General features: G+C 70.8%; 44 protein-coding genes and 1 pseudogene (2 of these 45 cut by a window edge). 23 read left to right on the plus strand and 22 right to left on the minus strand.

Annotated features, from left to right (window positions below; all coding sequences use genetic code 11):
• The 5 genes from GTY58_RS09605 to GTY58_RS09625 all read left to right on the plus strand — a co-directional run.
• Positions 1-1,291: the 3' portion of a thiamine pyrophosphate-binding protein gene (locus GTY58_RS09605; protein WP_010983258.1), read on the plus strand. 404 nt of this gene lie to the left of the window's left edge; only the last 1,291 of its 1,695 coding nucleotides appear in the window; its start codon lies off the left edge, out of view; its stop codon occupies positions 1,289-1,291.
• A 12-nt stretch (positions 1,292-1,303) separates the two neighbouring features.
• Entirely contained in the window at positions 1,304-2,533 is a 1,230-nt protein-coding gene (gene frc / locus GTY58_RS09610) for a formyl-CoA transferase (RefSeq protein WP_010983259.1), read from the plus strand.
• A gap of 4 nt (positions 2,534-2,537) precedes the next feature.
• Positions 2,538-4,682 carry an acetate--CoA ligase family protein gene (locus GTY58_RS09615; RefSeq protein WP_037647551.1) on the plus strand — a complete coding sequence of 715 codons (2,145 nt, stop codon included), beginning with the start codon at positions 2,538-2,540 and terminating at the stop codon, positions 4,680-4,682.
• Positions 4,683-4,801: 119 nt separating this feature from the next.
• Positions 4,802-6,190, plus strand: coding sequence for an OFA family MFS transporter (locus GTY58_RS09620; protein ID WP_037647383.1), 1,389 nt, complete (start codon positions 4,802-4,804; stop codon positions 6,188-6,190).
• Position 6,191: 1 nt separating this feature from the next.
• Positions 6,192-7,598, plus strand: a complete 1,407-nt coding sequence (locus GTY58_RS09625; RefSeq protein WP_010983262.1) for an OFA family MFS transporter — start codon at positions 6,192-6,194, stop codon at positions 7,596-7,598.
• A gap of 231 nt (positions 7,599-7,829) precedes the next feature.
• Here GTY58_RS09625 and GTY58_RS09630 read toward each other — a convergent pair whose 3' ends face one another.
• The 10 genes from GTY58_RS09630 to GTY58_RS09670 form a co-directional block, all read right to left on the minus strand.
• The gene (locus GTY58_RS09630; protein ID WP_010983263.1) at positions 7,830-8,834 is read right to left on the minus strand and encodes a sugar phosphate isomerase/epimerase family protein; all 1,005 of its coding nucleotides are present in this window, start codon (positions 8,832-8,834) and stop codon (positions 7,830-7,832) included.
• Between the two features lie 12 nt (positions 8,835-8,846).
• Complete coding sequence (locus GTY58_RS09635) at positions 8,847-10,055, minus strand: Gfo/Idh/MocA family oxidoreductase (RefSeq protein ID WP_010983264.1); 1,209 nt, start codon at positions 10,053-10,055, stop codon at positions 8,847-8,849.
• Positions 10,056-10,106: 51 nt separating this feature from the next.
• A complete protein-coding gene (locus tag GTY58_RS09640; RefSeq protein ID WP_010983265.1) occupies positions 10,107-11,156 on the minus strand; it encodes a substrate-binding domain-containing protein in 1,050 nt (349 codons plus the stop codon).
• Positions 11,157-11,173: 17 nt separating this feature from the next.
• Positions 11,174-12,193, minus strand: coding sequence for an ABC transporter permease (locus GTY58_RS09645; RefSeq protein WP_010983266.1), 1,020 nt, complete (start codon positions 12,191-12,193; stop codon positions 11,174-11,176).
• A complete protein-coding gene (locus GTY58_RS09650; protein ID WP_010983267.1) occupies positions 12,190-13,728 on the minus strand; it encodes a sugar ABC transporter ATP-binding protein in 1,539 nt (512 codons plus the stop codon). The genes GTY58_RS09645 and GTY58_RS09650 overlap by 4 nt, the downstream gene beginning before the upstream one ends.
• 136 nt (positions 13,729-13,864) lie before the next feature.
• Positions 13,865-15,046 (minus strand): ROK family transcriptional regulator, encoded by a 1,182-nt coding sequence (locus GTY58_RS09655; protein ID WP_037647379.1) that lies wholly within the window; start codon positions 15,044-15,046, stop codon positions 13,865-13,867.
• A 381-nt stretch (positions 15,047-15,427) separates the two neighbouring features.
• Complete coding sequence (locus tag GTY58_RS09660) at positions 15,428-16,102, minus strand: GntR family transcriptional regulator (protein WP_010983269.1); 675 nt, start codon at positions 16,100-16,102, stop codon at positions 15,428-15,430.
• Between the two features lie 150 nt (positions 16,103-16,252).
• Positions 16,253-17,200, minus strand: a complete 948-nt coding sequence (locus GTY58_RS09665) for a beta-ketoacyl-ACP synthase III (RefSeq protein WP_010983270.1) — start codon at positions 17,198-17,200, stop codon at positions 16,253-16,255.
• A gap of 197 nt (positions 17,201-17,397) precedes the next feature.
• Entirely contained in the window at positions 17,398-17,532 is a 135-nt protein-coding gene (locus tag GTY58_RS41290) for a hypothetical protein (protein ID WP_255253726.1), read from the minus strand.
• Positions 17,501-18,832, minus strand: a complete 1,332-nt coding sequence (locus tag GTY58_RS09670; RefSeq protein ID WP_010983271.1) for an OFA family MFS transporter — start codon at positions 18,830-18,832, stop codon at positions 17,501-17,503. The genes GTY58_RS41290 and GTY58_RS09670 overlap by 32 nt, the downstream gene beginning before the upstream one ends.
• A gap of 302 nt (positions 18,833-19,134) precedes the next feature.
• Here GTY58_RS09670 and GTY58_RS09675 point away from each other — a divergent pair, with 302 nt between their 5' ends.
• The 5 genes from GTY58_RS09675 to fdhD are packed head-to-tail and all read left to right on the plus strand — an operon-like array spanning position 19,135 to position 25,573.
• Positions 19,135-20,106: a 2-dehydropantoate 2-reductase gene (locus GTY58_RS09675; RefSeq protein ID WP_010983272.1), complete on the plus strand. Its 972-nt coding sequence runs from the start codon at positions 19,135-19,137 to the stop codon at positions 20,104-20,106.
• Positions 20,103-22,028: a molybdopterin-dependent oxidoreductase gene (locus tag GTY58_RS09680; protein ID WP_010983273.1), complete on the plus strand. Its 1,926-nt coding sequence runs from the start codon at positions 20,103-20,105 to the stop codon at positions 22,026-22,028. The genes GTY58_RS09675 and GTY58_RS09680 overlap by 4 nt, the downstream gene beginning before the upstream one ends.
• 8 nt (positions 22,029-22,036) lie before the next feature.
• Entirely contained in the window at positions 22,037-23,860 is a 1,824-nt protein-coding gene (locus GTY58_RS09685; protein ID WP_010983274.1) for an NADH-ubiquinone oxidoreductase-F iron-sulfur binding region domain-containing protein, read from the plus strand.
• Positions 23,857-24,717 carry a 2Fe-2S iron-sulfur cluster-binding protein gene (locus GTY58_RS09690; protein ID WP_010983275.1) on the plus strand — a complete coding sequence of 287 codons (861 nt, stop codon included), beginning with the start codon at positions 23,857-23,859 and terminating at the stop codon, positions 24,715-24,717. The genes GTY58_RS09685 and GTY58_RS09690 overlap by 4 nt, the downstream gene beginning before the upstream one ends.
• A gap of 7 nt (positions 24,718-24,724) precedes the next feature.
• Complete coding sequence (gene fdhD / locus GTY58_RS09695) at positions 24,725-25,573, plus strand: formate dehydrogenase accessory sulfurtransferase FdhD (RefSeq protein WP_010983276.1); 849 nt, start codon at positions 24,725-24,727, stop codon at positions 25,571-25,573.
• Positions 25,574-25,694: 121 nt separating this feature from the next.
• Here the strand turns inward: fdhD and GTY58_RS09700 are convergent, their stop codons facing one another.
• Both GTY58_RS09700 and GTY58_RS09705 read right to left on the minus strand, forming a co-directional pair.
• Positions 25,695-26,252 (minus strand): isochorismatase family protein, encoded by a 558-nt coding sequence (locus GTY58_RS09700; RefSeq protein ID WP_010983277.1) that lies wholly within the window; start codon positions 26,250-26,252, stop codon positions 25,695-25,697.
• A 19-nt stretch (positions 26,253-26,271) separates the two neighbouring features.
• Positions 26,272-26,706, minus strand: a complete 435-nt coding sequence (locus GTY58_RS09705; protein WP_010983278.1) for a MarR family transcriptional regulator — start codon at positions 26,704-26,706, stop codon at positions 26,272-26,274.
• A gap of 97 nt (positions 26,707-26,803) precedes the next feature.
• On the opposite strand from GTY58_RS09705, the pseudogene GTY58_RS09710 reads away from it, so the two are divergent.
• From GTY58_RS09710 to GTY58_RS09730, 5 genes and pseudogenes are all read left to right on the plus strand, one after another.
• Positions 26,804-27,722, plus strand: a pseudogene (locus GTY58_RS09710) (zinc-binding dehydrogenase).
• 130 nt (positions 27,723-27,852) lie between these two features.
• Positions 27,853-28,125 carry a hypothetical protein gene (locus GTY58_RS09715; protein WP_037647371.1) on the plus strand — a complete coding sequence of 91 codons (273 nt, stop codon included), beginning with the start codon at positions 27,853-27,855 and terminating at the stop codon, positions 28,123-28,125.
• Positions 28,122-28,904, plus strand: coding sequence for a collagen-like protein (locus GTY58_RS39545; protein ID WP_063774024.1), 783 nt, complete (start codon positions 28,122-28,124; stop codon positions 28,902-28,904). Before GTY58_RS09715 ends, GTY58_RS39545 begins: the two co-directional genes overlap by 4 nt.
• A 114-nt stretch (positions 28,905-29,018) precedes the next feature.
• A complete protein-coding gene (locus GTY58_RS09725; RefSeq protein WP_010983281.1) occupies positions 29,019-30,896 on the plus strand; it encodes a sialidase family protein in 1,878 nt (625 codons plus the stop codon).
• 10 nt (positions 30,897-30,906) lie between these two features.
• Positions 30,907-32,139 carry a DUF5005 domain-containing protein gene (locus GTY58_RS09730; RefSeq protein ID WP_010983282.1) on the plus strand — a complete coding sequence of 411 codons (1,233 nt, stop codon included), beginning with the start codon at positions 30,907-30,909 and terminating at the stop codon, positions 32,137-32,139.
• Here the strand turns inward: GTY58_RS09730 and GTY58_RS09735 are convergent.
• Complete coding sequence (locus tag GTY58_RS09735) at positions 32,078-33,118, minus strand: bile acid:sodium symporter family protein (protein WP_010983283.1); 1,041 nt, start codon at positions 33,116-33,118, stop codon at positions 32,078-32,080. The genes GTY58_RS09730 and GTY58_RS09735 overlap by 62 nt on opposite strands.
• Before the next feature lie 133 nt (positions 33,119-33,251).
• On the opposite strand from GTY58_RS09735, the gene GTY58_RS09740 reads away from it, so the two are divergent.
• Complete coding sequence (locus GTY58_RS09740) at positions 33,252-34,121, plus strand: LysR substrate-binding domain-containing protein (RefSeq protein WP_010983284.1); 870 nt, start codon at positions 33,252-33,254, stop codon at positions 34,119-34,121.
• A gap of 20 nt (positions 34,122-34,141) precedes the next feature.
• Here GTY58_RS09740 and GTY58_RS09745 read toward each other — a convergent pair whose 3' ends face one another.
• On the minus strand, positions 34,142-35,119 hold the full coding sequence (locus tag GTY58_RS09745) for an AsnC family transcriptional regulator (protein ID WP_010983285.1): 978 nt from the start codon (positions 35,117-35,119) through the stop codon (positions 34,142-34,144).
• A gap of 114 nt (positions 35,120-35,233) precedes the next feature.
• Between GTY58_RS09745 and GTY58_RS09750 the strand changes: the two genes are divergently transcribed.
• From GTY58_RS09750 to GTY58_RS09765, 4 genes are all read left to right on the plus strand, one after another.
• Positions 35,234-36,718: an MFS transporter gene (locus GTY58_RS09750; protein ID WP_010983286.1), complete on the plus strand. Its 1,485-nt coding sequence runs from the start codon at positions 35,234-35,236 to the stop codon at positions 36,716-36,718.
• Between the two features lie 339 nt (positions 36,719-37,057).
• A complete protein-coding gene (locus GTY58_RS09755) occupies positions 37,058-38,884 on the plus strand; it encodes an AMP-dependent synthetase/ligase (protein ID WP_010983287.1) in 1,827 nt (608 codons plus the stop codon).
• Between the two features lie 223 nt (positions 38,885-39,107).
• Positions 39,108-39,944, plus strand: coding sequence for an aldo/keto reductase (locus GTY58_RS09760; protein WP_010983288.1), 837 nt, complete (start codon positions 39,108-39,110; stop codon positions 39,942-39,944).
• Between the two features lie 303 nt (positions 39,945-40,247).
• The gene (locus GTY58_RS09765) at positions 40,248-40,949 is read left to right on the plus strand and encodes a glycoside hydrolase family 75 protein (protein WP_010983289.1); all 702 of its coding nucleotides are present in this window, start codon (positions 40,248-40,250) and stop codon (positions 40,947-40,949) included.
• Positions 40,950-41,026: 77 nt separating this feature from the next.
• Here the strand turns inward: GTY58_RS09765 and GTY58_RS09770 are convergent, their stop codons facing one another.
• The 4 genes from GTY58_RS09770 to GTY58_RS09785 all read right to left on the minus strand — a co-directional run bounded on the left by GTY58_RS09770 (position 41,027) and on the right by GTY58_RS09785 (position 46,201).
• Positions 41,027-41,728: an SDR family oxidoreductase gene (locus GTY58_RS09770; RefSeq protein ID WP_010983290.1), complete on the minus strand. Its 702-nt coding sequence runs from the start codon at positions 41,726-41,728 to the stop codon at positions 41,027-41,029.
• Positions 41,729-41,904: 176 nt separating this feature from the next.
• Complete coding sequence (locus tag GTY58_RS09775; protein ID WP_010983291.1) at positions 41,905-42,783, minus strand: class I SAM-dependent methyltransferase; 879 nt, start codon at positions 42,781-42,783, stop codon at positions 41,905-41,907.
• A gap of 216 nt (positions 42,784-42,999) precedes the next feature.
• Positions 43,000-44,709 carry a glycoside hydrolase family 6 protein gene (locus GTY58_RS09780; RefSeq protein ID WP_010983292.1) on the minus strand — a complete coding sequence of 570 codons (1,710 nt, stop codon included), beginning with the start codon at positions 44,707-44,709 and terminating at the stop codon, positions 43,000-43,002.
• Between the two features lie 13 nt (positions 44,710-44,722).
• Entirely contained in the window at positions 44,723-46,201 is a 1,479-nt protein-coding gene (locus GTY58_RS09785; RefSeq protein WP_010983293.1) for a cellulase family glycosylhydrolase, read from the minus strand.
• 264 nt (positions 46,202-46,465) lie between these two features.
• Here GTY58_RS09785 and GTY58_RS09790 point away from each other — a divergent pair, with 264 nt between their 5' ends.
• Positions 46,466-49,387: a glycoside hydrolase family 48 protein gene (locus GTY58_RS09790; protein ID WP_010983294.1), complete on the plus strand. Its 2,922-nt coding sequence runs from the start codon at positions 46,466-46,468 to the stop codon at positions 49,385-49,387.
• 99 nt (positions 49,388-49,486) lie between these two features.
• Entirely contained in the window at positions 49,487-52,135 is a 2,649-nt protein-coding gene (locus GTY58_RS09795; protein WP_010983295.1) for a cellulose binding domain-containing protein, read from the plus strand.
• A 208-nt stretch (positions 52,136-52,343) separates the two neighbouring features.
• Here GTY58_RS09795 and GTY58_RS40575 read toward each other — a convergent pair whose 3' ends face one another.
• The 4 genes from GTY58_RS40575 to GTY58_RS09815 all read right to left on the minus strand — a co-directional run bounded on the left by GTY58_RS40575 (position 52,344) and on the right by GTY58_RS09815 (position 56,872).
• On the minus strand, positions 52,344-52,949 hold the full coding sequence (locus GTY58_RS40575; protein WP_237528756.1) for a hypothetical protein: 606 nt from the start codon (positions 52,947-52,949) through the stop codon (positions 52,344-52,346).
• Between the two features lie 275 nt (positions 52,950-53,224).
• Entirely contained in the window at positions 53,225-55,051 is a 1,827-nt protein-coding gene (locus GTY58_RS09805) for a rhamnogalacturonan lyase (RefSeq protein ID WP_159029006.1), read from the minus strand.
• A gap of 389 nt (positions 55,052-55,440) precedes the next feature.
• The gene (locus GTY58_RS09810; RefSeq protein ID WP_010983297.1) at positions 55,441-55,746 is read right to left on the minus strand and encodes a 4a-hydroxytetrahydrobiopterin dehydratase; all 306 of its coding nucleotides are present in this window, start codon (positions 55,744-55,746) and stop codon (positions 55,441-55,443) included.
• A gap of 58 nt (positions 55,747-55,804) precedes the next feature.
• Complete coding sequence (locus GTY58_RS09815) at positions 55,805-56,872, minus strand: ADP-ribosylglycohydrolase family protein (RefSeq protein WP_010983298.1); 1,068 nt, start codon at positions 56,870-56,872, stop codon at positions 55,805-55,807.
• Positions 56,873-56,900: 28 nt separating this feature from the next.
• Here GTY58_RS09815 and GTY58_RS09820 point away from each other — a divergent pair, with 28 nt between their 5' ends.
• Positions 56,901-57,671, plus strand: partial view of a helix-turn-helix transcriptional regulator gene (locus tag GTY58_RS09820; RefSeq protein ID WP_010983299.1) — the 5' portion only. 87 nt of this gene lie beyond the right edge of the window; only the first 771 of its 858 coding nucleotides appear in the window; the start codon lies at positions 56,901-56,903; its stop codon lies off the right edge, out of view.

The following is a 57,671-nucleotide window of genomic DNA, read 5'->3' on the forward strand; positions in this document are numbered from 1 at the left end:
GTTCGCGGCGACCGTGCCGGACACGGCGCGCGCCGCCGACATGGTGTCGATGGCGTTCCGCGAGTGCTACCACGGCGCACCGGGCCCCTCCTTCCTGGAGATCCCGCGCGATGTCCTCGACGCCAGGGTGCCGGTGAGCAAGGCCCGGATTCCCGCCGCCGGCCAGTACCGGGCCTCGACCCGCTCGGCCGGCGATCCCGAGGCGGTCGAGCAGCTCGCCGACCTCCTCGTGCACGCGGAGAAACCGGCGATCCTGCTGGGCAGCCAGGTGTGGACGACACGTGGGACCGAGGCCGCCGTCGACCTCGTGCGCACCCTCAACATCCCGGCGTACATGAACGGCGCCGGGCGCGGCACGCTGCCGCCCGGGGACCCGCACCACTACCAGCTGTCGCGCCGGTACGCGTTCTCCAACGCCGACGTCATCGTCGTCGTCGGTACGCCGTTCGACTTCCGCATGGGCTACGGCAAGCGGCTGTCGCCGGACGCGACCGTCGTGCAGATCGACCTCGACTACCGGACCGTCGGCAAGAACCGGGACATCGACCTCGGGATCGTCGGCGACGCGGGGCTGATCCTGAAGTCGGTCACCGAGGCGGCCTCCGGGCGCCTCAACGGAGGCGCGTCGAAGCGCAAGGAGTGGCTGGACGAACTGCGCGCCGCCGAGCAGACGGCCCTCGACAAGCGGCTGCCCAGCCTGAGGTCCGACGCCTCACCCATCCACCCGTACCGGCTGGTCAGCGAGATCAACGACTTCCTCACCGAGGACTCCGTCTACATCGGCGACGGCGGTGACATCGTCACCTTCTCCGGGCAGGTCGTGCAGCCCAAGTCGCCCGGACACTGGATGGACCCGGGTCCGCTGGGCACACTCGGCGTCGGCATCCCGTTCGTGCTCGCGGCCAAGCAGGCGCGGCCCGACAAGGAAGTGGTGGCCCTCTTCGGCGACGGCGCGTTCTCCCTCACCGGCTGGGACTTCGAGACCCTCGTCCGCTACGACCTCCCCTTCGTCGGCATCGTCGGCAACAACTCCTCGATGAACCAGATCCGCTACGGCCAGGCCCAGAAGTACGGCCTGGCCCGCGAGCGGGTCGGCAACACCCTCGGCGACGTCCACTACGACAAGTTCGCCCAGATGCTGGGCGGTTACGGCGAGGAGGTCCGCGACCCCGCCGACATCGGCCCGGCGCTGCGGCGCGCCCGCGAGTCGGGTAAGCCGTCGCTGATCAACGTCTGGGTCGACCCGGACGCGTACGCCCCCGGAACCATGAACCAGACGATGTACAAGTGAGGTGAGCCGACCATGACCAAGGCTCTCGAAGGCATCCGCGTCCTCGACATGACGCACGTCCAGTCCGGGCCCTCCGCGACCCAGCTGCTCGCCTGGCTCGGCGCGGACGTGGTCAAACTGGAGGCGCCGACCGGTGACATCACGCGGGGGCAGCTGCGCGACCTCCCGGACGTCGACTCCCTCTATTTCACGATGCTCAACTGCAACAAGCGGAGCATCACCCTCAACACCAAGACCGAGCGCGGCAAGGAGATCCTCACCGAGCTGATCCGGCGCTCCGACGTCATGGTCGAGAACTTCGGACCGGGCGCGGTCGACCGTATGGGCTTCACCTGGGACCGCATTCGGGACATCAATCCGCGGATCGTCTATGCCTCCATCAAGGGGTTCGGCGACGGGCCGTACACCGACTTCAAGGCGTACGAGGTCGTCGCGCAGGCCATGGGCGGGTCGATGTCGACCACCGGCTTCGAGGACGGGCCGCCGCTGGCGACGGGGGCCCAGATCGGGGACTCGGGCACGGGCATCCACGCCGTGGCGGGGATTCTCGCGGCGCTGTACCAGCGGGAGAACACCGGGCGCGGTCAGCGGGTCAACGTGGCCATGCAGCATGCTGTGCTCAACCTCTGCCGGGTGAAGCTGCGCGATCAGCAGCGCCTGGCCCATGGCCCGCTCGCTGAATATCCCAACGACGACTTCGGCGACGAGGTTCCCCGGTCCGGGAACGCGTCCGGCGGCGGCCAGCCCGGCTGGGCGGTCAAGTGCGCGCCGGGCGGCCCCAACGACTACGTGTACGTCATCGTGCAGCCCGTCGGCTGGAAGCCGCTCAGCGAGCTCATCGGCCGGCCCGAGCTGGCGGACGACCCCGAGTGGGCGACGCCGGAGGCGCGGCTGCCCCAGCTCACCAAGATGTTCCAGCTCATCGAGGAATGGTCGGCCACGCTCCCCAAGTGGGAGGTGCTGGAGAAGCTCAACGCCCACAACATCCCGTGCGGCCCCATCCTGTCCACCAAGGAGATCGTCGAGGACGCGTCGCTGGTCGCCAACGAGATGGTGGTGACGGTGCCGCATCCGGAGCGCGGCGAGTTCGTGACCGTGGGCAGCCCGCTGAAGCTCTCCGACTCCCCCGTGGACGTGACCAGCTCGCCCCTGCTCGGCGAGCACAACGCAGAGGTGTACGTCGGCGAACTCGGCCTCGGGGACGAGGAGCTGCGCCTGCTCAAGTCGAACGGAGTGATCTGACGTGATGGCCGAAGACCGGGCGCTGAGGGTGCGGACGCTCCTCGACACCGTGCGGGCCGAGGGACGGACCGCGCTGACGGCGCCCGAGGGCAAGGTGATCGCCGACGCGTACGGGATCGCCGTGCCCGGCGAGGAACTGGCGACGGACGTCGACGAAGCGGTCGCGTACGCGGCGCGCTTCGGCGGCCCCGTCGTGATGAAGATCGTCTCCCCGGACATCCTGCACAAGACCGACGCGGGCGGCGTCATCGTCGGTGTGGAGGGCGCGGCGGACGTACGCGCCGCCTTCTGCCGGATCGTCGAGAACGCGCGGGCGTACAACGAGCGGGCCCGCATCGAGGGCGTACAGGTTCAGGAACTCCTCCCGCGGGGACAGGAAGTCATCGTCGGCGCGGTCACCGATCCGACGTTCGGGAAAGTGGTGGCCTTCGGGCTCGGCGGCGTACTTGTAGAGGTCTTCAAGGACGTCACGTTCCGGCTGGCGCCCGTGGACGCCGACGAGGCCCTGTCGATGCTGGACTCGATCCGCTCGACGGAGATCCTGCGCGGGGTGCGTGGGGCCGCCGCGGTGGACCGGTGGGCGATCGCCGAGCAGATCCGCCGGGTGTCCCGACTCGTCACGGACTTCCCGGAGATCGCGGAGGTGGACCTCAACCCGGTGGTCGCCACCCCGGAGGGCGCGGTCGCGGCGGACATCCGGGTGATCCTCGCGGAGTCGCAGCCGAAGCCCCGACGCACGTACACGCGCGAGGAGATCCTCACCTCCATGCGCCGGCTGATGCAGCCCTCCTCCGTCGCCGTGATCGGTGCCTCCAACGAGCACGGGAAGATCGGCAATTCGGTGATGCGCAACCTCATCGACGGCGGCTTCTCCGGAGAGATCCATCCGGTGAACCCCAAGGCCGACGACATCGTGGGCCGCAAGGCGTACAAGAGTGTCACGGACATTCCCGGTGAGGTGGATGTGGCGCTCTTCGCGATTCCCGCCACGTTCGTGGCCGCGGCCCTGGAGGAGGTGGGACGCAAGGGGATCCCCAACGCCGTACTGATCCCCTCCGGGTTCGCGGAGACCGGCGAGCACGAACTCCAGGACGAGGTCGTGGCGATCGCCGAGCGGCACGGCGTCCGGCTGCTCGGGCCGAACATCTACGGCTACTACTCGACGTGGCACGACCTGTGCGCCACGTTCTGCACGCCGTACGACGTCAAGGGCGGCGTCGCCCTCACCTCGCAGTCCGGTGGCATAGGGATGGCCATCCTGGGCTTCGCGCGCACTACGAAGACGGGTGTCTCGGCGATCGTCGGGCTCGGCAACAAGTCGGACCTCGACGAGGACGACCTGCTCACCTGGTTCGGCGAGGACCCGCACACCGAGTGCATCGCGATGCACCTGGAGGACCTCAAGGACGGCCGCGCCTTCGTGGCGGCGGCCCGGGCGACGGTCCCCAGGAAGCCGGTCGTGGTCCTGAAGGCGGGTCGCACGGCGGCAGGCGCCAAGGCCGCGGGATCGCACACGGGCGCGCTCGCGGGCGACGACGCCGTGTACGACGACATCCTGAAGCAGGCCGGGGTCATCAGGGCGCCCGGGCTGAACGACATGCTGGAGTACGCGCGCGCGTTGCCGGTGCTTCCCACTCCCCAGGGCGACAACGTCGTGATCATCACCGGGGCCGGCGGCAGCGGCGTGCTGCTGTCCGACGCGGTGACCGACAACGGGCTGTCCCTGATGGAGATCCCGCCGGACCTGGACGCGTCCTTCAGGACGTTCATCCCGCCCTTCGGAGCCGCGGGCAACCCGGTCGACATCACCGGCGGTGAGCCGCCGTCGACGTACGAGGCGACCATCCGGCTGGGTCTCGAGGACCCGCGCGTCCACGCCCTGGTCCTCGGCTACTGGCACACCATCGTCACCCCTCCCATGGTGTTCGCCGAGCTCACCGCGCGCGTGGTGGCCGAGTTCCGGGAGCGCGGCATCGAGAAGCCGGTGGTGGCGTCGCTCGCCGGCGACGTCGAGGTCGAGGAGGCCTGCCAGTACCTCTACGAGCGCGGGGTCGTGGCGTACCCGTACACGACCGAGAAGCCGGTGGCCGTACTCGGCGCGAAGTATCGCTGGGCGCGGGCGGCGGGGCTGTTGGGGGGCGGTTCATGAGGTGACCGAGCGCGGGGCGGCCGACGGTGCGCGTCGGCCGCCCCGGGACCCGTGCGCACACGAAAGGCATTGGACAGGGGGCGCTGGCCAGAACTTTCGACGCAAGGGGCAATCGCGATATGACAACCACCGACCTATCGACGTCCGTCCCCTACAGGGAGGTGACGGACCGCAACGGCCGCGTGTACCGGATCGGCGAGACCGATACCGACCTCATGGGCCGGCCACGCACCTGGATGGTCATCCTGCCCTGGGTGGGCATGATGGGCATCAGCTCCGCCGAGTACGCGTTCACGTCGGCGGAGGACACCCTCCACGAGGCTCATCTGTGGAGCAGCGGACACATCTTCTGGCTGATGGGCGTCTGGGTGTTCTTCCAGGCGGCCGTGGCCTTCCCCGCCGGACAGCTGCGGGAGAGCGGCAGGCTGCCCGCCCGCACGGCGATGATGATCGGCGCGCTCGGCACCCTGCTGGGCTATCTGGCGCTGGCTTTCGCGCCGAACGTGGTCGTCGCCTACGTCGGCTTCGGCATGTGCAGTGGCATCGGCGCCGGCCTGGTCTACGCGACCTGCATCAACATGGTCGGCAAGTGGTATCCGGAGCGCAAGGGCGGCAAGACGGGCTTCGTGAACGGCGGTTTCGCCTACGGGTCCGTGCCCTTCGTCTTCATCTTCACGTCGGTGCTGGACCTGAGCAACTACAAGGTCGTGCTCAGCTGCGTGGGCGTCGGGCTGTGCCTGGTGGTGGCGTCGGCCGGCTGGTTCTTCAAGGATCCGCCGAAGAGCTGGTGGCCCCCGCACGTCGACCCGCTGACGGTGACCGACGACCCGAGGATCCGCCGGGCGCTGGCGAAGAACCCGCCGGCGGTCAAGCAGTACACCCCCAAGGAGGCCGCTCGTACGCCCGTGCTCTGGATGATGTGGTTCTGTCTGCTCTGCACGGCCGGCATCAACATCTTCGGCATCGCCTTCCAGGTGCCGTTCGGCAAGGACATGGGCTTCGCGGGCGGGATCGTGGCCACGGCGATGTCCCTGAAGGCCATCGTCAACGGCACCGGGCGCGGCGTGATCGGGTGGATATCCGATCGCTACGGGCGCCGCAACACGCTGGTCGTCGTGTGTCTCGTGCTGGGTTCCGCCCAGTTCGGCGTCCTGGTGTCGGGCCAGATGGGCAGCATGCCGTTCTTCCTGTTCTGCTCCATGGTCTCCGGATTCGGCGGTGGTGCGATCTTCCCGCTGTTCGCGGCGATGACCGCGGACTACTTCGGCGAGAACAACAACGCCAGCAACTACGGAATGGTCTACAGCTCCAAGCTCATCTCGGGCCTGGTGGGATCCGGTCTGGGCGCGGTCGTCGTCGGTGCGTGGGACTACGACGGCGCGTTCGTCCTGGCGGGCTCCGTCGGGCTGGCCTCGGCGGTCCTGGCGCTGTTCCTGCGGGCGCCCGGACGGCCCAGGGCCCAGCACATCCTCCCCAACCCGCAGCCGCTCGGCGAGGAGATGGCGTGACATGACGGCGGACCCCATCGCGGCGAGGAGCGCGTCGGCAGACCCCGGCGCCCCGAACCGCTCGTACCGGGAAGTGACCGACTCGCGCGGCCGCGTCTACCGCGTGGGCGAGACGGACCGCGACATCCTCGGCCACTCACGAAAATTCATGGTGTACCTGCCATGGGCAGCCATGATGGCCATCAGCGTCTTCGAATACGCGTACGGCTCGGCCGAGGACACCCTGTCCCACGCCCACGGCTGGACGCAGAGCAACACGTTCTGGATCCTGAGCGTCTGGGTCTTCTTCCAGGCCGGTATCGCCTTCCCCGCGGGCTGGCTGCGCGAGAAGGGCGTCCTGACCGCCTGCACGGCCATGCACCTCGGCGCGGGCATGTGCCTGGTCGGATTCCTCGCCCTGTCACACCTGAGCAACGTGCTCCTGGCGATTCTGGGATTCGGTGTCGTCGGCGGCATCGGTTCCGGCCTGGTGTACGCGACCTGCATCAACATGGTCGGCAAGTGGTTCCCCGAGCGCCGCGGTGCGAGGACCGGGTTCGTCAACGGCGGGTTCGCGTACGGGTCGCTTCCTTTCATCTTCATCTTCAACTACGCGTTCGACACGGCGAACTACCACCGGGTCCTGGACCTCATCGGCTGCTACGTGATGATCGTGGTCCTGTCCAGCGCGTTCTTCTTCAAGGACCCGCCGAAGAACTGGTGGCCCGCGGACATCGATCCGCTGACCTGCTCGGGCAACGGCAAGAGCGCCGCGAGTCTCGCGAAGAACCCGCCCGCGGTGAAGCAGTACACGCCCAAGGAGGCCATCAGGACCGGTGTGCTCCCGTTGATGTGGATCACTCTCGTCATGACGGCAGGCGTATCGATCTTCGGGATCTCCTTCCAGGTCGACTTCGCCAAGGAGGTCGGCTTCGGGCCACTGGTGGCCGCCTCTTCGATGGGCATCATGGCCGTCATCAACGGCATCGGCCGCGCGGTGGTGGGCTGGCTGTCCGACATCTTGGGCCGCAAGCTCACCCTGGTGTTCGTGATCGTCGTCCTGGGTCTCGCCCAGTTCGGCGTGATCTGGGCCGGCGACGTCAAGAGCGAGTGGCTGTTCCTGTTCTTCGCCTTCCTCTCCGGATTCGGCGGCGGCGCGTTCTACCCGATGTTCGCGGCGCTGACCCCGGACTACTTCGGCGAGAACTACAACGCCACCAACTACGGCCTGGTGTACAGCGGCAAGCTGATCAGCGGTCTGTTCGGCGGCGGACTCGGCTCCATGGTGGTCGCGGCCTGGGGCTACAACGGCGCGTACGCGCTGGCCGGGGCGATCTCCATGGTGGCGGCGGCGATCGCGCTGCTGCTGAAGCAGCCGGGGCGGAACACGGACAGGAGCCTGACTCCGGAGCCGCAGCCGGCGGGCTGAGCGCGGCGACGTTCGAGGGGCCCTGTCCGGGAGGTGGCTCGCTGACAGGGCCCCTCAAGCGTGGGGTCCGGTGCGGCGCAGGGCGCGGTTGATGTCGAAGCCTCCTTGGCGTACGTCGGTGGGGCGGGTCGGCGCAGGACGGCGGACGGGGTCCGGTGTCCCTCGCCCGCCGTCGCTCAGCGGCCCGGCGCCCCGGCGGGCGCGGGAAGTTCACAAGGGTGCCGCTTCGTGTCAGTCGTTGCCGCCGAACGCCGCGTCGAAGGAGGCCGACGGTGGCTCGAAGTCGTACGCCTTCAGGCGGGTCAGCGCCTCGGGGGCGCCCTGGAGCCGGTCCATGCCGGCGTCCTCCCACTCGACGGAGACGGGCCCGCGGTAGTCGATGGAGCCCAGCATGCGGAAGACGTCCTCCCAGGGAACGTCGCCGTGGCCGGCCGAGACGAAGTCCCAGCCCCGGCGCGGGTCGCCCCAGGGCAGATGCGAGCCGAGGCGGCCGTTGCGTCCGTCGAGCCGCTTGCGGGCCTCTTTGCAGTCGACGTGGTAGACGCGGTCGCGGAAGTCGTACAGGAAGCCGACGGGGTCGAGGTCCTGCCACACGAAATGGCTCGGGTCGAAGTTCAGCCCGAAAGCGGGCCGATGGTCAACGGCCGCCAGTGCGCGCTGGGTTGTCCAGTAGTCGTACGCGATCTCGCCGGGGTGGACCTCGTGCGCGAACCGCACGCCCTCGGCGTCGAAGACGTCCAGGATCGGGTTCCAGCGCTCGGCGAAGTCCTCGTAGCCGCGGTCGATCATCGACTCGGGGACGGGCGGGAACATGGCGACCAGGTGCCAGATGGCGGAGCCGGTGAAGCCGATGACCGTGTCGACGCCGAAGGCCGCCGCGGCGCGCGCGGTGTCCTTGATCTCGGCCGCGGCCCGCTGCCGTACCCCTTCGGCCGCGCCGTCGCCCCAGATCCGCGCGGGCAGGATCGCCCGGTGGCGCTCGTCGATGAGGGCGTCGCAGACCGCCTGACCGACCAGGTGGTTGGAGATCGCCCAGCACGTGAGGCCGTACTTGTCGAGAAGCGCGTGCCTGGACTCGAGGTACGTCGGGTCGGCGAGGGCCCTGTCGACCTCGAAGTGGTCGCCCCAACAGGCGAGTTCGAGTCCGTCGTAGCCGAAGTCGCGGGCGAGGCGGCAGACCTCTTCGAGCGGGAGGTCGGCCCACTGGCCGGTGAAGAGTGTGAAGTCGCGCGGCATTCCCGGGCCTCCTCAGACCACTACGGGTGTGTAGACGGAGTTCTTGGCGGCGCTCTCCTCCACCGCCGCCAGCACGCGCTGCACTTGCAGCCCGTCGGCGAAGGACGGCTCGGGGCGGTGGTTCGCCGCGATGGCATGGACCAGGTCGCGGGCCTGGTGGACGAAGGTGTGCTCGTAGCCGAGGCCGTGGCCCGGCGGCCACCAGGCTTCCAGGTAGGGGTGGTCGGGCTCGGTGACCAGGATGCGGCGGAAGCCGGCGTGCGCGAGGGGTTCGGTGTGGTCGTGGTACGCGAGCTCGTTGAGCCGCTCCAGGTCGAAGGCCAACGAGCCGCGCTCGCCGTTGAGTTCGATGCGCAGGGAGTTCTTGCGGCCGGTCGCGAACCGGGACGCCTCGAAGGTGGCGAGGGCGCCGGAGGCGAAGCGGGCGGTGAAGAGAGCGGCGTCGTCGACGGTGACGGTGCCGAGACCGCCCGCGGAGACCGCGGCGAGCCCGCCGGTCGTGCCGCCGGGCAGCGGACGCTCCCGTACGAAGGTCTCGGTGAGCGCGGAGACTCCGGCCAGGGGCTCGCCCGCGAGGTACTGGGCCAGGTCGACGATGTGGGCGCCCAGGTCGCCGAGCGCCCCCGAACCGGCCACTTCCCTGCGCAGTCGCCAGGTGAGCGGAAACTCGGGGTCGACCAGCCAGTCCTGAAGGTACGTCACCCGCACGTGCCGCAGGGTGCCCAGCCGGCCTTCGCGGACCATCCGCCGGGCCAGCGAGGTGGCGGGCAGCCGACGGTAGTTGAAGCCGACCATGGTCAACCGGCCCTGCCGATAAGCCTGTTCGCCCGCGGCCGCCATGGCCTCCGCTTCCTCGACCGTGTTCGCGAGGGGTTTCTCGCACAGGACGTGTTTGCCCGCGGCCAGCGCGGCGACGGCGATCTCGGCATGGCTGTCACCCGGGGTGCAGATGTCGACGACGTCGACGTCGTCACGGGCGATCAGGGCGCGCCAGTCGGTCTCGGCCGCCGCCCAGCCGTGCCGCTCGGCCATGGCGCGCACGGCCTGTCCGTCGCGGCCGCACACGGCGGCGAGCACCGGGCGGGACGGCAGGTCGAAGACGCGGCCGACGGTGCGCCAGCCCTGGGAGTGGGCGGCGCCCATGAAGGCGTAGCCGACCATGCCGATACCGAGCGGCGGCTTCCCGGCGTCCGCCTCGTCGCGCGGGTGCGGCTGTCCCATACCGTTGTCCTCCTCTTCGTCGTGGCGCGGTGGGGGTGCGAGCAGGGGCGGTCACCTGAAGCCGGTGGACATGTACTGGCCGACGTTGTCCTTGTCGACGACCGCCGAGTAGAGGGTCAGGGAGGCCGGGATCTCGAACTCGGCGAGGCCGCCGACGCCCTTGCCCTGGCCGAGCGCGCGGGCCAGGTCGATGGCGGACGCGGCCATGGTCGGCGGGTACAGCACGGTCGCCTTCAGGACACCGTCGTCCGCCTTGATGGCCTGGAAGGCGGAGAGCGCGCCCGCGCCGCCGACCATCAGGAAGTCGTCCCGTCCGGCCTGCTTGATGGCCCGCAGCGCGCCGACGCCCTGGTCGTCGTCGTGGTTCCACAGCGCGTCGAACCTGGACTGGGCCTGGAGGAGCTGGGCCATCTTCGACTGTCCGGACTCGACGGTGAACTCGGCTGCCTGCCGGGCGACCTTCCTGATGTTCGGGTAGTTCTTCAGCGCCGCGTCGAAGCCCTGCGTGCGCTGCTTGGTGAGCTCCAGGTTGTCCAGCCCGGCCAGCTCGACGACGCGCGCGTTCGGCTTGTCCTTGAGCTTCTCGCCGATGTAGCGGCCGGCGCTCAGCCCCATGCCGTAGTTGTCGCCGCCGATCCAGCAGCGGTACGCCTGCGGGGAGTTGAAGATACGGTCGAGGTTGACGACGGGTATGCCCGCGCGCATCGCCTTGAGGCCGACCTGGGTGAGTGCCTTGCCGTCGGCGGGCAGGACGACCAGGACGTCGACCTTCTTGTTGATCAGCGTCTCGATCTGGCCGATCTGCGCGGCGGTGTCGTTGGAGCCCTCGGTGATCTCCAGCGTCACGTCGCCGTACTTCTTCGCCCGGCTCTTCGCGTTGTCGTTGATCGCGTTGAGCCAGCCGTGGTCGGCCTGCGGTCCGGCGAAGCCGATGGTGACGTGCTTGCCGGGTTTGTCGTCGGCGGCCGACCGGTCGTTCGCGGCCGGCTTCTCGGACGTGGTGTCATTGCTTGTGCAACCCACGAGGAGGGCACCGGCGGATACGGCGGCGGTCCCGAAGAGCAGTCCTCTGCGGCTCGTGACAGGTGTCGGCTCTGGCATGGCGGTGAACCCTTTCCTCAGGTCGTGCTCGCGGTACGGCGCTGGACCAGCACGGCGGCGACGATGATCGCGCCCTTGGCGATCTGCTGGACGTCGCTCTGCAGGTTGTTCAGGGCGAAGATGTCGGTGATCGTGGTGAAGATCAGTACGCCGAGGACCGAGCCGGTGATGGTGCCCCGGCCTCCGCTGAGCAGGGTGCCGCCGATGATCGCGGCCGCGATGGCGTCGAGCTCGTACAGGTTGCCGTTGGTGTTCTGGCCCGAGCCGGACAGGATGATCAGCAGGAAGGCGGCGATGCCGCAGCACAGCCCGGAGAGCAGGTAGAGGTACAGCCGCTGGCGTCGTACGTCGATGCCCGCGAGCCGGGCCGCCTCCGCGTTGCCGCCGACGGCGACCGTGCGCCGCCCGAAGGTGGTGCGGTTCAGGATCAGCCAGCCGATGACCGTCACGACCGCGAAGACCAGGACGAGCGGCGGGATGCCGAGCAGATAGGAATCGCGCTCCCCCAGCTTCAGGACCGTGTCGACGGTGACGATCTGTGTCCTGCCGTCCGTGATCTGGAGCGCGAGGCCGCGGGCCGAGGCCAGCATGGCGAGCGTGGCGATGAACGGCACCAGCCCGCCGTACGCGATCAGCAGTCCGTTCACGAGGCCGCAGCCCACGCCGACGATCATCGCGGTGAAGAGGATGCCGGCGAAGCCGTACTCCTGGGTGGCGACGGTGGTGGCCCATACGGAGGCGAGGGCGACGATCGCGCCGACGGACAGGTCGATGCCGCCGGAGGTGATGACGAAGGTCATGCCGACGGTGACGACGCCGATCACCGAGGCCTGGGTGAGGACGAGTTGGAGATTGCGGGTGTCGAGGAACTCGTCGGGTTTGGTGATGCCGCCGATGACGACCAGGGCGGCGAGCACACCGAGCAGCGAGAGCGTGCGGACGTCGGCGCGGGCGGCGAGGGAGCGCCATGCGGGGAGTTCACTCACCGGTGACGCCTGGCCGGTGCCGCCCCTGGGCGGAGATACGGGCTGCGTCATGACGCCGGGGTTCCTTCCACGGGGCTTCCTTCCATGACCAGGTCGAGGACGCGGTGTTCGTCGAGTTCACGGGCGGGCGCCCGGTGTACGACGCGGCCCTCGCGCAGCACCAGCACCCGGTCGGCGAGGCCGAGCACCTCGGGTACCTCGCTGGACACGAGCAGCACGGCGAGGCCCTCGTCGGCGAGGCGGCGGATCACCGCGTACAGCTCGGCGCGGGCGCCGACGTCGACGCCGCGGGTGGGTTCGTCGAGGAGCAGCACCCGGCAGCCGCGCAGCAGCCAGCGCGCCAGGACGGCCTTCTGCTGGTTGCCGCCGGACAGGGTGCGCGCGGGCGCGGACGGACGGTCGGGGCGCAGTGACAGTTCCCGGGTCGCGGCTCGCGCGGCATCGCGTTCGGCGCCGCGGTCGATCCAACCTCCGTGTGCGAAGCGGGACATGGAGGAGAGCGACACATTGCGCGTGACGGACTCCAGCAGGAGCAGGGCCTGCGTCTTGCGCTCCTCGGGGGCGAGCCCGAGTCCGGCGCGGACGGCGGCGCGTACGCTGCCGGGCCGCAGCGCCCGTCCGGCCACCGTGACCTGCCCTGCGGACGGCTTCCGGGCCCCGTAGACGGTCTCCAGGATCTCGGACCGTCCCGAACCCACCAGTCCGGCCAGTCCGACGATCTCGCCGGGGCGCAGTTCGAGGTCGAGGGGCTCGAACTCGCCTTCCCTGGCGAGGCCCTGGACCTTGAGTAGGGGGTCGGAGGTGGCTGGGGCAGGGGCGGGCGGCCGGTCCGGGAAGACGTACTCCACGTCGCGGCCGGTCATCAGCGCCACGATCTCGCGCGTCGGCGTGGATTTCGCGGGCAGCCCGCCCGCCACCGCGCGCCCGTCCTTCAGTACGGTCACCCGGTCGCCGATCCGGCGGATCTCCTCGAGGCGGTGCGAGATGTGGACGACGGCGACGCCGTCCGCGGTGAGGTCGCCGACGATGCGGAAGAGGTTGTCGACCTCGTCGGGATCGAGGGCCGCGGACGGCTCGTCCATCACGATGAGGCGGACGTCGTGGGAGAGCGCGCGCGCCATGGAGACGATCTGCTGCTGGGCTGCCGACAGGTCGCCGACGAGGCGCGACGGTGCGATCTCCGGGTGGCCGAGGCGCTTGAGGAGAGCCGCTGTCGAGGCTCGCGCGGCCTTCCCTCGTACGACGAAGCCGGCGGTCGTGGGCTCATGGCCGAGGTGGACGTTCTCGGCCACCGACAGGCCCTCCACCAGGTCTAGTTCCTGGTAGATGGTGGCGATGCCGAGGCGCATGGCGGCGATCGGGGAGCGGAGCGTGACGGGTGCGCCGCGCCAGCACAGACGGCCGTCGTCGGGCTGGTGGGCGCCGGCCAGGACCTTGATGAGGGTGGACTTTCCGGCGCCGTTCTGGCCGAGCAGACAGTGGACCTCGCCGGCCTGAACGTCGAGGTCGACGCCGTCGAGGGCCCGGACGCCGGGGAACGACTTGGTGATGCCGGACATGGTGAGCAGCGGTGGTTCTGGTGCCATGACGGTTCCCTTTGGCAGGCGTGCGGGCCGGTTTCAGGGCGTGCGCTTGCGGAGCAGGCATGCAGGGCGTGCGGCAGGCATTCAGGCAGGGCGGAGCAGGGCGCTGTGCTGGTCGTGCGCGCGGTACGGCGGGTGCTTACGCGGGTGAGAACAGGTGGTCGCTGATCAGCCGGGCCGCGCCGATGACTCCGGCGGTCGGGCCCAACTCGCCCAGCACGATGGGCAGATTGCCGGTCGCGAGCGGCAGCGACTGACGGTAGACCTGGGTGCGGATCGCGGCGAGCAGGGTGTGGCCGAGGCCGGTCACCCCGCCGCCGATCACCACCAGTCCGGGGTTGAAGAAGGAGACGAGTCCGGCGATGACCTGACCGGTGCGGTTGCCGCCCTCGCGGATCAGGTCGAGCGCGGTGGCGTCCCCGGCGGCAGCCGCGGCGGCGACGTCGACGGCGGTGAGCGTGCCCGCCGCCGCCAGCCGGGTGGCGAGCTCTTCCGAAAGCCCCTGCTGGGCGGCTTCGGTGGCGTCGCGGGCGAGCGCCGCGCCGCTGAAGTGGGCCTCCAGGCAGCCACGGTTGCCGCACGCGCACGGGCGGCCGTCCGGCACCGCCTGGATGTGCCCGATGTCGCCCGCGCTGCCCGTCACCCCGCGGTGCACCTCGCCGCCGACGACGATGCCGCAGCCGATGCCGGTGCCGATCTTGACGCAGAGGAAGTCGCCCACGGAGCGTGCGACGCCCGCGTGCTGCTCCCCCATGGCCATGAGGTTCACATCGTTGTCGACCATGACGGGGCAGCCGAGATCCTGGCTGAGCGCCTCGCGCACCGGGAAGCCGTCCCACCCCGGCATGATCGGCGGCGCGACCGGTATGCCTTCCGGGAACCGGACCGGACCCGGCACCCCGACTCCGGCGCCGTCGAAGCCCTCCGCGAGCCCCGAAGCCCTCAACTTGGCTGCCATGGCGAGGACTTGCTCGAAGACGGCCACCGGGCCCTCGCGGACGTCCATGGGCTGGTTGATGTGCCCCAGGACCTCCAGTTCGGCGTTGGTGACGGCGACGTCGACCGAGGTCGCGCCGATGTCGACGCCGAGGAAGCGGAGCGCGGGCGCGAGCCGGATGTTGTGGGAGCGGCGGCCGCCCCGGGAGGCGGCGAGTCCGTCGGCCACGACCAGGCCCGTCTCCAGCAGCCGGTCCACCTCGACGGCCAGCTTCGACCGCGAGAGATCGATCCGGTCGCCCAGCTGAGCGCGGGAGTTGGGGCCGTCGTCACGCAACAGGCGCAGCAGCCGGGCCTGGTGAGCGTTCGCGGGTCGAGCCGTCATACGTCTCACGAGCCCCTCCCCGTCTCAACTGGCCTGCGTGCGCCGGGTTCCGGCCATCGCCTGGCTCGCTTTCGAGGGGAACGTAGCAGTGGCTGCCGGGAGTGGGAAGAAGTCTCACAGGAATTACCGACGACTTTCGCCACTGAAAGGACAAAGACCGGCTTTCCTCGTCGCCCTGGTGGTGCCGTCGGTGGGGATGCCGGGCGGGGGCCCACTGGGCGGCGTACGAGCCGGCGGCCGCGCGCGTACGCCGAGGCCGCGCGCGTACGCCGAGGCTGCCCGCCCCCTCCGGGCGACCGCCTGACGACTCCGCGGCCGCCGCCTGGCGCCCCTCGGTCACCGCCTGACTACGTCGTGGCCACGTCGGGATCCCTCGCCCGGCTACTTCTCGCGCTCGTGGTACGTCTTGCGCGTGTGCTCGGTGTGGGCGCGCATGACCTCCGTCGCGCGCCGCTCGTCCCGCGCCGAGATCGCGTCGATCAGATCGCGGTGCTCGATCCAGGACTGGCGGCCGCGCTGCCGGGCGACCGGCGTGTAGTACCAGCGCACCCGGCGGTCGACCTGCGCGGCCAGCTCGGCGAGCACGGCGTTGCCCGCGAGCTCCATGACCTTCGTATGGAACCGGGCGTTCATCGCGACCGCTCCGTCCACGTCGTCGTCGGCCACCGCCCGCTCGCCCTGCGCGCACAGCTCTTCGAGGGCGGTGATGCCCGCCGTGCCCGCGTTGGCGGCGGCGAGCCGGGCCGCCTCGGCCTCGAGGAGCGTACGGACCGTGAGGAGCTGGTCGGCCTCGTCCTCCGTCGGTTCGTGCACGAACGCGCCCTGGGCGGGCCGCAGATCGACCCACCCCTCGGTGTTCAGCCGCTGGAGCGCTTCGCGCACCGGCTGCCGGGAGACTCCGAGGTGCCCGGCGAGTTCGCTCTCGACGAGATGCTGGCCGGGCTGGAGGGCGCGGGTGGTGATGAGTTCGAGCAGCGCCTCGTAGACGCGGTCGCGCAGCGGACCGGGCCGTTCGAGCTTGGGCACCGTCCCCTGCGGCAGTCCTGCGGACAACATGGCGGTCCCCTCCTGGGCAGTGGCGGCAGCAGCACAGCACCGGAAAGACAGTATCGATTGTCTTTCGTCTACAGTCTACGGCGCACAACAGCCAGGGCGAGGGGGAGTTGGGCTCATCACACCGAGCCGTACGAGCAGGTCACGGGCAGCTCACGGGCAGCGGATGACCTGGCCCGCGTACGACAGGTTCCCGCCGAAGCCGAAGAGGAGGACCGGGTCGCCGGTCGAGATCTCCCCGCGCTCCACCAGCTTGGAGAAGGCGAGCGGGATGCTCGCGGCCGACGTGTTGCCGGACTCGACGACATCGCGTGCGACGACGGCGTTCACGGCGCCGATCTTCGCGGCGAGGGGTTCGATGATGCGCAGGTTCGCCTGGTGCAGCACGACCCCGGCGAGATCCGCGGGCGTGAGCCCCGCGCGTTCGCATGCCCGGCGCGCGATGGCCGGGAGCTGGGTGGTGGCCCAGCGGTAGACGCTCTGCCCCTCCTGGGCGAAACGCGGGGGCGTGCCTTCGATGCGTACCGCGTGGCCCATCTCGGGGACCGACCCCCACAGCACGGGGCCGATGCCGGGCTCGGCGCCCTCGGGGCAGGCGTCGACCACGGCGGCGCCCGCTCCGTCGCCGACGAGGACGCAGGTCGTACGGTCGCTCCAGTCCGTCACCGCGGACATCTTGTCGGCGCCGATGACGAGCGCCCGCGTGGCCGCCCCCGCGCGCACGGCGTGGTCGGCCGTGGCCAGGGCGTGCGTGAAGCCGGCGCAGACCACGTTGATGTCCATCGCGGCCGGGGACGGGATGCCGAGGCGGGCGGCGACCCGGGCGGCCATGTTCGGGGAACGGTCCTCGGCGGTGGAGGTGGCGACGAGCACCAGGTCGATGTCGGCCGGGGCCAGCCCGGCCGAGGCGAGCGCCTTGGCCGCCGCGTGCCCGGCCAGCTCGTCGACGGGCTCGTCGGGCCCGGCGAAGTGGCGCGTCCGGATGCCCACCCGGCTCCTGATCCACTCGTCGCTGGTGTCGACCAGGCTCGCCAGGTCCTCATTGGTGAGTACCTTGGCGGGCTGGTAGTGGCCGACGGCGGCGATGCGTGAGCCGTTCATGGGGGTCCCCCTCGTTGCCTTGGGTAGCGGGACCCACCAGTCTGTTCAGTGACTCACGGGTACGACGGCAGGTGAAGCGACAGGAATGCGGCGGCAGGCTTGTCGGCTTCTGTCAGACCTCCGGGACACCCGAATGGCCCCTCGAACATCCGAACAGACCTCCGGACACCCGAACAGTCCTCCGAATATCCGGGCGCTCACCCGGTGAACAGCTGCTTGGCCCTGAGGACGAGCTCGTACAAGCCGTAACAGAGCGGTGCGCCCACCCACAGCCAGGCGAAGCCGATCAGGGCCCGGCGGTCAGGCGGACTCGGGCTGCTGTCGCTGGACATCGGCGGCCTCCCTCGGGGCGGGGATGTGGTGGCGGGCGTGGACGGGGCGGACCAGCTCGTTCGCGACGAAGCCGATGACGAGCAGCCCGATCATGATCAGGAAGGACAGGCCGTAGAGGGAGGACCCGTGCTCGCCCGCCTCCTTCTGGTGGTCGGCGATCCAGTTCACGATCAGCGGGCCGAGGACTCCCGCCGTGGACCAGGCGGTGAGCAGCCGGCCGTGGATGGCGCCGACCTGATAGGTGCCGAAGAGGTCCTTCAGATAGGCGGGGATCGTAGCGAAGCCGCCGCCGTAGAAGGAGAGGATCACCAGCGCGCAGACGATGAACAGCGGCTTGGATGAGTCCCCGAACCAGGCGATCAGCGCGTACATCAGGGCACCCACACCGAGGTAGACGCGGTAGATGTTCTTGCGCCCGATCAGGTCGGACGTCGAGGACCATCCGATCCGGCCCGCCATGTTCGCGGCCGACAGCAGCGCGACGAAACCGGCCGCCGCGGAGACCGACACCGGGGTGGACGTGTCCGCGAAGAAGTCCGTGATCATCGGGGCGGCCTTCTCCAGGATGCCGATGCCCGCGGTCACGTTCATGCAGAGCACCACCCACAGGCACCAGAACTGCGGGGTGCGCACGGCGTCGCGGGCCGAGACCTGCGGCCCCTGGAAGGCGCTCGGCGCGCCCTCGACGGGCCTCTCGGTGCGCGGGACCCGCACCAGCAGCACCCCGAGCGACATGAACACGGCGTACACGAGGCCGTGCACCAGGAACGCCTGCGCGATCCCGGAGCTGTCGGTGCCGAACGACTCCAGCATCTGCGTCGACCAGGGCGAGGCGATGAGCGCGCCGCCGCCGAAGCCCATGATGGCGATGCCGGTGGCCATGCCGGGCCGGTCCGGGAACCACTTGATCAGTGTCGAGACGGGTGAGATGTAGCCGATGCCGAGGCCGATCCCGCCGACGAAGCCGTAGCCGAGGACGATCAGCCAGTACTGCTCGGTGGCCGCGCCGAGGGCGGAGATCAGGAAGCCGGACGAGAAGCAGACCAGGGCGACGGTCATCGCCCAGCGCGGCCCGTTGCGCTCCACCAGCGTGCCGCCGAACGCGGCCGACAGGCCGAGCATCACGATGCCGAGCTGGAAGGGCAGCGCGCTCTGGGTGCCGCTGAGGCCGAGCGCGGATTCGAGGGGCGGCTTGAACACGCTCCAGGCGTAGGCCTGCCCGATGGAGAGGTGGACGGAGAGAGCGGCGGGGGGAACGAGCCACCGGCTCCAGCCGGCGGGGGCGACGGGGGGACTCATGATCCCGGACGGTAGGGAGTGCGGGGGAGGTTGAGAAGTCGCGCGTCGACCGTATGCGGTGAGCGGTATGCCGTGCGCGACGAACGGTCGTACCGGCCGGTATTCAAGGCTTGGCCGGACCGGCCTCCAAGGCTCGGCCGGACCGGAGCCCAAGGTTCGGTCAGACCGGCGCCCAAGGCTTGGCCAGGTCGTGCGCGAACCCTTGCCGCCCCCACTTCCATACTGTAGACAATATTTCGTCGACACCTTCTGGACAGCGTTCGACAGTTCCTCGGTACCCTCGACCGAACGGAGCTCCCCCAGTGAAAGTCGCAGTTCTCGGCGCCGGTGCGATCGGCGCCTACGTCGGCGCCTCGCTCCAGCGCGCGGGCGCCGATGTGCACCTCATCGCCCGTGGACCGCATCTGGCGGCCATGAGGCGGCACGGAGTGCGGGTGCTCAGTCCGCGCGGTGACTTCACCGCACGCGCCCACGCCACCGACGACCCGGCCGAGATCGGCCCGGTCGACTTCGTCTTCCTCGGGCTGAAGGCCAACTCGTACGCGGCGTGCGGGCCGCTGATCGAGCCTCTGCTCAGCGACACGACCGCGGTCGTGGCCGCTCAGAACGGCATCCCCTGGTGGTACTTCCACCGGCACGGCGGGCCGTACGACGGCCACCGCGTCGAAAGCGTCGACCCGGACGGCGCGGTCAGTGCGGTGCTCGCGCCCGAACGGGCCGTCGGGTGCGTCGTCTACGCCGCGACCGAGCTCGAAGGACCGGGCGTCGTACGCCATCTCGAAGGCACCCGGTTCTCCGTCGGCGAGCCCGACCGCAGCGTCTCGGTGCGCTGTGGCGCGTTCAGTGAGGCCCTGCGGGCGGGCGGTCTCAAGTGCCCGGTCGAACCCGACCTGCGCAACGACATCTGGCTCAAGCTGCTGGGCAACATCTCCTTCAACCCCATCAGCGCGCTGGCCCGCGCGACCATGCGGCAGATGTGCCTGCACGGCGGCACCCGCCGGGTCATCGAGATCATGATGACCGAGACGCTCACCGTCGCCGAGGCACTGGGCTGCGAGGTCGGCGTCTCCATCGAACGCCGGCTGGCCGGCGCCGAGCGCGTCGGCGACCACCGCACCTCCACGCTCCAGGACCTGGAGCGCGGCAAGCCGCTCGAACTCGACGTGCTGCTCGGCGCCGTCGTCGAGCTGGCGGAGATCACCGGCGTCGAGGTGCCGACGCTGCGCACCGTCCACGCCCTCTCGGATCTGCTCGCAGCGAGGACCGCCGCATGACGAAACGCGACCGAACTCCGAAGACCTACACCCGCCTCACGCATCCGCTCGTCAGGGACTCGCGCGACGAGCCCCTCCGCCGGGCCACGTGGGAGGAGGCGCTGGACCGCGCGGCCCGGGGCCTCGACGCGGCACGCGGCGCCTTCGGCATGTTCTCCTGCGCCCGGGCGACCAACGAAATGAACTACGTGGCGCAGAAGTTCGCCCGGGTCGTGATGGGCACCAACAACGTCGACTCCTGCAACCGGACGTGTCACGCCCCGAGCGTGGCCGGTCTGTCGGCCGCCTTCGGCTCGGGCGGCGGGACGTCGTCGTACGAGGAGACCGAGCACACCGACCTCATCGTGATGTGGGGCTCCAACGCCCGCTTCGCGCACCCGATCTTCTTCCAGCACGTCCTGAAGGGGATCAGGAACGGCGCCCGGATGTACGCCGTCGATCCGCGCCGCACCTCCACGGCCGAGTGGGCGGAGAGCTGGCTCGGCCTCAACGTCGGCACCGACATCCCGATGGCGCACGCGATCGGCCGCGAGATCATCCACGCGGGCCTCGCCAACGAGACCTTCGTCGAGCGGGCGACGAGCGGCTTCGAGGAGTACCGGGCGCTCGTCGAGCCGTGGACGCTGTCGCTCGCCGAGAAGGTGACGGGTGTACCGGCCCGCGCCATCAGGGAGCTGGCGCACGCCTACGCCCGGGCGGAGCGCGCCCAGCTGTGCTGGACCCTCGGCATCACCGAGCACCACAACGGCACCGACAACGTGCGCGCGCTGATCAACCTGTCCCTGCTGACCGGGCACGTGGGCCGGTACGGCTCGGGCCTGCAGCCCCTGCGCGGCCAGAACAACGTGCAGGGCGGCGGCGACATGGGCGCCATCCCGAACCGGCTGCCCGGCTTCCAGGACATCCTCGACCCGGACGCGCGACTGAAGTTCGAGTCCGCCTGGGACACCGTCATCCAGCCGCACTACGGGCTGAACCTGACGGAGATGTTCGAGGCGATGGAGGAGGGCACCCTCAGGGCCGTCTACTGCATCGGGGAGAACCCGGCGCAGTCGGAGGCGGACAGCGAGCGGGCCGTACGGCGCATGCGGGCCCTCGACTTCCTCGTCGTCCAGGACATCTTCCTCACCAGGACGGCCGAGCTGGCCGACGTCGTGCTGCCGGCGACCGCCGGGTGGGCCGAGACGGACGGCACGACGACCAACAGCGAGCGGCGGGTGCAGCGCGTGCGCCGGGCGGTGACCCCGCCGGGTGAGGCGCGCGAGGACATCGACATCCTCTGCGCGCTCGCGGCGCGGCTCGGGCACGACTGGAAGTACGCGGACGCCGAGGCGGTCTGGAACGAGCTGCGGTCGGTGTCGCCGGACCACTACGGGATGACGTACGAGCGGTTGGCGGAGCACCAGGGCATCCAGTGGCCGTGCCCCGCACCGGACCGGCTCGAACCCCCTTATCTGCACGGCCGGTTGTGGTCGTCCGACCCGGCCGGGCGCGGCCGCCTCGCCCCCTTCGGGATCGTCCAGCACGACCCGCCCGTCGATCTGACGGACGAGGAGTACCCGATCCGGCTCACCACCGGGCGCCGCCTCGACTCCTACAACACCGGTGTGCAGAGCGGCGGTTTCGCCTCTCCGCTGCGGCGCGGCGAGTTCGTCGAGCTGTGCCCGGAGGACGCGGAGCGCTACGGGGTCGTGGTGGGCGAGCAGGTCCAGGTGGCCTCGCGGCGCGGGGCCGTGGTGGCGCCGGTGTGGATCGATCCGGCGCTGCGCCCCGGTCTCGCCTTCATGACCATGCACTTTCCCGACGAGGTGGACACCAACCGGCTGACGATCGAGGCCAACTGCCCGATCGCCGGGACGGCCGAGTTCAAGGCGTCCGCGATCCGGATCGAGAAGCTGCCGGTCACGGCCGTGAGGAGCTGAGGCAGGACATGGATCTGCACTTCGGTGACAGCAAACCGTCGGACGAGGAGCGGGCGGCCGTCGACGCGCTGCTCGGTCCCCCGGAGTCCTCGTGGGAGGGCGCCGACCGGTCCGACGCCGACCTCAGGTGGGCCCGCGGCGGGCGCGCGGCCCGGGACCGCCGCGACCTGCTGCTGCCGGGGCTGCACGCGGTCAACGACCGGATCGGCTGGATCAGCGAGGGCGCCCTCGACTACCTGTGCCGGCGGCTGACGGTGCCGCCCGCGGAGGCGTACGGCGTCGCCACGTTCTACTCGATGTTCGCGGTGAAACCGCGCCCCGCGACCGTCCTGCATGTGTGCACGGACCTCGCGTGCGCGTCCGCCGGGGCGGCTGAGCTGTGCGCCGGTGTCGAGGCCCGGCTCGGGCCCGGCAGCGGCGTCGGAGTGGAACGCGGCCCCTGTCTGGGCCTGTGCGAGCGGGCTCCGGCCGCACTGGCGGTCAGGGCCGGGGATCCGGTGCGTACGGCGGTGTCGGCGCCCGCGACCGTCGAGGCCGCGGTGCTGGCGGCGAGCGCGCCCGACTCGGCGCCCGAGGAGCCGTCCGCCGCCCTCGCGGTCCCCCAGGCGGGTCAGGACGGGCTGGTTCTCCTGCGCCGCGTCGGCGTGGTCGACCCCGCGTCGCTCGACGACTACCGGGCGCACGGCGGTTACGCGGCGCTGCGGCGGGCCTTCGAGCTCGGGCCGGCCGAGGTCATCCGGGAGGTCACCGACGCGGGCCTGGTCGGGCGCGGCGGCGCCGCCTTCCCCACCGGCCGCAAATGGCAGGCGACGGCGTCCCGGCCCGACCGTCCGCACCACCTCGTCTGCAACGCCGACGAATCCGAGCCCGGCACCTTCAAGGACCGGGTGATCATGGAGGGCGACCCGTACGCGCTCGTCGAGTCGATGACGATCGCCGCGTACGCCGTCGGGGCGCACCAGGGCTATCTGTATCTGCGCGGGGAGTACCCGCGCGCCCTGGAGCGCATGAGCCACGCCATCGAGCAGGCACGCGCGCGTGGGCTGCTCGGCGACGACGTCCTCGGTCAGGGCTACGCCTTCGACATCGAGATCCGGCGCGGCGCGGGCGCGTACATCTGCGGTGAGGAGACCGCCCTCTTCAACTCGATCGAGGGGTACCGGGGGGAGCCGCGGTCGAAGCCGCCCTTCCCCGTGGAGAAGGGCTTGTTCGGCCGGCCCACTGCCGAGAACAATGTCGAGACGCTGGTCAACGTGTTGCCCGTCCTCACGATGGGGGCGCAGGCGTACGCGGCGATCGGCACGGCGAAGTCCACCGGGCCCAAGCTCTTCTGCGTGTCGGGCAGCGTGGACCGGCCCGGCGTCTACGAGCTGCCGTTCGGCGCGACGCTGGGCGAGCTGCTGGAGCTGGCCGGAGTGCGGGAACGGCTGCGCGCGGTCCTGCTCGGCGGCGCGGCCGGCGGCTTCGTACGGCCCGACGAACGGGACATCCCGCTCACCTTCGAAGGCACCCGTCAGGCGGGCACCACGCTCGGCTCGGGAGTCGTCATGGCCTTCGACGACACCGTCCCGCTCCCCCGGCTCCTCCTGAGGATCGCCGAGTTCTTCCGCGACGAGTCGTGCGGCCAGTGCGTGCCGTGCCGGGTCGGGACCGTGCGCCAGGAGGAGGCGCTGCACCGGATCGTGGCGCGGACGGGGGCGGCGGCCGCCGACGACATCGCCCTGCTCAGAGAGGTGGGCCGGGCGATGCGGGACGCCTCGATCTGCGGTCTGGGCCAGAGCGCGTGGAACGCCGTGGAATCTGCCATCGACCGTCTGGGGGCGTACGAATGACCGCGATACCGCTGGGAGTGCCGCGCCGGCTCGTCGAGTTCACCGTCGACGGGCAGGAGGCCAGGGTCCCGGAGGGGTCGACGATCCTCGACGCCTGCCGGGCCGCCGGAAAGGACGTGCCGACCCTCTGCCAGGGCGACACCCTCACCCCGAAGAACGCCTGCCGCGTCTGCGTCGTCGAGGTCGAGGGCGCGCGCACTCTCGTCCCGGCCTGCTCGCGCGGGGCGGAGCCCGGCATGGAGGTGCGCACCGACACCGAGCGCGCCCGGCACAGCCGCAGGCTCGTGCTCGAACTCCTCGCGTCCTCGGTCGACCTGTCGACCACGCCGAAGGCCGCCGGGTGGATCAAGGAGTACGAGGCGAAGCCGGACCGCTTCGGCCCCGACGCCGCCCGGCTCAACGAGGAGCCGAAGGTCGACAACGACCTCTACGTCCGCGACTACGACAAGTGCATCCTCTGCTACAAGTGCGTCGACGCGTGCGGCGACCAGTGGCAGAACACGTTCGCGATCTCGGTGGTGGGGCGCGGCTTCGACGCGCGGATCGCGGTCGAGCACGACGCGCCGCTCACGGACTCCGCGTGCGTGTACTGCGGCAACTGCGTCGAGGTGTGCCCGACCGGCGCGCTGTCGTTCAAGTCGGAGTTCGACATGCGCGCGGCGGGTACGTGGGACGAGTCGGCACAGACCGAGACGACCACGGTGTGCGCCTACTGCGGAGTGGGCTGCAATCTCACCCTGCACGTACAGGACAATGAGATCGTGAAGGTCACCTCACCGCACGACAACCCGGTGACCCACGGCAACCTCTGCATCAAGGGCCGTTTCGGCTACCAGCACGTACAGAACCGGGACTGATCAGGACATGGGACGAGTCACGGAACGACGCAAGGTGATCCGCATCCGGGACGGGGCCGTGAGCACCCGCCCGGACACGCTCGTCGCCGAGGAACCACTGGAGATCCGCCTCAACGGCAAGCCGCTCGCGATCACCATGCGCACGCCGGGTGACGACTTCGCGCTCGCCGCGGGCTTCCTGGTCAGTGAGGGCGTCCTGGGCGAGGCCGACGAACTGCAGAACATCGTGTACTGCGCGGGCGCGACGGTGGACGGCTCGAACACGTACAACGTCGTCGACGTGCGGACGGCGCCCGGTGTCGTCCTCCCCGACATCACACTCGAACGGAACGTGTACACGACGTCCTCCTGCGGACTGTGCGGCAAGGCGAGCCTGGACGCGGTCCGTACGACGGCACGCTGGACGATCGACGACACTCCCCCGGTCCGGCTCGAACCCGAGCTGCTCGCGAGCCTCCCCGACCGGCTGCGGGCGGCCCAGCGGGTCTTCGACCGGACCGGGGGCCTGCACGCGGCGGCGCTCTTCACGGAGGAGGGCGAGCTCGTCGACATCCGAGAGGACGTGGGCCGGCACAACGCGGTCGACAAGCTGGTCGGCCGCGCCCTGCAGAGCGGCTCCCTGCCGCTGTCCCGCACGGTCCTGCTGGTGTCGGGCCGGGCCTCCTTCGAGCTGGCGCAGAAGGCGGTCATGGCCGGGATTCCGGTTCTGGCGGCGGTGTCGGCCCCCTCGTCGCTGGCCGTGGACCTGGCCGCGGAGTCGGGGCTGACCCTGGTGGGCTTCCTGCGGGGCGCCTCCATGAACGTGTACGCGGGCGAGCACCGCATCGCTCTGCGGGCCGCGGCCGCCCAGGGCTGAGCGGCTCCCCGCTGCACGGCGGCGGGGCCCCGACCGGCGGGGAGCGCCCCCTGCGCCGAAGGGGCCCCGCCCCAAAGCGGTCGCTCAGTCGGCCGCGCTCGCCCTCGCCCGCCGCCTCACCTCACCTCACCTCACCCGAGGCGAAGTGCACCTCGGCGGCGGTGACCACCGTGCCCAGCCGGGGGAAGTCCAGCCGTACGGACGCGTCGTGCTCGGCCGCGGTGAGGGCGGCCATCGCGTCCTCGACGAAGACCAGGTCGTAGCCGAGGTCGCCGGCCGCGCGGGCGGTGGACTCGACGCCCAGATTGGTGGCGATGCCGCCGAACACCAGTGTGCTGATGCCGCGCTCGCGCAGCTGCTCGTCCAGGGCCGTGCCCTGGAAACCCCCGATGGTCCGTTTCACGATCTCCAGGTCGCCGTCCGCCGCGAGACCGGCGACCAGCCCGCTTCCGGGTGGCTGCTCGGCGAGGCCGGGGCGCTCGACGCGGATGAGGACGACGAGGGCGCCCGCGGAGCGGAAGCCGGCCGCCAGCCCCTCGGCCACGGAGAGGACTTCGACGCCCTTCCGGGGCTCGACGGGCAGTCCGACGATGCGGTCCATCAGGTCGACGAGCACTAGGGCGGTGCGTGCGGGGTCGAGGGCGAGCCGGGGTTCGGCTGCGGGTACTGGTGCGGTCATGACGGAACGTTAGCCCGCATCAGCCGTCCGTACCGGAAATCCGGATCAACAGGCTCATGAACTGGTCGCGTTCGGCCGCCTCGAGCGGGGCGAGGAGCGCGTCGTTCGCGGCGCGGGCCGCCTTCTCGCAGCGCTTCAGCAGGCGCGTGCCCTCCCCGGTGAGGGACACCGCGTTCTTGCGGCGGTCCTTCGGGTCCGGTTCACGGACGATCAGGCCCGCGGACTGGAGGTCGTTGAGGACGCCGACCAGGTCCTTGGGATCGAGCTGGATACTGCGGCCGAGCTCGGCCTGGGCGACGGGGCCGAGGTCGGCGACGGCGGAGAGCACCACGTGGTGCCACATCTTCATCCCCTCGGCCGCCAGGGCCTCGGCCACCAGGCCGCGCCCCCGGGCGGCGGCCCGGCCGAGGAGCCAGCTGGGGAGGGTGCGGATTGCGGGCAGGGGGGCGGACATGCCCCCAGCCTAGCGAATAACCATGGGGCATCCCAACGAATCTCCAGTTATCATTGGGACTCCCAACGAATACTGTCCCCGCATTCTGGGAGGTGCGATGCGTCGCGTCCGGTACGAGCACACCGGTGGCCCGCTGTTCCTGGAGGAGGTGCCGGTGCCCGACGTCGGACCGGGCGAGCTGCTCGTCCGCGCCGCGGCGATCGGGGTGACCCTCCCGGTCGTACGGAAGGTCACCGAGGCCGCCGAGCCGATCCCGCTGGGCGGCGAGATCGCCGGAGAGGTCGTCGCCGCCGGGGAAGGTGTCACCCGTTTCACGGCGGGCGACCGCGTCACCGGTCTCTGCTTCGGACACGGTTACGCCGACTACGCCCTCCTGCACGAAACCATGGGCCACCCCCGTCCCCGAGAGCGCGAGCCCCGTCGACGCCGTCGCCCTGGTCCGCAGCGGCCTGGTCGCGCTCGGCGCCCTGGAGGCGGCCCGCCCCCGCCCCGGCGAGTCGGCGCTCGTCACCGCGGCGGCCGGCGGCGTGGGCCAACTCGCCGTACAGCTCGCGCGCCTGCGCGGGGCGTCGCGCGTCGTCGGCGCCGTGTCCGCCCCGGGCAAGGCGGCGTTCGTGCGCGGGCTCGGCGCCGACGACGTGATCACCTACGACGCCGACGCCTGGGGCGAGCCCGTCGACTACGTCCTCGACGCGGTCGGCGGTGAGCTGCTCACCCCGGCGATCGCCGCGCTCGCCCCGGGTGGCCGGCTCGTCGCCTACAGCTCGGGCGGCGGGACCGTCCAGGCGTACGACCTGCTGGTGAGCGCGAAGTCGGTGATCGGCTTCCAGATGGCGCGGATCGCCCGCGGGGAGCCGCAGCTGTACGAACGGTGGCGGCGGGAGCTGTGGCGGCTGTTCACGGACGGGGCGCTGCGGCCGGCCGTGCACGGGGAGTTCGACCTGGCGGACGCCGCGAAGGCGCACGAGGTGATCGAGTCGCGGAGCAACCTCGGCAAGGTGGTCCTGCGCACCTGACGCTCCGCCGCTACTCCGTCCGGTGTACTCGGCCTCCCGCGCACATCCCCACCCGCGCGGGCTCGTTACTCCCGGTGAGTTCCACAGGGCCACGTCCGCGCGGCCCGTCGTCCGGGTAGGAGGCAGTTACTTGGATGCCGGCACCACCCTGCTCGGCTCGTTAGTGGCCTGCGCGGGCGTGCTGGGCGCGGCCGTCGTGGCGTACCTGGGGAAGCGGGGCGAGAACGCTCTGAACGGCTTCTCCAGTCTCACCGACAAGCTGCAGTCCGAGCGCGACCGCCTGGAGCGCCAGGTCGCCGAACGTGACTCGCGGATCGTCGAGTTGTCCACGCTGCATGCCGCGGACCAGTCGGAGATCGCCCGGCTGCGCCTCGACGTCCACCGCCTGGGAGGTGCGCCGTGAACGGGTTCCAGCGGCTGCTCGCCCTGCGCTGGCGCGGCATCTTCCTCGTCTGCGTCCTGATCGCGCTCTCCGGCATCGCGGTGGTCCTGTGGGCGCGCATCGACGCCGGGGACCGCAAGGCCGAGGAGCTGCGCTCGGAGGCGGACCGGCGCGGCAAGGCCCTGTCCACGCTCGCGCAGGACGTGCGGGACCTGCGTGCCCAGGTCGAGGCCGGCGGTGGAACCCCCGCCGCGCCGGACCCCTCCGAGGCCGTGGACCATCTGGTCGACCGCGTTCGGGTGCCCGCCGGGATGCCCGGCGCACCCGGCGCCCGGGGTGAGCGGGGCTCGGGCGGGAAGAACGGTGCCGCCGGGAAGCGCGGGGCGCGCGGCGAGCCAGGTCCCCTCGGACCGTCCGGCGGGACCGGCCCCTCCGGCGAGCCGGGCACGGACGGCTCCCCCGGACCGGCGGGACCCCCCGGGCCGGCGGGACCCCCCGGACCGGCAGGGCCTCCTGGACCGGCGGGGCTCCCCGGGGCCGAGGGCGAGCGGGGGGCGCAGGGGTACCAGGGAGCGCCCGGATCCTCGGGCCCGAAGGGCGACCGGGGAGACCCGGGCCCGGCCGGCCCCAAGGGTGACCCCGGCCCCACCTGCCCGGACGGCTACTCCCTCCAGGCGCCCGCGAGCGACCCGGACGCCCTGGTCTGCCGCAGGACCGGAGCGGCACCCGGGCCGGTTCCCCAGGCGGCGGCGGTACTTCCGGTCCTGCCGCCTCCACGGCGACGCCGAGACCTGGCGTGAACACGACCGGTGCACGCTTCTTGTGGGCCGGCTGAGCGCCCAAGTAGCGTCTGTGACGCGCACGTTGGACGTGGGATGTCCAGATGTCCAGACGCATGAAGGGCAGGTCGCACCATGCCGTCAACTCTCCGTGCACGTATCGCATCGACCCTGACCGCCGTGCTCACCACCGCCGCACTACTGGCCCTGCCGAGCCCCGCGGGGGCCGAACAGGCGACGGACACGGGTGAGTTCGAGCAACAGGTGCTCTTCAAGGCGTCCCAGGATCCCGGATACGCCTGCTTCCGCATACCGGCCGTCGTGAAGACGACCGACGGCACCCTCCTGGCGTTCGCCGAGGGCCGCGTCCTCAACTGCGGTGACGCGGCCGACATCGACATCGTCCTCAAGCGCTCCACCGACGGCGGCCGCACCTGGGGCCCGCTCCAGGTGGTCAACGAGGGCGGCGGGGACACCCACGGCAACCCGGCGCCCGTAGTGGACCGCGAGACCGGCCGCATCGTCCTGGCCGAGACGTACAACACGGGCCGTACGGACAGCGCCGGCTGTACCGTCCCGTGCGACCGCACACCGCACCTCCAGTACAGCGACGACGACGGCCTCACCTGGTCCCGGCCGCGCGACCTGAGCGACGAGATCCTCCCGCCGGAGTGGAACTCCTGGTACGCCACCGGACCCGTGCACGGCATCCAGCTGACCCGGGGCAGACATGCGGGCCGGCTCGTCCTCGGCGTCAACACCGAGACATGGGACGGCAGTCGGGTCAGCGCGAACCACGCCGCGCTCATCACCAGCGACGACGGCGGCGACCACTGGAGGATCGGCGCCACGGACTCGTGGCCGATCGCCGCGGACGGCACGTTCCGTCAGAAGCCGTCCGAGATGACGCTGGCCGAGCGCACGGACGGGTCCGTCCTGGTCAGCGGGCGCGAGCAGGACGGCACCGACCTCGGACACCGCACCCAGGCCGTCAGCCGCGACGGCGGCTCCAGCTTCACCGCGCCCTTCCGTGATCTGCCGGACCTGTACACGCCCCAGGTCCAGGGCTCCTCGCTGCGCCTGGGCGACCGGCTGCTGCTCGCCTGCCCCGGCGACCCGGACCGCCGGCGGACCATGACGATCCGCTCCTCGTACGACGGCGGACGCACCTGGGACAGCGTCGACCGCGGCACGGTCGTCACCACGGACTGGTCGGGCTACTCGGACCTGGTGCGCGTCGGCCGGGACACCGTGGGCCTGATGTACGAGGGCGGTGCGGTCGACGCGCGGGACGAGATCCGCTTCGCCCGCTTCACCGAGGACTGGCTGAAACCCCGCCGCGGCCCCGACCCGACAACGCCCGACCTGGCCCCGCACGCCAAGGGCGCCGCGGTCCTCGGGGGCGCCGAGCAGACGGAGGGCGTGTTCGGCGGCGCGCTCGACTTCGACGGCGCCGACGACGCCGTACGCCTGCCGTACCGTGCCGAACTCCCGCTCGGGACAAAGGACTTCACGGCGTCCCTCTGGTTCCGTTACACCGCCGCGACCGGCGAGCAGCCCCTGCTGTGGATGGGCGGGATCGGGACCTCGCAGCCACAGGTGTGGCTGCGCGGCGAGCCCGCGTCGAACCGCGTCCAGGGTCTGATCACCGTCCGCGACGGCGCCTCGGCCCCGCAGTCCGCGTTCGTGCGCACGACGGGCGCGTACAACGACGGCCAGTGGCACCATCTCGCGCTGCGCCGTGGCGGCGGAGCGCTCACGCTGTTCCTCGACGGTACGCCGATCAGCACCGCGGATGTGCCCGGGTCCGTCAGCCGCAACTCGCCGTTCGGTGTGCACATCGGTCAGCGGATGGACAGCCGGGCGTACTTCACCGGATCCATCGACGAAGTGCGCGTCTATGGACGGGCGTTGAGCGACGCCGAGATCACGGGCCTGCGCACGGACAACGAGGCGTCGGCCCGGGACACCGTCCTGCGGCTGCCCATGGACCGGGTGAGCGGCAGCCACTAACGTCCCGTGCGTGCCCGACGACGCACGAGCTCGACGGCGGACCGGGACCGGGCTCGGTGTGCTCCTGGCCCTGGTCTGCACGGCCGTGCTGCTCACCGCCCTCCCGGACCACCACCGGGAGAGCGGCGGCTGCGCGGCACGCACGGTGGAATCCTGGCGCCCGGACACAGAACTGACCGGCGAGTTCGCGCGCTACGGCGACGACGCCACCCGTGCCGACGACTGGACCGGCGGCGACGGCACCCACTCGGTGCGACTGCCGGACGGGCGGGTGCTGTGGCTGTTCTCGGACACCTATCTGGGCCAGGTGCACGGCCCGCCCAACCCCGTCGGCGAGTCCTACGCCTGGCGGGACACCTCGGCACCCCTCGTACGCAACTCGGCTGTGGTGATGACGGGTGCGGGCCGGCTGAGCGCCACGCTGCCCGCCCCGCTGTTCCCGGATCCGGCCGCCGGACAGTGGCGCTGGCCGGTGGCCGCCCGGGTCGAGCCCCGCTCCCCCGGCTCGTCCGAACAGGTCGTACGTGTCCTGCTGTGGACCCGTACGACAGGTGCGTACCCGTGGATCTACGGCGTCCCGACCGCCACCGAGGTCGCCACGCTCTCCCTGCCGGACCTGCGGGTCGAGGGCATCACCCAGGTCCTCGACCAGCGGCAGGTCCCAGATCCCGCGCACCGCGTGCTGTTCGGCACCACGGCGGTGACGGGCGACGGGGACTGGACGTACGTGTTCGGCGGCGACGACGGGCAGGCCGCCTCCCGCCCGGCGTCGAAGGCGTACGTGGCGCGGGTGCCGCGCGGGAGGCTGGCGGAGCCGGGGGCCTGGGAGTACTGGGACGGCTCCGCCTGGAGGGCTCACGCCCGGCCGGCGGCGATGCTCGGGGACGGGCGGGGCACGGGCGTGGGCAGCGCCTTCACGGTCGTCCGCGACGGACCGACATACGTGCTGTTCACCATGGCCGCCGGCACCCGGGGGCTGACGACGGTCACGTCGTACTGGGCGTGCTCACCGGCCGGCCCCTGGCACGGTCCGGCCAGGGGATTCAGCCCGCCGCTGCCGCAGGGGCAGGTGGCCGCGTACAACCCGCAGGCCCACCCGGTGCTCGGCGGCGACGGCCGGCTCGTCCTCAGCTACGACGTCAACTGGCTGGACACGACGGGCGCTTCGGCCCAGGCGAACCTCAGCCGGAACGTGTCCCTGTACCGACCGCGGTTCGTGTCCCTGCGGCTGACTCCGGGGTGACCGCCGACCGCTCCGGGTCGCGCGCCCGGCGCTTGGCGATCACCGCGCACACCATCAGCTGCATCTGGTGGAAGAGCATCAGCGGCAGCACGGCGAGCGAGGCGTGCGCGCCGAACAGCACACTGGCCATGGGAAGTCCGGAAGCGAGGGACTTCTTCGAACCGGCGAACTGGATGGCGATCCGGTCCTCGCGGCCGAAGCCCAGCGCCTTGCCGCCGTACCAGGTCAGCGCGAGCATCACGGCGAGCAGCACGGCCTCGACGACGAGCAGTCCGGCGAGCCTGACGGCGCTCACCTGGTGCCAGATGCCCTGCACCATGCCCTCGCTGAACGCGGTGTAGACGACGAGCAGGATCGAGCCGCGGTCGACGAGTCCGAGGACCTTCTTGTGCCGCAGGACGAACCCGCCGATCCAGCGCCGCAGCACCTGCCCGGCGAGGAACGGGACCAGCAGTTGCAGCACGATCCTGACGAGCGAGTCGGCGGAGAACCCGCCGCCGCTGTTGCCGAGCAGGGCGGCCGCGAGCAGCGGGGTGACGACGATCCCGGCGAGCGAGGAGAAGGAACCCGCGCAGATCGCGGCGGGCACGTTGCCGCGGGCGATGGAGGTGAAGGCGATCGACGACTGGATGGTCGACGGGACGAGGGTGAGGAAGAGGAGACCGGTGTAGAGGGGCTGCGTCAGGAGCGCCGGGACGAGCCCGCGGGCGGCGAGACCGAGCAGCGGGAAGACCACGAACGTGCAGGCGAGGACCGTGACGTGCAGCCGCCAGTGCTTGAGGCCCTCGAGTGCTTCACGCGTGGAGAGCCGGGCTCCGTAGAGGAAGAAGAGAAAGGCGATCGCGGCCGTGGAGGCCCCCGACGCGACATCCGCGGCCGTGCCGCGCGCGGGCAGGAGAGCCGCGAGGCCCACGGTCCCGAGCAACAAAAGGATGTACGGGTCGACGGGTATCCAACTCGGCCACCGCAGGCGTTTCACTGTGCTCCACTACTTCGCTGTACGTCGTTTTCCGGACACCGGACGTGCCCTCTCCATCGTCCTCCCCGGACCCGCGATCGGGAATCCGGCATACCACTCTGACTGTCATCACGTTCCGCGATAACGTCGCGGGATGTACGACCCTTCACAGCTGCGGACGTTCCTCGCGGTGGCGCAGACGCTGAGCTTCACGCAGGCCGCGCGCCGGCTCGGGCTGCGTCAGTCGACGGTGAGCCAGCACGTGCGCCGGCTGGAGGACACGGCCGGACGGCAGCTCTTCTCGCGCGACACCCACTCGGTGGAGCTGACGGAGGACGGCGAGGCGATGCTCGGTTTCGCCCGCCGGATCCTGGAGGTGCACGAGCAGGCCACGGCGTTCTTCACGGGCACGCGGCTGCGCGGGCGGCTGCGGTTCGGCGCGTCGGAGGACTTCGTGCTGACCCGGCTGCCGGAGATCCTGGAGGGCTTCCGGTACGACCATCCGGAGGTGGACCTGGAGCTGACGGTCGAGCTGTCGGGCACGCTGCACGAACAGCTCGCGGCGGGCAAGCTCGACCTGGTGCTCGCCAAGCGCCGGCCGCAGGACCCGCGCGGGGAGCTCGTCCGGCACGACCGGCTGGTGTGGATCGGCGCGGAGCGGCTCCGCCTGGACCCCGACCGCCCGGTCCCGCTGATCGTCTACCCGCCGCCGGGCATCACCCGCGCCCTCGCCCTCGAGGCCCTGGAGAAGCAGGGCCGGTCCTGGCGCGTCGTCTGCACCAGCGGCAGCCTGAACGGCCTGATCGCGGCGGCCCGCGCGGGTCTCGGTGTGATGGCCCACTCCCGGGGCCTGGTCCCGCCGGGCCTGGTCCGTGTCCCTGAACGGGCGGGGCTGCCGGAGCTGGGCGAGGTGGACTTCGTCCTGGTGCACGGGCGCCGGCGGGGCCCCACCCAGGGCGCGGCGGAAGCGTTGGCGGCGGCGATCCTGGCGGGCGGCGACCGGTTGCACCGCGGGCGGACGTAGCCGGCCGGGCCGGACCTGCCCTAGCCCGGCATCCGGTACGTCAGCTGTTTGACCCGGCGCATGAACGGTGTCGTCTCGACGTGCTGGACCCCTTCGAGGTGGCCGAGGCGGCCGCTCAGGTAGGCGTAGAGGGCCCCTGTGTCCCGCACCACGGCGGTCGCGACGATGTTGGAGGGGCCGGCGGTCGCCGAGGCGTAGGCGATCTCGTCGTGGGTGGCGAGGGCCTCGCCGACCGAGTGCAGCGCGCCGGGCGAGGTGGTGATCCACAGGAGGGCCGCGAGGGAGTAGCCGAGGATCTCGGAGTGGTACTCGATGTCGATGTAGACGGCGCCGGAGGCCAGCAGTGCGGCGAGGCTGCGCTTGACGGCGGACTCGGAGCGGCCGGTGGCCCGCTGGAGCTCGGGGTAGGTGGCCCGGCCGTCCCGTTCGAGTGCGGCGACCAGGGGTTCGTCCTCCGGGGCGATCCGGGCGGGCCCGGACGCGGCCGGAACCTCGGGGCGCAGCGCGGCGATCTGGTCGTCCGTCAGTGCGGAGAACTTCCCGATCCAGCCCGTCGGGCCGCCGTAGAACCGGTGCAGCAGCTGCTGGGCGCGGATCTCCACGATGCTGGGTGTGCGGGGCAGCTTGCCGAGCAGCAGGTCGTCCTGGTCGCCCCGGCTGCGCGGGCGGCTCATGCAGGCCACCTCGGTGCCGCCCGACGCCAGTCCGATCCAGCCGGTGTCGGGTCGTTTGGCCAGGGCTTCCGCGATGGCCCCGGAGCTGTCGGGGGTGCAGCGCAGCCGCAGCATCCACTGGTCCTGGCCGAGGCGCTCCGCGTCCCGGACGGCCACGACCCGCAGGCCCGCCTCGGCGGTCAGTCCCCGGTAGCGGCGCGCGACGGTCTGGTCCGAGACGCCGAGCACGGCCGCGATCCGGCTGAAGGGCGCCCGGCCGGCCAGCTCCAGCGCCGCCAGCAGTTGCAGATCCAATGCGTCGAACGCGTCGGATTCCCTCTCCAAGGGGCACTCCAGTGTCGAAATCCAGCGGGATGAGCCCGATGACCGTGTCGATCGTCCGGGTCTCCCTCATCGTACGGACCGCATACGCATCCGTGACACAGGGAGTTGAGGATCATGCGTACATGGGGGCCGCTCACCGCGGTGTGTCTGGGGACGTTCATGCTGCTGCTGGACGTGACGATCGCCGTCGTGGCGCTGCCCGACATGGCGCGGGCGCTGCATGCCTCGCTCAGCGATCTGCAGTGGGTGATGGACGGTTACGCGCTGGCCCTGGCCGCGCTGCTGCTCGGGCTGGGGGCCGCGGCCGATGTGCTGGGGCGGCGGCGGGTGCATGTGGCGGGCGTCGTGCTGTTCGCGGTGGCGTCACTGCTGTGCGGGCTGGCCTCGGGGCCGGGGATGCTGGTCGCCGCGCGCGGGGTGCAGGGAATCGGGGCGGCCGCGATGTTCGCGACGACGCTGCCGCTGCTGGGCTCCGTCTACCAGGGTCGGCGGCGGTCGGCGGCACTCGGCGTGTGGGGTGCGGTGAGCGGGGCGGCGGCCGCCGTCGGTCCCGTGCTCGGCGGGCTGCTCACCGACGGGCCCGGCTGGCGCTGGATCTTCTTCGTGAACCTGCCGGTGAGCGTCGTGGCGGTCTGGCTGACGCTGCGCGTGGTGCCGGAGTCGCGGGGGCCGCGGGGGCGGCGCATCGACTGGGCGGGCACGGTGGCGTTCGCGGGCTTCGCGGGCGCGCTGACGTACGGGGCGGTGCGGGCAGGGTCCGAGGGGTGGGCCGAGGCGGGCACACTCGTGTCGTTCGCGGCGGCGGCCGGGGCGCTGGGCTGCTTCGTGCTGATCGAGCGGCGCACCGCCGATCCGCTCCTCGACCTGTCGTTGTTCCGCAAGCCCGCGTTCCTGGGCGTGATGGTGGGGGCGCTCGCCTTCAACGCGGCGGCGTTCGGTGTGATGCCGTATCTGTCGATCTGGCTCCAGACGCTGCTCGGGATGAGCCCGGTGCGGGGCGGTCTGGTGTTCCTGTGGCTGTCGGCCGCCTCGTTCGTGGTGGCCGCGGTCGGCGGCCGGCTGCTGCACGGGGTGCCGTCCCGGCTCACCATCGGCGGCGGACTGCTGCTGATCGGCTCCGGTCTGTTCTGCCAGGCGGTGCTCGACGCGGGTGCGACGGCGACGGCGCTGATACCGGGTCTGATCCTGGTCGGCGTCGGTACGGGCCTGGTCGCGCCCGGCATCGCGGGCGCCGCGCTCGCCGCCGTCCCGCTGGAGCGGGCGGGCATGGCGGGCGGCGCGGTCAACACCTTCCGCCAGCTCGGCTACGCGCTCGGCATCGCCGTCTTCGGCACGGTCCTCACCTCGCGCATGCAGAACGCGTTGCCGCGGGACGCGGCGCACACGCTGGCGGGCGGTGGCGCGGGAGCCCTGCGCGGGACGCTCTCCGAACACGCGCTGCGGGCCGCGTTCGCCTCCGGCCTCGACGCGGCCTCGGTGGCCGCCGGAGTGACGGCGACGGCCGCCGGTGCGCTGGTGCTGGTGCTGGTGCGGACACCGCGTCCCGCGCCGGATGCGGCCGGGGCGCCGGCACAGGAGGTCGCGGCGCACCGCGGGTGACGGCGGCGGGGCCGGTCCCGGCGCCACCGGGGCCGGGACCGGCCCCGGCAGTGAGGGAGCATGAGCGGTCCGACGGCAGGAGGGCGAGGAAACGGGGCCTCCGCGTTCGGTATCCGATGCGCGGTGCACCGTAATCGGGTCGCGCAGATTCCGTGGAGATTACGACCGGGAAACCTACGGAACCGTAGGTGGTTCTGCACCGTCTCTCCCCTTGTGGGAGGATTTTCCCGCGTGACCAGTGCATACACCGTGACCCTCCGTCGTTCGGTCACCCCTCCCGCCCGGCAGTCCGGTGGGGTAGCTTTCACGGCGCTGTGCGGAGCGCCACAAGGAGCGGGATTGCGCGAGTTCACCAACCCTCCGTTGGCGTCGGCGCCGCCGGTGGGCGGCCTGGCCGACGTTGTCTTCGACCATGCCCTGGAGGATCCGCTGCACGTCGCTCTCGGCCGCAAGGACGAGCAGGGCACCTGGCGTGACGTGACCGCCGCGGAGTTCCGCGACGAGGTCCTCGCCCTGGCCAAGGGCCTGCTGGCGCAGGGGATCCGGTTCGGGGACCGGGTCGCGATCATGTGCCGGACGCGCTACGAGTGGACGCTTTTCGATTTCGCGCTCTGGACGATCGGCGCCCAGGTGGTGCCGGTCTACCCCACCTCGTCGGCCGAGCAGGTCTTCTGGATGCTGCACGACGCCCAGGTGTCGGCCGCGATGGTGGAGCACGAGGACCACGCGATGACCATCGCGACGGTCATCGACCGGCTGCCCCAGCTGCACCGGCTGTGGCAGCTCGACGTGGGCGCCGTGCAGGAGCTGTACGAGTCGGGCGCGCACCTCGAGGACGAGGTGGTGCACCGGCACCGGCGCGCGGTCACGCCCGAGTCGGTCGCGACCATCATCTACACGTCCGGCACCACGGGACGCCCCAAGGGCTGTGTCATCTCCCACGCGAACTTCATGTTCGAGGCGGACACGGTCATCGAGCGCTGGGAGCCGGTGTTCCACTCCAAGCGCGGCGACGAGGCGGCCACGCTGCTGTTCCTGCCGCTGGCGCACGTCTTCGGGCGGATGGTGCAGATCGCCGCGGTCCGCGGCCGGGTCAAGTTCGGCCACCAGCCGCAGCTCAACGCCGCGGCGCTGCTGCCGGACCTGGCCGCGTTCAAGCCGACGTTCTTCCTGGCCGTACCGTACATCTTCGAGAAGGTCTTCAACGCGGCCCGCCGCAAAGCCGAGAGGGAGGGCAGGTCGGGCGCGTTCGAGAAGGCCGTGGAGGCCGCGGTCAAGTACGCGGACGCCGTGGAGGCGAAAGCCTGGGGCATCGGACCCGGTCCGTCGGCGGCCCTGCGGATGCAGCACCAGGTCTTCGACAAGCTCGTCTACGCCAAGATCCGGGCCGCGATGGGCGGCCGGGTGCGGCACGCGATGTCCGGCGGCTCGGCGATGGACCGCCGGCTCGGCCTGTTCTTCGCGGGCGCCGGCGTGTACATCTACGAGGGGTATGGCCTCACGGAGTCCACCGCGGCCGCGACCGCGAACCCGCCGGAGCGCACCCGGTTCGGCACGGTCGGCCAGGCGATTCCGGGCACCACCGTGCACATCGCGGACGATGGCGAGATCTGGCTGAACGGTGGCAACGTCTTCCAGGGCTATCTCAACGACCCCAAGGCCACGGACGCGACGCTGCACGACGGCTGGCTGGCCACCGGTGATCTCGGCTCGCTCGACGAGGACGGCTACCTCACCATCACCGGGCGCAAGAAGGAGATCCTGGTGACGTCCGGCGGGAAGAGCGTCTCGCCGGGGGTCCTGGAGGAGCGGGTGCGCGACCATCCGCTGGTCGCGCAGTGCATCGTCGTCGGCAACGACCGCCCGTACATCGCCGCGCTCGTCACGCTCGACTCGGAGGCCGTCGAGCACTGGCTCCAGATGCACGACAAACCACAGCTGACCCCGGCCGAGCTGGTCCGGGACGCCGAGCTGGAGACGGAGGTGCGGCGGGCGGTGGTCGCCGCGAACACGCTCGTCTCGCAGGCCGAGTCGATCCGCACGTTCCGGATACTGGCCCACCAGTTCACCGAGGAGCACGGCCTGCTCACGCCGTCCCTGAAGCTGAAGCGCAAGGCGATCGAGAACGCGTACGCGACCGAGGTGGAGGCGCTGTACCGGGCCTGACCCCCGGCACGGCGCCCGTCCGTCGCCGCTGTCCGATGCTCACCCGGAAGATCTTGTCCGAGCCGTCCGCCGCGCCTCCGTTGATCCATTTCCGGCCAATCTCCGGCGGGACCACACGGAATCCGCAGGGGATTCACGACGAATCCACCGGTCAGGAATGCATCACCGCCCGTGATCGTTGACGATGGGAGTACCACCCGACGACTGTAAGGATCGAGAGCTCGTGAGCACCAAGGTCCCCCCGATCACCCTGAACAACGGCGTCGAGATGCCCCAGCTGGGCTTCGGCGTCTGGCAGGTGCCGGACGACGAGGCGGAGCGTGCCGTCGCCACCGCGCTGGAGGCCGGGTACCGCAGCATCGACACAGCGGCGATCTACGGCAACGAAGAGGGCACCGGCAAGGCGATCGCGACCGCCGGCATCCCCCGCGCCGACCTCTTCGTCACCACCAAGCTCTGGAACAGCGACCAGGGCTACGACTCCACGCTGCGCGCCTTCGACGTGTCGCTGGAGAAGCTCGGCCTGGATTACATCGACCTGTATCTGATCCACTGGCCGCTGCCGACCCGGGGCCAGTTCGTCGAGACGTACAAGGCGTTCGAGAAGATCTACGCCGACGGCCGCGCGAAGGCGATCGGCGTCTCCAACTTCCTCCCCGAGCACCTCAGGACGCTCATCGACGCGACGTCGGTCATCCCGGCGGTCAACCAGATCGAGCTGCACCCGCACCTTCAGCAGCACGCCGCGCGCGAGTTCCACGCGGAGCACGGCATCGCGACCGAGGCCTGGTCGCCGCTCGGCTCGGGCAAGGGCCTCCTGGAGGTCCCGGCGATCGTCGCGATCGCCCGGAAGCACGAACGCACCCCGGCCCAGGTCGTGCTGCGCTGGCACATCCAGCTCGGCAACATCGTGATCCCCAAGTCCGTGACTCCGTCCCGGATCAAGGAGAACATCGAGGTCTTCGACTTCAGCCTGGACGACGAGGACATCGCGGCGATCAGCGCGCTCAACGAGGACCGCCGCCTGGGTCCCGACCCGGCGACGTTCGACATGGGCTGACCTGCCGGAACACGCGCCGGAACACGCGCGAGAAAACCCGTCGGGGCCCGGACACCGGAAAGGTGTCCGGGCCCCGACGCTTCCCCGGCGCCACCCCGCGCTTCGCGCCCCGCTCCCCCGGACGGCCTACCCGACGGCTCCCCCACGGCTCCCTCACGGCTCCCGCGCCTCGTACCGGCGCTCCCCATCGGCTTCCCCCTGGACCGGACCAAGTCCGCGGAAGGCCTTGACGCGGTCATGCAAGCAGGGCCACATTGTGCGCAACATGGTAAGGAAACTTTCCTAACAGAAGGGTCCCCCACAGTGCGCACTCGAACACTGACCCTCGCCGCGGCCGCCGGCGCCGCGCTCCTCGCCACCGCCGCACTTCCGGCCACCGCCTCCCCGTCCGGCACCAAGGCCCCCGCCTCGGCACAGGAGGGCTCGGTCAGCGCGGCCTCCCTGCTCGCCAAGGTGACGTCCTGTTCGCAGATATCGAACGGCAAGTACAAGACCGACGACGAGACATCGGCCACGATCCCCGTGTGCGGCAAGAACGGCGCGGTGTTCTGGAAGGCCGACATGGACATCGACTGCGACGGCCAGGTCACCGGCAAGTGCAACGGCACCACCGACCCGTGGTTCCAGGACGACACGGCGTTCCACCAGTCCGACGGCAAGCCGCTGCGCGCCGACTCGCTCCCGTACGTGGTCGTGCCCAGCTCCAGCAGCATCTGGAACTACGCGAGCGCCGGCATCAAGGGCGGCGGCGTGGTCGCCGTCATCTACAACAACAAGGTCGAGTACGCGGTCGTCGGCGACACCGGCCCCACGAAGATCATCGGCGAGGCCTCGTACGCCACCGCGCAGGCCCTCGGCATCGACCCCGACCCGGAGACGGGCGGCACCGACTCCGGCGTGACGTACATCCTGTTCAAGAACTCGCAGGTCTCGCCCATCGAGAGCCACAGCGCCGCCGTGTCGCTGGGTGACTCACTGGCGAAGCAGTTCCTCCAGAACAACTGAGCCGGACAGGGAAGCCGGAGACCGAAGCGGCCCCCGCACCGCGCGCTTCGCCGCGGTGCGGGGGCCGCGCCGGGAGGTCAGACGGGCTGGCCGATCGGCCGGACGACCACGGTGTTCACATCGACACCGCTCGGCTGCCCGATCGCCCAGACGATCGACTCGGCAAGCTGGTCCGCCGTCAGCAGCTGCCCTGGCGGCAGGCTGCCATAGCTGTCCCAGAACGGCGTCTCCACGCGTCCGGGCGAGATCAGCGTCACCCCCACCCCGAACTCGGTGACCTGGCGTCGGGTGTTCTCGGCGAGACCGGTCACGGCCCACTTCGTGGCCCCGTAGATGTTGCCGGGGGTGTTGACGTGGCCCGCCACACTGCCGACCAGCACGATCCGGCCACGCGTCTCCTTCAGGGCGTCGACGGAGGCCCTGATCAGCAGCGCGGGCCCCAGCACATTGGTCAGCACCATCTCGGACCAGCCGGCCGGGTCGCCCTCCGCGACGGTGTCGTGGGTGGCGAAGCCGGCGTTGGCGACGACGGTGTCGAGCCGCCCGAACTCCTTGAGCGTCGCCTCGACCGCGGCCTGTACGTGTTCGTACTCGGCCGCGTTCCCCGCCACCGTCAACAAGCCCTCGGGACGCCCGAGTTCCTCGGCGAATCCGCGCAGCCGCTCCTCGCCGCGGCCGGTGACGGTCACCCGGTGTCCCGCGTCGAGCAGCCGCCGCGCCACCGCGGCCCCGATTCCGCTTCCGCCGCCGGTGATGAGCGCGACAGGAGAGTCGGTCATGGTTACCCCCTATGTTTCCGGTGAACGCGGGGAGTCCATCACTTGGAGCGCTCTCGAAGTCAAGACCGAAGTCGTGGCCAAGGGCTCAGCAGGTGGGCTGACAGGGCACGTCGGGCGGAGGGGTGTTCCACTGCGCCCGGGTGGAGGGCTACGGACGACGGCTGCGCGGACGAGGGCTACCCGGCCTTCACCGCGACGTACACGGTGTGTGCCGTGAGCAGGAAGACGTCCGGGCGGTGGTGCAGGCTCGCCTTGTCGCCGGGGTCGAGGAGCCGGTCGAGGGTGGCGAGGTCATCCGCGTCGAGGCCGTCGGCGAGCTTGTCCCGGCGGTGGGTGAGGGAGGTGACGACGAAGGCGCGGGCCTCCTCCGACACCGGGGCGGGGAGGTCGAGGAGGAACGTGCGGGTCGCGATGTGACGCAGACCGACGGCCGTCAGCAGGGCGGGCCAGTCCTCGGTCTCGGTCACCGCTCCGGGAAGCGCGGCCCGCATCTCGGTGAACCACTCCTCCTGCACCGCGTCCAGACGGGACTGCAGGGCGGGCCGGCCGATTCCGATGTCGCGCGGGAGGAAGCGCGCGGGCAGGCCACCTTCCAGAAGGGCGAGCATGCCGCCGGGAGCCAGCCCCCGCGCGAATCCCGAGAGGGCGGCTCGCTGGTCACCGACGTGGTGCAGGGACCTGCTGGCCCACAGCAGGTCGGCGGGATACTCCACGTTGCCGAGTCCGTCGGCGAGTTCGGCCTGCACGGTGGTGAAGCGGTCGGCTACTCCGAGCCGGTCCGCACGGGCTCGGGCCCGTTCCAGGAGGGGTTCCGCGCCGTCCACGGCGACGACCCGCGCCCGCGGGAAGGTGTCCGCGAGGAGGCAGGAGATGACACCGGGGCCACTGCCGGCGTCCACGATCAGCTCGGGCTCGGGCTGCCGCTCCCGCAGCCAGGCCGCCGCCCGGGCGTACAGCGGGGTGAACAGTTCGGCCTCCTGCTCCAGCAGGGGAAGCCACTCGGCGAAGTCGATCTCCGTGTGGTCGTGCTGTGGGTGGTCGTGGTGGTGTGCCATGGTTCCGAGCCTCTCGTTCGGGGTGCGGCAAGCGTGCGCCGCCACTTCCCGAAACGGCCAATCGTTTTGCGTGAACAGCAAAGTGGTGTGGCAGGGTGGAACGCTTCCTCGAGGACGGGTTCGTGCGGATCGAGGGTGCCTTTCCGCCGCGCGTCGCCGAGGGCCGGGTCCGCCGGGGACTCGACGAGCCCCCGGCGGACCCGGCCTAACGGCGCGTCACAGCGCCGGGTACGCGTTCTTCATGAGTTCCTGGAACTGCGCCGAGAACCAGTGCCCCGACAGCGGGGCGTTCGGCAGGGCGCCCGACATGCTGTTGCCGTTGCGGGCGTTGCCCGTGTACGTCGGGTCGCACATCCGGTCGAATCCCTTGCCCTCGTCGTTCGCGATGGCCGAGCTGGAGCCGTCGGACTCACCCGGGGGCTTCATCCACACGTACGCGTCGATCCCGGTGGCCGGTGCGGCCTGCGGGCGCTCACCGAGACCGGCACCGGACTGGTTGCACCAGTTGCCGACGTGGATACGGCGGTCGTAGCGGCCGCCGTTGACGTACGTGTCGACGCTGGTCGTCGCGCCGGGACCGGTGGGCCGTGCGGTGCCGCCCCAGCCGTTCCTGGAGGTGTCGATCAGCATGCCGATGCCGGAGTTGAAGCCGACCGAGACGAGCTGGGTGCGGAAGGCCTGGGCGAAGGACAGCTCGTCGACGTAGCGGTTCCAGTCGACCCACTTGGACTGGCGGACGGAGGTGCCGTTCACCGAGTCGTTGATGGTGAAGTTGTTCTCCTTCAGGGCGCTGTAGTTCGCCGTGTTGGTGATGAAGCCGTGCACGTCGTCGACCGTCGCGCCCTCACTCGTCGCCGCCTGCTTGAACAGGGTGGCGGACGGGGCGAAGTTGTCGTCCCAGCCGATCCAGCCGTGGTGTCCGGCGTCGAGGTAGTTGTAGACGTTCGGGATCGCGCCGAGCTTGTTCAGCGCGTAGCCGACGCCCTTCACATAGTTGCCGTTGGCGAGCATCGTGTCGCACGCGGGCGTGGCGGTGGCGCGGCTGCCGGTGTTGGTGACGAGGTTCGGCAGTGAGTCGATCTCGATGGTCGTGACGATCCGCAGACCCGCGTACTTGCTGTCCGCGAGGATCGCCGCGATCGGGTCGATGAACTGCGTCTTGTACTTGTCGATCTCCGTCGGGCCGAGTTCGCCGTTGGAGGCGAGGGCCGCGCAGTCACGGCCGGGCAGGTCGTAGACGACCAGTTGGACGACCTCTTCGCCGCTGCCCTTCTGGGCGAGGGCCGCGTCGAGGTGGGCGCGCAGGCCCATGCCGCCGTTCACGCCGTTGATCGCGGCGATGCGGTCGAGCCAGACGCCGGTGGGCTGGCTGGAGATGCGGCTGCCGCCGGTCTCGGCCGCGGCCTTCGCGGACCACTCCGGGTTCACGTACACCTTGGCGCCTGCGTAGGGGTTGTCGACCTTGCCGGACGGGTCCGGGTCCGTGCCGCCCCCGCCTCCGCCGCCGTCGTCGACGTTGCAGGTCACGCCGTCGAGCGTGAAGGCGGTCGGCAGTGCGTTGGTGCCGCTGTACGAGGCGTTGAAGCCGAAGCTGACCGAACCGCCGCTCGCCAGCGCCCCGTTGTAGCTCTCATTGGCGGCGGTGACGGCTGTGCCGCTCTGGCTGATCCTGGCGTTCCAGCCGCTGGTGACCTTCTGGTTTCCGGCGTACGACCATTTCACGGCCCAGGAGGACTTGGCGGCCCCGTTGTTGGTGACCGTGACGGCGGTGGTGAAACCGGTGTCCCACTGGTTCTGCACCTTGTAGTCGACGGTGCAGGGGACGGCGGCGATGCCGGGTTCCGGGGCGACCGCGGCGACCGCGGTCCCCGAGGCCCCGGCGACCAGCGCCAAGGCAGCGAGTATCGCTGTTCTGGTACGGCTCATGAGTGCGGGTGTCCTATCCGTTGAGGGCGCGCAGGTGGTCGCGCAGTCCGATACCGAACGACGTGGGAGTGCCGTCGTAGTTGGAGATCAGGGAGGGACCGGAGGAGCAGTCCCAGGTGTTCCAGGTCCAGCCGAGGTAGGAGAGGCCCCGGTCGTCGAACCACTTCATGACGGTGTCGATGAAGGAGTGGGAGCAGGTGTTCTCGCCGATCTCCCCGGCCACCAGCGGGACTTGGGCGGCCACCGGGGCGAGCGTCGAGTTCCAGCACGTCTCACTGGCGCAGGTATTGAAGTTGTAGACGTGGTACGCGGCGACGAGATTGCCCGTGGCATCGGTGGGCTTGTACGTCAGCCACTGGCTCAGGTCGTTCGAGTACGCGAGCCCGCCCGCCAGGATCAGGTTCTTGGCGCCGGTGCCGCGCACCGCGTCGACCAGGTCCTGCATGCCGGCCACCTCGTAGGTGATGCCGGGGCAGGTCCCGCCGTCCCGCCAGCACTGCCACGCCTGGGTGGTCGTGGAGGTGGCGCGGTCCGGGTAGGGCTCGTTGAACAGGTCGAACGCGACCGCCGCGTCGTCCTTGAAGGTGCTCGCCACCGAGGCCCAGAAGGACGGCGTGTACTGGGCGTCCGGCATCGGCTTCTGGCAGGTGGCGTGCACGTCCGAACAGCCGGCGGAGTTGCCGGTGTACTGGCCGTACGTCCAGTGCAGTTCGACGACCGGCGTCATGCCGTGCGCCTCCACCCTGGCCACCAGGTCCTTGACGGCCGCGATGTAGTTGGCGCCGCCGTACTCCGGCTTGATGTTGGACAGGCCGAGCCAGCACTCCTCGTTCAGCGGAATGCGGACGGTGTTGGCCTTCCAGTCGGCGATCGCCTTGACGGCGGCGTCGTCGACCGGCCCGTCGAAGATGCCGTAGCCCTGGACACACATGAACTCGCCGCCGGAACGGTTGACGCCGAGCAGCCGGCGCGTCTTGCCGTCGGCGTCCACGAGCTTGTTCCCGGATACGTGCAGTTTCGGCGCCGCACCCGTCGCCGGCGGGTCCGACGGTGACGGTGAAGGCGACGGTTCCGCCTCCACATTGCACGTCGTCCCGTTGAGCTTGAACGACGTCGGTACGGCGTTGCTCCCCGACCACGAGGCGAGGAACCCGGCGCTGACACTCGCACCGGAGCCCAGCGAGCCGTTGTAGCTCTCGTTGGCCGCGGTCACGGTGGTACCGGACTGGGACCACTTGGCGTTCCAGCCCTGGGTGACCTTCTGCCCGCCGGCGAAGTCGAACGTGAGACGCCAACTGCTCAGGGCGGCCATGTTGTTGGTGATCTTCACGCCGCCCTGGAAGCCGGCGTCCCACTGGCTGGTGACGGCGTACTCCACCGTGCACGCGGGCGTCGTGGCTCCCGACGCCGTGACGACCGGCACGACCGCGCTCCCGATGAGGGCGACCGCGCCGGCGACAAGAAGAAGTGCTGAACGAGGGGGATGTCGCATGAGCGACTCCTCACAGCTCGGGCGCGCCGTGGACAGGCGCGTCGACTGATGGAATCGCTCCCACTGGTGCTGGGGAAGGTAGCGCCAAGTGACGGCGAAGAACAGAGGAGTCACCAGGTTTCTCGCAGTTGCGCTGATCGAATCTTTTCGACTCTTCAAGCACCTTGACCCCTCCCACCCCCCTCTCCAATATGGGAGCGCTCCCACTGGTTCAAGGCTTGTTGCTCCTCCCCCCGTTTCCGAGCCGCAAGGAGGAACCAGCACATGGCATCCAGAAGGAGACGCCGCACCGTGCGGCGGTTGTGGACCGCCGTGGTCGCGGCCCTGGCCCTGCCCGTGACGACCCTGGCAACCGGAATCTCCGCGCCGTCCGCGCAGGCCGCGGCGCTCCAGTGCAGCGTCGACTACAAGACGAACGACTGGGGCTCCGGCTTCACCACGGACGTGACCGTCACCAACCGGGGCACGGACCCGATCAACGGCTGGACCCTGACGTACGCCTACACCGGCAACCAGACGCTCACCGGTGGCTGGAGCGGTACCTGGTCGCAGTCCGGCAAGTCGATCACCGTGAAGAACGCGTCCTACAACGGGACGATCGCCGCCGGAGCCGCCGTCAACACCGGGGCGCAGTTCTCGTACAGCGGCACCAACACCTCCCCCACGGGCTTCGCGGTCAACGGCACCACCTGCGCCGGCGCCCACCAGCCGCCGGTCACCGTGCTGACCAGCCCCACCGCCGGCGCCGTCTACACGCAGGGCGACGCGGTCCCGCTCGTCGCCACCGCGGCCGCCGCCGACAACGCGACGATCAGCAAAATCGAGTTCTACGACGACACGACGCTGCTGGGTACGGACACCAGCTCGCCCTACACGCTGTCGGCCGCCGGCCTGAGCGTGGGCGGTCACTCGCTGATCGCGAAGGCGTACGACAGCCTGGGCGCGTCGGCGGAGTCCACTCCGGTCGGCATCACGGTCGCCTCGGGTCCCGCCGTGGTGGCCTCACCGACCCAACTGGGCGTCCAGCAGGGCAAGTCGGGGACATTCGCCGTGAAGCTGTCGACACAGCCGAGCGCGAACGTCACCGTCGGTGTGACGCGTACGGACGGAAACACCGGCCTGTCCGTCACCGGTGGATCGTCGCTCACCTTCACGCCGGCCAACTGGAACACGGCGCAGACGGTGACCATCACCGCCGACGCCTCCGGCACCGGTTCGGCCACCTTCACGGCCTTGGCGACCGGCCACACCAAGGCCACGGTCACGGTCACGGAACTGGCCGGGTCGAAGGCGTACGACGCCCGCTTCCTGGATCTCTACGGCAAGATCACCAACCCGGCGAACGGCTACTTCTCCCCCGAAGGCATCCCCTACCACTCGGTGGAGACGCTGATCGTCGAGGCGCCGGACCAGGGCCACGAGACGACCTCGGAGGCATACAGCTACCTCCTGTGGCTCCAGGCGATGTACGGCAAGGTGACGGGCGACTGGTCGAAGTTCAACGGTGCCTGGGATCTCATGGAGAAGTACATGATCCCGACCCACGCCGACCAGCCGACCAACTCCTTCTACAACGCCTCGAAGCCGGCGACGTACGCGCCCGAGCTGGACACTCCGGGCGAGTACCCGGCGAAGCTGGAGCCCGGCGTCCCGGCCGGCTCGGATCCGATCGCCAGTGAGCTGAAGAGCGCGTACGGCACGGACGACGTGTACGGCATGCACTGGCTCCAGGACGTCGACAACGTCTACGGCTACGGCAACGAGCCCGGCAAGTGCGAGGCGGGCCCGACCGCCACCGGACCGTCGTACATCAACACCTTCCAGCGCGGTGCGCAGGAGTCCGTCTGGGAGACGGTCCCGCAGCCGACCTGTGACGCCTTCAAGTACGGCGGCACGAACGGGTACCTGGACCTCTTCACCGGGGACTCCTCGTACGCCAAGCAGTGGAAGTACACCGACGCACCCGACGCCGACGCGCGTGCCGTGCAGGCCGCGTACTGGGCCGACGTCTGGGCCAAGGCCCAGGGCAAGGGCGGTGATGTGTCGGGGACCGTCGGCAAGGCCGCGAAGATGGGCGACTATCTGCGCTACGCCATGTACGACAAGTACTTCAAGAAGATAGGGAACTGTGTCGGGCCTTCGACCTGCGCCGCGGGCACCGGCAAGGACGCCTCCCACTACCTGATGTCCTGGTACTACGCATGGGGCGGCGCCACCGACACCTCGGCGGGCTGGGCCTGGCGCATCGGCTCCAGTCACACCCACGGCGGCTACCAGAACCCGCTCGCCGCGTACGCGCTCAGCTCGTACGCCGACCTGAAGCCCAAGTCGGCGACAGGGCAGGCGGACTGGGCGAAGTCGCTCGACCGGCAGCTGGAGTTCTACCGCTGGCTCCAGTCGAGCGAGGGTGCCATCGCGGGCGGGGCGACCAACAGCTGGGCGGGCCGGTACGCGACCCCGCCCACCGGGACGCCGACCTTCTACGGCATGTACTACGACCAGCAGCCGGTGTACCACGACCCGCCGTCCAACCAGTGGTTCGGCTTCCAGGCGTGGTCCATGGAGCGGGTGGCCGAGTACTACCAGCAGACGGGGAACGCGAACGCGAAGGCGGTCCTCGACAAGTGGGTCGGCTGGGCGCTGTCCAAGACCACGATCAACCCGGACGGCACCTACCGCATCCCCTCGACGCTCCAGTGGTCCGGCTCGCCCGACACCTGGAACGCGTCAAGTCCCGGCGCCAACACGGGACTTCATGTCACCGTCGCCGACTACACCGATGACGTGGGGGTGGCCGCGGCCTATGCCAAGACCCTGACGTACTACGCCGCGAGGTCCGGCAGCACGGCGGCGAAGACAACGGCGAAGGCACTGCTCGACGGCATGTGGAACAACTACCAGGACAGCCTCGGCGTCGCCGTCCCGGAGACCCGCACCGACTACAACCGCTTCGACGACAGCGTGTACGTCCCGAGCGGCTGGACCGGCAAGATGCCGAACGGCGACGCGGTCAACTCCTCCTCGACCTTCACCTCGCTCCGCTCCTTCTACAAGAACGACCCGGCCTGGTCGAAGATCGAGAGCTACCTCGCGGGCGGCGCCGCGCCCACGTTCACGTACCACCGATTCTGGGCCCAGGCGGACATCGCGCTCGCCATGGGTTCGTACGCGGAGCTCCTCGAATAGTCCCCGCAAGGCTCCGTGTACCGGGCCGGGCGGTTCTCCTACCGGGGGCCGCCCGGCCGTCGCGCCTTTCCATCCCCCCGCTTCAGGAGAGGACTCACCGTGCGAAGAACCCGCATCTTCACGGCCGTGCTCGCGCTGGCGGCCGGTCTGCCCGCCGGCACCCCGCCGGCACTGGCCGCGAGCGCCCCCACGGCGACGATCGCCGCGGACACGTACAGCTGGAAGAACGCCCGCGTCGACGGCGGCGGCTTCGTCCCCGGCATCGTCTTCAACCGCTCCGAGAAGAACCTCGCCTACGCCCGCACCGACATCGGCGGCGCCTACCGCTGGGCCGAGTCCTCGAAGACCTGGACGCCGCTGCTCGACTCGGTCGGCTGGAGCGACTGGGGGCACACGGGTGTCGTGAGCCTCGCCTCCGACTCCGTCGACCCGAACAAGGTGTACGCGGCCGTCGGCACGTACACGAACAGCTGGGACCCGGGCAACGGTGCCGTGCTCAGGTCCGGCGACCGGGGCGCGAGCTGGCAGAAGACCGACCTGCCCTTCAAGCTGGGCGGGAACATGCCGGGCCGGGGCATGGGCGAGCGGCTCGCGGTCGACCCGAACAGGAACAGCGTGCTGTATCTCGGCGCGCCCAGCGGCAAGGGGCTGTGGCGGTCGACGGACTCGGGGGCCTCCTGGTCGCAGGTCACCGACTTCCCGAACGTCGGCACCTACGTGCAGGACGCGACCGACACGAGCGGGTACGCGTCCGACAACCAGGGCATCGTGTGGGTCACCTTCGACGAGTCGACGGGGTCGCCGGGGAGCTCCACGCGGACGGTGTACGTCGGGGTCGCCGACAAGGACAACTCCGTCTATCGCTCCACGGACGCGGGCGCGACCTGGTCCCGGCTGGCCGGCCAGCCCACCGGCCATCTCGCCCACAAGGGCGTGCTGGACGCGGCGAACGGCTGTCTGTACCTCGCGTACAGCGACAAGGGCGGACCGTACGACGGCGGCAAGGGACAGCTGTGGCGGTACACGACGAAGACCGGGACCTGGACGAACATCAGCCCGGTCGCGGAGGCCGACACCTACTACGGCTTCAGCGGGCTGACCGTGGACCGGCAGCATCCGGGGACGGTGATGGCGACTGCGTACAGCTCCTGGTGGCCGGACACGCAGCTCTTCCGCTCCACGGACAGCGGCGGCACCTGGACGAAGGCCTGGGACTACACCTCGTATCCGAGCCGCTCGAACCGCTTCACCATGGATGTCTCGTCCTCGCCCTGGCTCACCTGGGGAGCGAACCCCGCACCGCCCGAGCAGACCCCGAAACTCGGCTGGATGACCGAGTCCCTGGAGATCGACCCGTTCGACTCCGCGCGCATGATGTACGGAACGGGCGCGACGGTCTACGGCACGGACAACCTGACGAACTGGGACAGCGGAAGCCAGTTCACCATCAAGCCGATGGCGCGGGGCCTGGAGGAGACGGCCGTCAACGACCTCGCCTCGCCTCCCTCCGGCGGCGCCCAGCTGTTCAGCGCGCTCGGTGACATCGGCGGCTTCCGGCACACGGACCTCACCACGGTGCCGTCGCTGATGTACACGTCGCCGAACTTCACCACGAGCACCAGCCTCGACTACGCCGAGACCGACCCGGGCACGGTGGTGCGGGTCGGCAATCTCGACTCGGGTCCGCATGTGGCGTTCTCGACGGACAACGGCGCCAACTGGTTCGCGGGGGCGGACCCTTCGGGGGTCAGCGGGGGTGGGACGGTCGCGGCCGCGTCCGACGGCAGTCGCTTCGTGTGGAGCCCGGCGGGCACCGGGGTGCAGTACACGACCGGGTTCGGCACCTCGTGGTCGGCGTCCGCGGGCCTCCCGGCCGGGGCGATCGTCGAGTCCGACCGGGTCGACCCGAAGACCTTCTACGGCTTCAAGTCCGGCAGGTTCTACGTCAGTTCGGACGGCGGGGCGACCTTCACGGCGTCCGCGGCCACGGGCCTGCCGAGCGGCGACAGCGTGCGCTTCAAGGCGCTGCCCGGCACGAAGGGCGACATCTGGCTGGCGGGCGGCGCGAGCGACGGCGCGTACGGGCTGTGGCACTCGACGGACGGCGGCGCGGCCTTCACCAAGCTCGCCACCGTCGACCAGGCCGACACCATCGGCTTCGGCAAGGCGGCGACCGGCGCCTCGTACCAGACGCTCTACACCAGCGCGAAGATCGGCGGTGTGCGCGGCATCTTCCGGTCGACCGACAAGGGCGCGAGCTGGACCCGCGTCAACGACGATGCCCACCAGTGGGGTTGGACGGGCGCGGCGATCACCGGTGACCCCAGGGTCTACGGGCGCGTGTATGTGTCGACGAACGGGCGCGGGATCGTCTACGGCGACACCGCGGGCTCTTCGGACGGCGGCGGTACGGAGCCGGCACCGACGGGCGCCTGCACGGTGACATACAGGATCACGAACCAGTGGTCGGGCGGCTTCCAGGCCGATGTACAGCTCGCCAACACCGGGTCGACCGCCTGGGACGGCTGGTCGCTGGGCTGGTCGTTCGGTGACGGGCAGGAGGTCACCCAGCTGTGGAACGCCTCGTACGCGCAGGCCGGTTCGGGGGTGACCGCAGCGAACCTGGCCTGGAACGGGAGGGTGGCGGCCGGGTCCTCGGTGAGCTTCGGGTTCACGGGAAGCTGGTCGGGATCCAATGGCAGACCGACCGCCTTCAAACTCGGCGGTCAGAACTGCACGGTCGCCTGATGCGAAGCCGCACGCTCGCCTGATCCGGAGGGCGCGGGCCGGGCCGGCCCGCGCCCTCCGCCTCCTCCACGGCGTGTAGACCGTGGCCTGGGCAACTCCCGCTGCTGGTGCAGGCTTCCGGCAGTCCGGGCTCCGGCTGGGTCGCGCGGGCAGTACCCGGCACGACGAAGGCCCCGACTGTCACCAGTCGGGGCCTTGGCGTTTCCGGCTAGCCGAGCGAGGCCCCGAAGTCCCCGTTCTCGGCTTCCTTGCCAGACAGTTGCACGGTCCCTCGGTGAGACACCTCAACCTTGTAGAACCTCTCGCCCTTCGGCACGTCAGGCACGGCGACCTTGAACGTGCAGTCGTAGGTGTCTCCGTCGTAGGTGGAGTTGCCGAGGCCGCCAGTGGCGATGACATCTCCGGATGCGCCGTAGACGGTGACGCCGGCGCCTTCGAGGATGTCGTCGTATCCGCGGGTTCCGCCGCAGCCGCCGTTGCCGTCGGGGACGACGCTGTCAGTGAGGGCGAAGCTGCCTTTCAGCGTGAAGGTGGCGGGCGCGTCCGGCCCGCTGTTGGCGGTGATGGCCCAGGTGCCACCGACGATGGCTGCTCCGGTGGCGAGGCCGATGAGTCCTGCGGCGAGCGGGCTGAGGCGTCTCGCCGCAGGTGCCGGCGGCACGTGAGCGGATACGGCGGGCGGCTCGGTGGGCGCGGGCGGCGGGGTGTCGGGCAGCGGCGGCAGTTCGGATGTCAAGGTTCCCCCCAGGGATGTTCGGAGCTGGGATGTTAGCGCCAGATGATGTTGAAATACATGGGCCGGTTGAAGATTCACCAGTTCGGGACCGGTGAGACGTACCCCCCGGCAACGTGCCAGCCGGGGGCTCGTGCGGCTGGTCAGGCAGCCGGTTGCGGCAACTTCAGAAATCCGTGGGGGAACGGCTCGTGTTCGATGTCGCGTAGGTTCGGGTCGCAGAACCGACTGAGGAACCCATCCGAAATGGATCTCCCCAAATTCTCCCCAGCGATATTGGATCATGAGTTTGGCGGCCGTCCGAACGGGCTGGATGGCCGCCTCCTCGCCTCACTCCGAAGGCTCGTTCCTCCAGTTCAGGGCGTGTACACCGTGGGCCTGGGGGCCGTCGCCATGTCGTTTCCGAGGAAGAAGCTCGGGTGCGGTGGCTGGTTGTAGGCCGTGTTCTGCCAGGCCAGAGCTGTGCGGTACTGCGTGTCGTGCAGCAGGGTCGTGATCTTCGTGCTCGTCTCGTACGGCGTGGAGTAGATCCTGAGCGCCGTGTTGTCGGTCGTCGGCCAGACGACCTCCTCGCGCCAGTCGCCGAGAAGGTCGCCCGACAGGGACGGGGTGGCCTTGGTGCTGTTGTCGGAGTGGACGCCCGAGCCGGTCAGCAGGCGGGTGTCGGACGCGGTGCCGTACTTGTCGATGTGGGTGTCGTCGAGGAGTTCGCGGACGGTGTCGCCGTCCCACCAGGACAGGAAGTTGATGCTGCCCGGCTTGCGGCTCGCCACCACGGCGCCCTGCGGGCTGCGGACACCGTCGGCGCGGGACGACCAGGACTCGGCGCCGGCGCTGCCCGCCCAGACGTCCCCGGACACGCCCCGGCCGTTGTCGCCGTTGGCCGCCGTCGACCACAGGATCGCGCCGGTCCCGGCATCGGCCATCCAGGACGACGGCTTGGAGGAGTCCTCGTCCACCTTGAACTCCTCGAGGCCGGCCCGGGAGGGGTCCAGGTCGCCGACGTGCAGGGCGTCGCCATGGCCGTTCTTCGTGGTCCACAGGCCGGAGCCGTTGTCGTCCACGGCCATCGAGCCGTACACGATCTCGTCCTTGCCGTCGGCGTCGACGTCCGCGACCGACAACTGGTGGTTGCCCTGGCCGTCGTACCCCTTGCCGCTGTTGGTCGAGGAGGTGGTGTCGAAGGTCCAGCGGCGGGTGAAGGCGCCGCCCCGCCAGTCCCAGGCCGCGAGGACCGTCCGGGTGTAGTAGCCGCGCGCCATGATCAGGGACGGCCGGGAGCCGTCCAGGTACGCCGTCCCCGCGAGGAACCGGTCGACCCGGTTGCCGTACGAGTCACCCCAGGAGGAGACCGTGCCGCGGGCCGGGACGTAGTCGACGGTGCCCATCGCCGCGCCGGTCCGGCCGTTGAACATGGTCAGGTACTCGGGGCCCGACAGCACGTACCCGCTGGCGTTCCGGTAGTCGGCGGACGAGCTGCCGATCACCGTGCCCCGGCCGTCCGTCGTCCCGTCCCCCGTCTTCATGGCGACCTCGGCCTTGCCGTCGCCGTCGTAGTCGTACACCTGGAACTGGGTGTAGTGCGCGCCCGAGCGGATGTTGCGGCCCAGGTCGACGCGCCACAGCCGGGTGCCGTCGAGTTTGATGCCGTCGACGACGGTGTTGCCGGTGTAGCCGGACTGGGAGTTGTCCTTGGCGTTGGTGGGCTGCCACTTGAGGACGAAGTCGAGTTGCCCGTCGCCGTCGAGGTCGCCGACGGAGGCGTCGTTGGCCTCGTAGGTGTAGGCGACGCCGTCGGGGGTGGTGCCGCCCGCGGGTGGGGTGAGGGGTACGTCCTTGTAGCCCGTACGGAACTGGACGGCGTGCACCGAGTCGGCCTGCTCTACGCCGCCCACGATCGCGCGGACCGTGTAGTCGGCCTGGGCGGGCGCCCCGGAGTGGAAGTAGTTCGTGGAGCCGGTGATCGGGGTCGCGTTGACCAACGCACCGGCGCGGTAGACGTTGAACGACACGTCGTTCTGGTCGGTGCCGAGCCAGCGCCAGCTGACCAGGTTGCCGCTGTCCGTGTGGACGCTGACCACGCCCCGGTCCAGGGCCTCGACCTGGCGTGCGGTGGCGGCCTGGGCGGGTCCGGTGGCGAGCGTGGTGAGTCCGGCGGCGGTCAGGACGGCGGCTGCCGTCATGGTCAGGATCTGACGTCTGCGGTTCCTGTGCGAGTGCGGGTGCTGCACGTGTGTTACCTCCTGAGAGGACAGACGGTTCCGTTCCCTCAGTTGCCGCTGCCTGCCCGGGAGTTGCCGCGTCGGGCGAGGAGTTCGCCGCTCACGGCCTCCGGAGTGCCCGCGGGCGGTCCGGGTCCGGCAGTGCCTCGCTACGGGCGGCGAGCGCGCCGCCGCCGGCCGCGTGGATCGCGCCGAGGCGCACACAGCGGGCGAGGCGGCGCGGTGTCCGGCCCTGCCCGTGGCCCCGGAAGCGGGCCGAGTACGGCGTTCGCGGCCGCCTCGGCCCGCGCCTCACCCCGCGCGCGTGGCGTCGTACTCGTCGGCTTCCCTGGCGTGGTCCAGCCCGTCGCTCAGCTCGCGCCGTGCCCCGGCGCGAGGTCCTCCACCCGGCGGGCGAGCGCGAAGTCGAGTTCGGTGACCGCACCGCCCACACTGTGGGTGTTCACCGTGAGGGAGACGGTGTGGTAGCTGAGGGTGAGGTCGGAGTGGTGGTCGAGCTCCTCCTGGACCTGGGCGATGTGCACGACCATCGCGGCCGCCGCGAAGTGCGAGCCGAGCCGGTAGGAGCGGGAGATCCGGTCCCCGTCCAGCGACCAGCCGGGCAGCTCCGCCAGCCGGTCCTCGATCTCCTTCTGCGACAACGGTTCGACGGGCATGGCCTCGCTCCATTCGCACGACAGCGGCTCTTGCCCAGCCTGCCACAGTCCCGCGCGCTCAGCGCCGTACGCACTCCGCCGCGAAGTCGTCCGCGAGGGCCGCGATCTCGGCGCGGCCCTCGACTCGCTCCAGCCACTCGTGCGGCAGCCCGTGGTCGCCGTACAGCGCACCGAGGAGGTTGCCGCAGATGGCGCCGGTGGAGTCGCTGTCGCCCGAGTGGTTCACCGACAGGAGCAGGGCGCGGGTGACGTCGGTCGTGGCAAGGGCGCAGTACACCGCGATGGCCAGGGCCTCCTCCGCGATCCAGCCCGCGCCGAGCGTCTCGACCTTCTCGGGGGTCGGATCGCCCTCGGCGGCCAGGTCGAGGGCGCGGTGCAGCGCGGCCGTGGTCTCGTCGTGGCCGGGATGAACGGCGAGCAGCCGCAGGGCGCGCAGGACGGAGCCCTCCAGGGATTCGCCTTCTACCAGATGGGTGACGATCGCGGCGAGGGCGCCCGCGGAGTAGTAGCCGGTCGGATGGCCGTGGGTCGTCTGGGCGCAGCGGGCGGCGAGCCCGAACGCGAAGTCGACGGGTGCCCGGCCGAGCCCGAAGGGTGCCGAGCGCATGACCGCGCCGCAGCCCTTGGACTGCGGGTTGACGGCGCCGGGCGGGCCGAGGGGGAGCATCGGGTCGGGGACGTGGTCCTGGGTGAGCCCGGAGAGGCAGGCGTTGCCGGGGGCGCGGCGGGCGTAGAGCCAGGGCCGGGCGGCGAGTCCGCCGTCGACGTCCGCGCCGGGTCCGGGCCTGGTCTGGGTGTCCAGCCAGCGTCCGTACGCCTGGCGGACGAGGCGGGGCGCGGCGCCGCCGATGCCCTTGTGCCGTTCGCGGTGGTGGGCCCGCTGGAGTCCCTCGACCGTGAAGAGGGTCATCTGGGTGTCGTCGGTGATACGGCCGACGACCCCGTCGCCGTCCGGGACGAGCCCGGTGATGCCCCGCGGCCCGTACTCGGCACGAATGCGGTCCAGGGAGGCGAACTCGACGGGGTTGCCGAGGGCGTCGCCGATCGCGCCGCCCAGCAGACAGCCGCGTACCCGGGCCCGATAGCCCGCCGTGGCCTGCCAGGACAGATTCCAGCGGTCGTACATGCACCCCTCCTCGACTACGGTCCTCCGTATGACCATTGTCGCGTCCGGCGCCGTGGCGCCTCCCCCCGGCCCGACCGAGAAGGGCACCGGCCCGACCGACAGGGGCGTCGGCCCGCTGCTGCGCGGCTGGCGGGAGCGGCGGCGGGTCAGTCAGCTGGAGCTGGCGCTGCGGGCCGGTTCGTCGGCCCGGCACATCAGCTTCGTCGAGACGGGCCGGTCGCGGCCGAGCGAGGAGATGGTGCTGCGGCTCGCCGAGCACCTGGAGATCCCGGTCCGCGAGCGCAACGCGCTGCTGCTGGCCGCCGGATACGCACCGCACTATCCGGAGACGCCGCTGGACGATCCGGCGATGGACGCGCTGCGGCAGGGGGTCCGGCGGCTGCTCGAGGGGTACGAGCCGTATCCGGCGCTGGTGGTGGACGCCACGTATGACGTCCTGGCGGCGAACCGCGGTATCGCGATGCTCCTGGAGGGCGTCCCGGAGTCCCTGCTCACGCCGCCGCTCAACGCGATGCGGCTGACGCTGCACCCCGAGGGTCTGGCGCCGCGCATCCGCAACCTCGGCGAGTGGCGCGGGCACCTGCTGGCGCAGATGGAGCGCCAGATCGCGCTGCACCGCTCGGCACCGCTGCGCACGCTGTACGAGGAGGTGGCGGCGTACCCCGTCCCCGACCCGGTCCCGGACGCGGCCGACGAGCCCGCCGAACCCGCTCCGCACTTCGCGCTCCCCCTGCGCATCGAGCACGACGGCCGGGTGCTGTCGTTCGTCTCGTCCATCTCCACCTTCAACACCCCGATG

It is taken from the genome of Streptomyces sp. SID5469, assembly GCF_009862865.1.
Taxonomy (GTDB): domain Bacteria; phylum Actinomycetota; class Actinomycetes; order Streptomycetales; family Streptomycetaceae; genus Streptomyces; species Streptomyces avermitilis.

Coding starts and splice junctions, on each gene's coding strand:
- GTY58_RS09775 (WP_010983291.1), bottom strand. CDS start 42,783: ATGGCACACCACCACGACCACCCACAGCACGACCACACGGAGATCGAC.
- GTY58_RS09750 (WP_010983286.1), top strand. CDS start 35,234: ATGCGTACATGGGGGCCGCTCACCGCGGTGTGTCTGGGGACGTTCATG.
- GTY58_RS09725 (WP_010983281.1), top strand. CDS start 29,019: ATGCCGTCAACTCTCCGTGCACGTATCGCATCGACCCTGACCGCCGTG.
- GTY58_RS09615 (WP_037647551.1), top strand. CDS start 2,538: ATGGCCGAAGACCGGGCGCTGAGGGTGCGGACGCTCCTCGACACCGTG.
- GTY58_RS09810 (WP_010983297.1), bottom strand. CDS start 55,746: ATGCCCGTCGAACCGTTGTCGCAGAAGGAGATCGAGGACCGGCTGGCG.
- GTY58_RS09625 (WP_010983262.1), top strand. CDS start 6,192: ATGACGGCGGACCCCATCGCGGCGAGGAGCGCGTCGGCAGACCCCGGC.
- GTY58_RS09705 (WP_010983278.1), bottom strand. CDS start 26,706: ATGTCCGCCCCCCTGCCCGCAATCCGCACCCTCCCCAGCTGGCTCCTC.
- GTY58_RS09785 (WP_010983293.1), bottom strand. CDS start 46,201: ATGCGACATCCCCCTCGTTCAGCACTTCTTCTTGTCGCCGGCGCGGTC.
- GTY58_RS09635 (WP_010983264.1), bottom strand. CDS start 10,055: ATGGGACAGCCGCACCCGCGCGACGAGGCGGACGCCGGGAAGCCGCCG.
- GTY58_RS09670 (WP_010983271.1), bottom strand. CDS start 18,832: ATGAGTCCCCCCGTCGCCCCCGCCGGCTGGAGCCGGTGGCTCGTTCCC.
- GTY58_RS09790 (WP_010983294.1), top strand. CDS start 46,466: ATGGCATCCAGAAGGAGACGCCGCACCGTGCGGCGGTTGTGGACCGCC.
- GTY58_RS09740 (WP_010983284.1), top strand. CDS start 33,252: ATGTACGACCCTTCACAGCTGCGGACGTTCCTCGCGGTGGCGCAGACG.
- fdhD (WP_010983276.1), top strand. CDS start 24,725: ATGGGACGAGTCACGGAACGACGCAAGGTGATCCGCATCCGGGACGGG.
- GTY58_RS09680 (WP_010983273.1), top strand. CDS start 20,103: ATGACGAAACGCGACCGAACTCCGAAGACCTACACCCGCCTCACGCAT.
- GTY58_RS09660 (WP_010983269.1), bottom strand. CDS start 16,102: ATGTTGTCCGCAGGACTGCCGCAGGGGACGGTGCCCAAGCTCGAACGG.
- GTY58_RS09620 (WP_037647383.1), top strand. CDS start 4,802: ATGACAACCACCGACCTATCGACGTCCGTCCCCTACAGGGAGGTGACG.
- GTY58_RS09655 (WP_037647379.1), bottom strand. CDS start 15,046: ATGACGGCTCGACCCGCGAACGCTCACCAGGCCCGGCTGCTGCGCCTG.
- frc (WP_010983259.1), top strand. CDS start 1,304: ATGACCAAGGCTCTCGAAGGCATCCGCGTCCTCGACATGACGCACGTC.
- GTY58_RS09780 (WP_010983292.1), bottom strand. CDS start 44,709: ATGAGCCGTACCAGAACAGCGATACTCGCTGCCTTGGCGCTGGTCGCC.
- GTY58_RS09665 (WP_010983270.1), bottom strand. CDS start 17,200: ATGAACGGCTCACGCATCGCCGCCGTCGGCCACTACCAGCCCGCCAAG.
- GTY58_RS09685 (WP_010983274.1), top strand. CDS start 22,037: ATGGATCTGCACTTCGGTGACAGCAAACCGTCGGACGAGGAGCGGGCG.
- GTY58_RS09690 (WP_010983275.1), top strand. CDS start 23,857: ATGACCGCGATACCGCTGGGAGTGCCGCGCCGGCTCGTCGAGTTCACC.
- GTY58_RS09645 (WP_010983266.1), bottom strand. CDS start 12,193: ATGACGCAGCCCGTATCTCCGCCCAGGGGCGGCACCGGCCAGGCGTCA.
- GTY58_RS09700 (WP_010983277.1), bottom strand. CDS start 26,252: ATGACCGCACCAGTACCCGCAGCCGAACCCCGGCTCGCCCTCGACCCC.
- GTY58_RS41290 (WP_255253726.1), bottom strand. CDS start 17,532: ATGTCCAGCGACAGCAGCCCGAGTCCGCCTGACCGCCGGGCCCTGATC.
- GTY58_RS09805 (WP_159029006.1), bottom strand. CDS start 55,051: ATGACGGCAGCCGCCGTCCTGACCGCCGCCGGACTCACCACGCTCGCC.
- GTY58_RS09770 (WP_010983290.1), bottom strand. CDS start 41,728: ATGACCGACTCTCCTGTCGCGCTCATCACCGGCGGCGGAAGCGGAATC.
- GTY58_RS09640 (WP_010983265.1), bottom strand. CDS start 11,156: ATGCCAGAGCCGACACCTGTCACGAGCCGCAGAGGACTGCTCTTCGGG.
- GTY58_RS09630 (WP_010983263.1), bottom strand. CDS start 8,834: ATGCCGCGCGACTTCACACTCTTCACCGGCCAGTGGGCCGACCTCCCG.
- GTY58_RS09650 (WP_010983267.1), bottom strand. CDS start 13,728: ATGGCACCAGAACCACCGCTGCTCACCATGTCCGGCATCACCAAGTCG.
- GTY58_RS09815 (WP_010983298.1), bottom strand. CDS start 56,872: ATGTACGACCGCTGGAATCTGTCCTGGCAGGCCACGGCGGGCTATCGG.